Origin of the sequence: Pseudomonas sp. FH4 (genome assembly GCF_000510915.2) — a bacterium.
GTDB classification, from domain to species: domain Bacteria; phylum Pseudomonadota; class Gammaproteobacteria; order Pseudomonadales; family Pseudomonadaceae; genus Aquipseudomonas; species Aquipseudomonas brenneri.
Genome location: NZ_AOHN01000005.1, coordinates 170325 through 226956, shown reverse-complemented (window position 1 = coordinate 226956; position 56632 = coordinate 170325). Strand labels below are relative to the sequence as shown.

Genomic DNA, 56632 nt, shown 5'->3' with positions numbered 1-56632 from the left:
TGTCGATACTGACGATGAATCAAGGTGAGACTGAGCTGGCCCCCTTGTTCTGTGTACACGCAGGGTTTGGCACGGTATTCGATTACGAGCCCGTAGCGCGGCTGTTAGCCGGGCGCCGCTCGGTGCAGGCGATTCAGTGCCGGATGCTGCTTGACGCCAACTGGCAGGACTCGTCGCTGGAGCGCATGGCCGTGGATTACGTCGATGACCTGCGCGCCCGACAACCCCATGGACCATACCATTTGCTGGGCTGGTCCCTGGGCGGGACGCTGGCGATATTGATGACGGCAGAGCTGGAGCGTCAGGGCCAGCAGGTCGAGTTCCTTGGTCTGATGGACAGTTTCGTTCCGGGCACCGAGCCTGCTGGCGAGATGGATGACGGCCTGGAGGATCTGCACTCGTTTATCCAGGTGATGATGCCTGGCGTGCAGGCGATACTGCCGGTCACCCTGGATGAAACCCCGGCGGGCTTGCATCAACTGTTCGCTGGCTTGCTGGCGCAGCAGACGGTCGCTGTGGGCTCGCTGTCCCAGGTGTTGGGGGCGGATGAGCTGGGGCATATCTTCAGCGTGGCTCGGCGTCTCAAGCGTTTGTCCCTGGCGCTGACCCGTTGCCCGCAGATTCAGGCAGCACCTCATTGCTGGTGGGCCGCAGGCCATGAAGCGGCTGCCCAGGCACTAGGCCTGCAACTGGGCCAGGACGCTGCCGGGCCGAGCTTGCCTTGCGGGCACTTCGAAGTCCCTCGCAATTCACGTTTCCTTGAAAGCCTGGATCAGGCACTTACCCGGTTGCTGACCCCCATCAGCGCTTGAACCTGAACCTGGCCGGGCGAATCGCCCGGCCAGCATGGAGTTGTTTCATGTCGTTAAACCCTGATATTGCTGCATTTCTTGAACTGGTCGGTGCCGGTCGTGACAGCGGCAAGCGCACGGCCATGCATCAGTTGACCCCACAAGCCGCTCGTGAACAGTTTGATCAATCCTCCCAGTTGATGATGGCTGACTGCGAGGAGCTGCCACGGGTTGAAACCCTGTCGATTGCGGTACGTGATGGCAACCGCCTGGAGGCGCGTTTGTACAGCGCTACGCCGCCAGGCTCGACCCGTGCCGCACTGTTGTATTTTCATGGTGGTGGCTATGTGGTTGGCAGTCTCGACTCACACGATGCGCTGTGCCGCTCGTTGGCGGCCCGGGCCGGTTGTGTGGTGATTTCCGTGGGTTATCGACTGGCTCCGGAGTGGGTGTTTCCCACGGCGGTTCACGATGCACAGGATGCATGGCACTGGTTGGTACAGGAGGCTGGTGCCCTGGGTATCGATCCGGCGCGTCTGGCCGTAGCCGGCGACAGTGTTGGCGCCAGCCTGGCCACGGTGCTTTGCAACCAGTTGGCGGCTGATGGGCGCCAGGTCCAGCCGTGCTTGCAGGTGTTGATCTATCCGGTGACCGATGCGAGCCGCCCGACAGCTTCGTTGGAGCGTTATGGCTCGGGTTATCTGTTGGAGAAGGACACGTTGAGCTGGTTCTACCAGCATTACGCTGGCGAGCACAGTGATCGTCTGGACCCGCGTTTTTCACCGCTATTGGCGCAGGTTGCGCCTAACGTGGCGCCGGTGTTGCTGGCGGTGGCTGAGTGCGATCCGTTGCACGACGAAGGGGTGGCGTATGGCGCCCATTTGAAACAGGCCGGCGTGGCGGTTGATGTAAAGGTTTATGCGGGTATGACCCATGACTTTATGCGTATGGGGGCGATTATCGACGAGGCTGAAGAGGCTCTGGAGTGGATCGCCGAATCGTTACGGGTGGCTTTCGCGCGCCACTGATTGAGTACGGGACTCCCTGGCAGGAGCCGGCAAGCCGGCGCCTACAGTGCCTGCCAGCCGCCTCCCAGTGCCTTGTACAGGGCAATGCTTGCCCCCAGTCGCGCCTGACGCAGTTGCACATTCAGGTCCTGGGCGGCATACAGTGTGCGCTGGGTCTCCAAGACCGTCAGCAAGTCTTCTGCGCCGGCCTCATAGCGGCTCTGGGCGATGCGAAAAGCGGTGAGCGCCTCACTCAACTCCTCGTGCTGCCACTGGCGCTGTTCGTCCAGCCGGCGAATGCTGCTCAGGGCTTTTTCCACGTCGGCGAAGCCATTGATGATCGCTGTGCGATAGGTGTGCAGCAGCTCATCCTGGCGCGCAGTGGCCTTGTCGCGTCCGGCGCTGAGGCGGCCATTGTTGAAAATCGGCGCGATCAGCCCGCCCGCGAGGTTGTAGAACGGGTTGCGCAACATATCGGCCGCCCGGTTGGCACCAGAGCCAAGGTTGGCGGTCAGGGTGAGGGTGGGCAGCATGGCGGCGCGGGCGACGATGATGTCGGCCTGGGCAGCAGCCAGTTGTGCCTCGGCACTGGCAACGTCCGGGCGGCGGCTGAGCAGGTCGCTGGGCACTCCGGCGGTAATGTTTGGCCAGCGCAGTTGGTCAAAGGGTTGATCTGTGAACCGCAGGGTCTGCACGGGTTGGCCGAGCAGGGCCGCCAGACTGATTCGGGTTTCTTCGGCGCGTTGGCGCACTTGCGGCAGTTGCCGTTGCTGTGCGGCCACCAGGCTCTTTTGCTGCGCCAGCTCCAGGAGGGTGGCAGAGCCGGCGTCATGGCGGGTCTGTACCAGTTTGAGGACGCTCTGTGCATTGCCCAGGTTCAATTCGGCGATGCGTTGTTGTTCATGCAACGCCAGTAATTGGGTGTAGGCCATGGCGACGCCGCTGAGCAGGGTCAGTTCTACCGTGGCGCGATCGAATTCGCTGGCGCGCACTGCCAGCTCCGCACTGTCGCGTGCGGCACGCTTGCCGCCCCAGAAGTCGATTTCGTAGGTGGCGGTGAGGTTCGCGCTGAAGGAGTCCACTGTGTCTTTGTTGCTATTGCTATCTTGTTGGCTATTGCCCGTGCCGCGCAGCTGTTTCTGCCGGCTGGCGTTGAGTCCACCCTTGAGCTCGGGCAGCAGTGGTGCGCCGGCGACAACGGCGTCGGCCTGGGCCTGGCGTACTCGGGCCACGGCACTAGCCAGGTCATGGCTCCCGCTACGGGCCTGTTCGATCAGTTGGTTGAGTTGCGGGCTGGCGAAGGCCGTCCACCATTGCCGGTTGATGTGCAGGGCGTTGGCCTGGCTTGCCGTGTCCCAGGTGGCAGGTACTTGCAGGCCGCTGTCCGGCCGCTGCGCCGAGCTGCTGCACGCGGCCAGCAGCAGGCTGGCGGCGATGAGGGTCAAGTGCGCTTTCATAGGGCGATCATTCACTGGTAAGGGCCGTGACCGGGTCGAGCCGGGCTGCTTTGCGGGCCGGCATAAAGCCGAAGATGACGCCGGTGACCAGCGCGCAAGCGAAGGCGCCGAGGGCGGCGGGCAAGGAGAAAGCGACGGCCACGCTGCTGAGGATCAGCCCGCCGCCGACCAGCAGGGCCAGGCCGATCCCGGCCACCCCGCCGACCACTGTGAGCATCACCGCTTCGGTGAGGAACTGACGCAGGATGTCCCGCTGCCGCGCACCGGTGGCCATGCGGATGCCGATTTCCCGGGTGCGTTCGCGTACGGTCATCAGCATGATATTCATCACGCCGATGCCGCCCACCAGCAGCGAGATGGCGGCAATCGAGCCGAGCATCAGCGACAGGGTGTTCTGGGTTCGTGCTTCGGCCTGGATCATTGCAGCGTTGTTGGTCAGTTCAAAATCACGCTTGCCGTTGTGCAGGCGCAGCAGCAGCTGGTCGATGGCTTTTTCGGCCTCGTGTACCTTGCGCGCATCGGCGGCGGCAATCACCACGTACTCGGGGTTGTAGCTGCCAAACAGGCGAATACTCGCAGCGGAGTAGGGGATGGCGACACGGTCGTCGCTGTCCTTGTCGCCGGAGCTGGCACCTTTTTCGGCGAGCACGCCGATCACCTGGAAGGGCACGTTTTCGATCAGGATGTACTGGCCGATGGGGCTGGGCAGATCCTTGAACAGCTTGTCGCGCACCCGTTTGCCAATCACCGCGACGGTCGCGGCGGCGCGTTCGTCCGCTTCGGTGAAGTAGCTGCCCTCGACCACCGGCCAATTGAAAATCGCCGGGAAGTTGGTGTCGTTGCCGCCGACATAGGCCATGTGGTCGACATTGCCGAAACGCACCCCGGCCTCCGCGCCATTGACCGGCATGATGCGCTTGACCTGGGGCAGGGCGGCCATGGCGGTGACGTCGTTCATGGTGATAATGCCGGGCGGTGTGCGCGGGTTGGGCGCCGAGCCGCTGACGTAGAGAATGTTCGAGCCAAAGGCGCCCATCTGCGCCATGACCTGGCGTTTGCTGCCTTCGCCCACGGCGAGCATTACCACCACCGAGGCCACGCCGATAATGATCCCCAGCAGGGTCAGGGCCGTGCGGAAGCGGTTGATCCACATGACCCGCCAGGCCGCTTGCACCGCGTCCAGCAGTTCGGCTTTCCAGGCGCCATTGTGCTCGGCGCCGTCGGCCAGGCGTTGGCGCAGGTCTACCGCTTGCAGGGCCTTGGGGTTGGCTTCCGTGGCTGGCTGGTTGCCGGGGTTCGGGGTGTCGCTGATGATCAGGCCGTCGCGGATCTCGATGATGCGCTTGGCCCTGGCTGCCACTTCGCGGTCGTGGGTGATCAGGATCACCACGTGACCCTGGCTGGCCAATTCGTCGAGCAGGGTCATGACCTCGGCGCCGCTATGGCTGTCGAGGGCGCCGGTGGGTTCGTCGGCAAGAATGATATGCCCGCCATTCATCAGGGCGCGGGCAATCGACACCCGTTGCTGCTGGCCCCCAGACAGTTGGTGCGGACGGTTGCCGGTGCGCTCGGCCAGCCCCAGCCGGGTAAGCAGGGCGGCGGCGCGGGCGTGGCGTTCGGCGGCCGGCGTACCGGCATAGATCGCCGGCATCTCGACGTTTTCCTGGGCCGAGCCGGACGGGATCAGGTGATAGCCCTGGAACACAAAGCCAAAGGCCTCGCGGCGTAGCCAGGCCAGTTCGTCGGTGTCCAGTTGGGCGACGTTCTCCCCGGCGAACAGGTATTGGCCGACGGTAGGGCGGTCGAGGCAACCGAGGATGTTCATCAAGGTCGACTTGCCGGAGCCGGAGGCCCCGACAATCGCCACGAATTCTCCGGCATGGATCGACAGGTCGATCCCGCGCAGCACGTCGACCTGGGGCGCATCACCGCCACCGTAGGATTTGCGGATGTCCCGAAGTTCGATCAGCGGCGTCAACATTCAGCCTCCGCTGCTTTGGGCGGGGCCGATCAGCAGGTGATCGCCTTCGTTGAGGCCGTCGAGGATCTGGATGCGCAGGCGGTCACTGATACCGACCCGCACCTCACGGTCCTCGATGCTGCCGTCCTTGGCCACCACGCGGGCCAGTTGCATGTCGGGGCGGGTGCCGCCTTGCAGGGCTGCGACCGGCGCGGTCAGGGTATCGGTGGCGCGGCTGGCGACGAAAAACACCTGGGCGGTCATTTCCGCCATCAACGCGTTATCGGCATTGTCGACATCCAGCAGCACGGTGTAGAGCACCACGCGGCCACTGCCACTCTTGCTGGAACTGCTGGGGCTGCCGCCGCCCTGGCTGGTTTCGTTCAGCGGTTTGGGGGGCACCGGCAGGATCTGGCGCACGGTACTGGTCCAGCGCCGTGCGCCACCGCTCAGGGTGGTGAAATACGCCTGCATGCCGGGTTTGACATGGCCGATATCGGCTTCCGAGACTTCCGCCCAGACGGTCATGGGCGACAGGTTGGCGATCCGCAGGATCAGCGGTGTCTGTTGCTGGCTGTTGAGGGTCTGGCCTTCGCGGGCATCCACGGCCACCACCGTGCCGGAAATCGGCGCATAGATGCGCGTGTAGCCAAGCTCGGCCTGGTCGACCCGCAAGCTGGCCTGGGCCTGGCTGATCTGGGCCTTGAACATGTCGATGCGCGCTTGGGTCGCATCCAGTTCGGCCTGGGCGGTCTGTACGTCTTCATCGCGGGTGGCGCCACCGGCGGCCAGGCGTTGCTGGCGCTGGTACTTTTGCCGCGCCAGGCGGTTTTGCGCGTGCTGCTCTTGCAGTTGTGCCTGCAGGTTGGCGACGGAGTAGCGGGTGGCGTCGAGTTTGGCTTGTTGGGTGGCGGGGTCTATCTCCACCAGCAGGTCGCCTTCCTTGACCTGGGCGCCGGCTTCAACGTGAATCTTGCGGATCTGCCCGGATGCCTGGGCACCGACATCGACGTAGCGTCGTGGCTGCAGTGTGCCGAGGGCGGTCACGCTGCTTTCGATATCGCCCCGGTGTACTTGCAGGGTGGCAAATTTATCCCGGCCGGGCGGGATCAGTTGCCAGGCGGCGAAGGCGGCCACCGGGATCAGGCAAAGTGCTACCAGCAGAGCGCGCCGGGTGTGTCGGGGACGGTTCATGCACGGGTTCCAGCCAGGAAAGTTCGGACCGCACAAGCGTCTGCTGGGGGGGGCAGAGGCGGGTGCAGGAAGCTGTCAGGTAAACGAGGTATTTGCCCAGAAATTTAAGCGCTTACATATGCCGTTACAGCTAGGCGAAAGGCCAGTATCTGCTCACCCAGGCACGCCTTATGTAAATCTACATGAGAATTACTATAAATTAGACGGCCTCAAACTGCCATCATTGCATTGTCAGGGCAGCCGGCTCCGCGCATGCGGGGGTGAATCCTGTGCACGCCTTAAATTTTTTTTCACTGTCCTCGTTTCCTATCAACACAGGGCCTGTTGTTCAGCAGGCCGCCCAGGCTTTCCGCCCCACTGCCACGGGGCTTATCCAGAGGACACTGGAATGACACAGGCAATTGCATCGCCCGCGGTTCACGACCTGATCGGTATTGGTTTCGGTCCTTCGAACCTGGCGCTGGCCATCGCCCTGCAAGAGCGCGAGAAAGCCCAGGGCAAGCTCGATGTGCTGTTTCTCGACAAACAGGCCGACTACCGTTGGCACGGCAATACCCTGGTGAGCCAGAGTGAATTGCAGATTTCTTTCCTCAAGGACCTGGTGACCCTGCGCAACCCCACCAGCCCTTATTCGTTCGTCAACTATCTCAAGGCCCACGGGCGCCTGGTGGACTTTATCAACCTGGGCACGTTCTACCCATGCCGCATGGAGTACAACGACTACCTGCGCTGGGTCGCCGGGCAATTTACCGAGCAAAGCCGCTATGGTGAGGAAGTGCTGGCCATCGAGCCGATCCTGCATCAGCAGCAGGTCGAGGCACTGCGGGTAATCTCCCGCGATGCCCAGGGCGAGCAACTGGTGCGCACCGCGCGCTCGGTGGTGGTCAGTGCCGGTGGTACGCCACGGATTCCCGAAGCGTTCAAGGCGCTCAAGGATGACGGCCGGGTGTTCCACCATTCCCAGTACCTGGCGCGCATGGCCCAGCAGCCGTGCGTGGAGGGTAAGCCGATGCGCATTGCGATCATCGGCGGAGGGCAGAGCGCGGCCGAGGCGTTTATTGATCTGAATGACAGCTTCCCCTCGGTGCAGGTGGATATCATTCTGCGCGGCTCGGCCCTCAAGCCGGCCGATGACAGCCCGTTCGTCAATGAAGTGTTCTCCCCGGAATTCACTGACCTGGTGTTCCAACAGCCCAGCAGCGAGCGCGAACGCCTGGTCAACGAGTACCACAACACCAACTATTCGGTGGTGGACCTGGACCTGATCGAGCGTATCTACGGGATCTTCTACCGCCAGAAAGTCTCCGGCATCGCCCGTCACGCATTCCGCACCCTGACCACCGTGGAAAAAGCCAGCGCCGGGCCCCTGGGCATCGAGTTGGTAGTACGCCATAACGCCACGGGTGAAACCGTGATCAACCACTACGACGCCGTCGTGTTGGCCACCGGTTATGAGCGCCAGATGCATCGCCAGTTGCTGGCGCCGCTCGAAGCCTATATGGGTGACTTTGAAGTGAGCCGCGACTACCGCGTGGTCACCGACGAGCGCTGCAAGGCGGGCATCTACATGCAGGGCTTCAGCCAGGCCAGCCATGGCTTGAGCGATACGTTGCTGTCGATCCTGCCGATTCGCGCCGATGAGATTGCCGCGTCGCTGCATGAACATGATCGACGCCTGGGCCAGGGGCGCTCGGTGCGTGATTTGTTGCTGGCAACCGCGAGCTGATACTGGCGACCGATCGCTCCCGCTCCCGCGGGGCGATTGCTGGCTGAACCTTGGCTGAAGAACTTGCCGATTCGCCGTCCTGTCACTTTCCTCCCTCAGACTGCGGGCGTAAGCTGCGCCGGTTTTCATCCATAGCGCAGACTTTCGTGAACAGACTTTCGAGTGACAGTTGTCGACCAGGCTTGGCCAGCTGACGCGCATCTCCATGCCGTTGCCTCGCCGATAAAGCGAGAAGCGGTATTTCGGTGGCGAACCATTCTGGTTCCTGCCTTATCCCCCTTTTTTCGACGCGGATCCTGCGGGCAGACAAAGGGAGATTCATCATGCAAGCCCTCAATAACATCAATCTTGATTCCTTGATCGACACCGTGGTCAGCCTCAGCGCGGCCTTTATTCTGGGTGGACTGATCGGCTTTGAGCGTCAGTTCCGCCAGCGCACGGCGGGGCTGCGCACCAACGTGCTGGTGGCAGTGGGGGCGGCGATCTTTGTCGACATGGCCAACCGCCTGGCGGGGGCCGAAGGTGCCGTACGGGTGGTGGCGTACGTGGTATCCGGCATTGGCTTTCTCGGCGCCGGGGTAATCATGCGCGAGGAGGGCAATGTACGTGGGCTCAATACCGCAGCCACACTGTGGACTTCTGCGGCGGTGGGTGCGTGTGCCGGTGCCGACCTGATCCTCGAAGCGTTCCTGGGCACGATGTTTGTGCTGGCGGCCAATACGTTGCTGCGACCGATCGTCAACAACATCAACCGCCAACCCCTGGACGTGGTGTCCGCCGAGGTCACCAATATCCTCTATGTGATCACCCGGCGTACCCAGCAGCAGGCCGTGATGGCCTTGCTGGAGTCGGAACTGGCGCGTTGCAACTACCCGGCCAGCGATGTCGACGTACGGCCCTTTGGCAGTGAAGAAGTGGAGATCGAGGCCACGCTGGCGGCCAACTCGGTCGATGGTGACGAACTGGATGCCCTGGTAGCGCGGGTCTCCCAATCGGCGCTGGTGGTGCAGGCCTTCTGGAGTCCTAGCACCACCGATTGATGACCCCTTGCCTGGCCCCAAAAAAGCCGCCTCCCGTCCAGGGTGGCGGCTTTTTTTTGCTGTATTTGACTATGACTTTGCGAGGAATAATCCTACATACATGCCGGATTTTCCCTTCGGTCGAAACATCATTGCGTTGTTAATGTTGCGCCGTTGCACCTAACCAAAGTCCGTTGAAACGTTCTGTGTAGATTGTGCCGTTTGTCCGAACTGGTACTTCTCACAGGTACAGGGGTTTCGTGTGATGTGTAAGGGTATTGGTGCCTCTTGGCCGCCAATGAAGCAACTAACTAGTCGTGGTGTCTTCCCAGGGAGTCGCATGAGCAAAGCGTTAATCGTGGATGATCATCCGTTCATTCGAGCAACCGTTAAATACCTGTTGCGCCAGGAGGGCTTCGAGACGATTTTCGAGGCCGCCAATGGTGCCGATGCCTTACAGATTGCCAGGGAGGAGCGACCCGATCTGGTCATTCTGGACTTGGCGATGCCCAAACTGGGCGGGCTGGAGGTCATCAGCCGGATCAAGGCATTGGGCCTGCCCTGCAAAATCCTGGTGCTGACCTCCTATCTGGCGGTGTTCTTCTCGACGCGCTGCATGCGCGCCGGAGCGATGGGGTTTGTCGCGAAAACCGGTGAGCTGGATGAGCTGCAAAAAGCCATCAAGGCCGTCATGTCCAACTACAGTTGCTTCCCCAGTCTGCCGACCAGTTCGGTGCGCAAGGACGACTTGCAGACCACGGAACAGCAACTGGTAGAAGCGCTTTCCGACCGCGAACTGATGGTCCTGCAAAAGCTGGCACTGGGCCTGGGCAACAATGAAATCGCCAAGGACATGCTGTTGAGTCACAAGACCATCAGTACTTACAAGACCCGGTTAAAGGAGAAGCTGCGCATGTCTTCGGTGGTGCACTTATCCAAGTTCGCCCAGCGCAATCATTTGATCTGATATGTCGACAGTTCTGGGCAAGTGGCTCGCAGCCTTCTGGCTCGCGGGCCTGTCACTCACCGTCAACGTGGCTCTGGGAGAGCCACAACCCTTGCATTTGCTGGGGCATTCAAGCCTTGATGCTGCGCAGGTGCACCTCAATGAAGCGGACTGGCGCTGGCTACGCGAGCGCCGCACGCTGATAATGGGCGTTTCCGCCCCCGATTATGCCCCCTTCGACCTGACGAACAACAACGACGATCTAGAAGGGATCACCGCCGATTATGCAGCGTTGATCGCTCAGGTGTTGAACGTCACGATCCAGGTGCAGCGCTACGAGCATCGGGACGAAGTCATCGCGGCCCTCAAGCGCGGGGACGTGGACTTCCTGGGTACGGCCAATGGCTACGAGGCGGCGGACCGGGAGCTAAGGCTTTCGCGCTCGTATGCCAACGACCAGCCGACCCTGGTGACGCGTGTCGATGACAGCCAGGCATTGAGTGCGGAGCTTGAGGGCAAGCGCCTGGCCATGCTCTATCACTATATGCAGCCCGAGATAGTCGCGGCTTATTACTCCGACGCCTCATTGCAGCTTTATTCGTCGACGATTGAGGCGATTGGCGCCGTAGCCTTTGGGCAGGCGGATGTTTATCTTGGCGATGCGATCAGTACCAACTATCTGATCAACAAAAACCACCTCAATAACGTGCGCATGGCTGATTTTTCCAGCCTGGAGGTCAACCCTTTTGCGTTCGCCGTTACCGGGAAAAATACCCGGTTACTGCGCATCATCAACGCTGGGCTGGCTGTGATCCCGGTCAATGAGCAAATGGAGATCCTGCGGCGTTGGAGCGCCGGCAACCTGGGGGTCGTTGGTCGTGAGCGTCTGCGCCTGAGCGCCAGTGAGCAGCGTTGGCTGGACAAACATCCGCGGGTCAAGGTGACGGCGCTGGACAAATTCATGCCATTGTCATTCTTCAACGATCGAGGGCAATTGCAGGGCTTGAGTGCCGAGATACTGGCTCAGGTCAGCTTGCGTACGGGGTTGAAGTTCGATGTGGTGCGTGGTAGTTCACTGCCTCGGCAAATCGAGCAGGTCAGCGAGGGGCGCGCGGACATGATCGCGTTCATCACGGCAAGCATGGCCAGGGAGGAAACGATCCGCTTTACCCGGCCGTACCTGAGCAACCCGTTCGTGTTGGTTACGCGCGATGATGAAAGCAACCCGGTCATCCTCGATGATATGGCGGGCAAGCGCCTGGCGGTCATCAGCCGCAGCGTGCAGCGGGAAATCATCAGCCGGGATTACCCCGCGATCGTGCTGGTAGACGTCGAAAGCTCTGCGCAGGCCATGGCGTTGGTCGCCAACGAGGGGGCAGATGCCTCGGTCAGCGCACTGATTATTGCGCGCTATATGATCGCCCATCAGTACCGTGACCGTCTGCGCATTACCAGTACGGTCGGCTCACAGCCGGCGCGAATATCCTTTGGCGTTGGTCGCGGCCAATTGGAGTTGTACTCGATCCTGGACAAGGCGCTTTTGAGCATCACCCCCCAGGAAATGGATGAGCTGACCAATCGCTGGCGTAGAGAGTTGGTGGTCGAGGACAGCTATTGGCTACGCCACCGCAACACGATTATCCAGGGGTTCTCGCTGGCCGCGGTGCTGTTGCTGATCACCCTGGGCTGGGCCATCTACCTGCGTAGCCTGATGCGCAAACGTGCACAAGCCGAGCGCGCCCTGAGCGACCAGATGCGCTTTATGAGCGTGTTGATCGACGGCACTCCGCACCCGATCTATGTGCGTGATCGCCTGGGCCGGTTGATGGCGTGCAACAGTGCCTATCTCAATGTGTTTGGCTTTCGGCTTGAAGACGTGATTGGCAAGACCGTGGTCGAGACCGACATAGGCAATCAGCCCCAGGCCCAGTCCTACCATGAAGACTACTTGCGTCTGATGGAGCGCGGAGAACCACAGATTCATGATCGTGTGCTCAAGGTGCCAGGGCGCGCGACCCTGACGATTTACCACTGGATGCTGCCGTACCGCGATGGGAACGAAAAGGTCGTGGGCATGATTGCCGGCTGGGTAGATGTCAGCGAACGCCAGCGCTTGCTGGGGCAATTGCAGGAGGCCAAGGAGGGGGCGGACGCGGCCAACCGTGCCAAGACTACCTTCCTGGCAACCATGAGCCATGAGATCCGCACGCCGATGAATGCAGTGATCGGCATGATTGAACTGGCGCTGAAAAATGCCGAACAGGGGCGTATCGACCATGACGCCCTGGCGGTGGCCTCCGACGCTTCACGTGGCATGCTGGAGTTGATCGGCGATATTCTCGACATCGCCCGGATCGAGTCCGGCCACTTGTCCCTGACCCTGGAGCCTTCGAACCTGCGCGAGCTGCTGGCCTCGGTAGCGCGCATCTTCGAAGGGCTGGCACGTACCAAGGGCCTGGCCTTGCAGGTGGAGCTGGACCCGTTGGTCGATCGCTATGTGTTGATCGATCCACTGCGTTTCAAACAGGTGGTTTCAAACCTGCTGAGCAATGCCATCAAGTTTACGGCCCAGGGCCATGTGCGCTTGAGTGCCAGTGGATCCCCCGCCGTTGCCAATGGCTACCTGAGCCTGCGGCTGGTGATAGAGGACAGTGGGGTGGGCATCAGCGTCGAGGACCAGATGCGTCTGTTCAACCCCTTTATTCAAGGGCGCAACACTGACCAGTCGGCGCGCAGTGGCTCGGGACTTGGGCTGGTGATCAGCCGCAGCCTGTGCGAAATGATGGGTGGCCAGCTGAAATTGAGCAGCGTGCTGGGGCAGGGCACGCGGGTGGAGGTCACACTGCCCCTGGCTGTGGCGGCCTCGGCCGGCGCACCTCCCGAGCCAGTTGCCCTGGAGGCACCGCCAGCCCATGTGTTGAATATCCTGATAGTGGACGACTATCCCGCCAACCGCCAATTGCTGACCCGCCAACTGAGTTTCCTGGGGCACCGGATCACCACCGCCAACGATGGCGTGCAGGGCCTGGAATGCTGGCGGGCCGAGCGCTTCGACGGGGTGATCACCGACTGCAATATGCCACTGAAAAATGGCTATGACCTGGCCCGGGAAATCCGTGCCGATGAGCGTGCCCGTGGCTTGGCGCCATGCCTGTTGCTGGGGTTTACCGCCAATGCCCAGCCGGAGGAAACCGAGCGTTGCCTGGCGGCGGGAATGGACGGATGCCTGTTCAAGCCCACAGGGCTGGAGGACTTGCATGCTGCGCTGGCGCCACGGACCGCCATGCCTTCGGTCAAGGCTGCAGAGGAGGTAGGCACGGTGCCGGAGGTGGACTTGAGCCGCCTGTTGAAATTGACCGGCTCCGATGTGGAGGCCATCAAGGAGTTGTTGGCGCAACTGCTCGACAGCCTCGCCGCAGACCGTACGCAACTGCTGTCCTTGCTGGCACAGCACGACTACGCCCAGTTGCACGACCTGGCCCATCGCACCAAGGGTGGGGCGCGGCTGGTCGAGGCCCAGGCATTGGTGAGTCACTGCGAAGCGCTGGAAGCTGCCTGTGAACAGCGCGACCCTGAAGCGTTGGACTCTGCGGTAACAGGTGTGCAGCAAGCGATTGATCAGTTGCATCAGGCCCTGACGGACTACTGCGATCATGCATAACGGTAGGATTTGGGAGAACTCCTACACGTCAGGGGAACTCCGCTGATTTTTTCGTCCAATTATGTCTGGAAAAGTAGGCCCCTCCTGCTTTCTACGAAAGCTGCCTGCTCAGGGACTTGCCATGCCAACCAAAGCACTGACCATCCTGATTGCCGATGAACAGCACCTGCAAAGGTTGCATATCGAAAAAATGCTCAATCAGTTGGGCTACTATCGGATCGTCCCGGTGCAGACCTTCGATGAAGTGCTGATCCTGACCGCTATTCCCGCCGAGCCATTCGACGTGTTGATTATCCATTCCGGCCTGTTCGCCAGCACGGGGGGAGCGCTGGCGTTCCAGAAACAACATCCGCAGGTGCGACATGTGCTGGTATATGACGACCAGGACCTGGGCGCGCCAGTATCCCCTGCGCCTCTGGTCCTGGTGCGCTTGCCGGGGTCGCCAGACAGCGTCACCCTGGAGCACTTCATGGACATCATCGACCCGCCGTCACCGGCCAGCGGCTTGCGGGTCTTGCCCTGGCTGCGGGAGCTGGCGCGCAGCCCGGCGGTTTAGCTCAGTCCCACTGCGGCGCAATGCCCTTGGGGCTGGTCAGGCGATGACCACGCTCCAGGCCTTCGATCTGCGCCATATCGGCTTCGCTCAAGGTCAGTTGCACGGCCTTGAGGTTGCTTTGCAGGTTGGCGCGCTGGGTCGAGGACGGAATCACCGCATACCCCAACTGCATCGCCCAGGCCAGGGCCACCTGTGCCGGTGTGGCGTGGTTGCGTTCGGCAATCGCCTGGATCACCGGGTCTTTCAGCACTTCACCGTAGGCCAGGGTCATATAGGACGTAATGTGGATACCGTGGCGCGTGGCGAAATCCACCACAGTACGGTTTTGCAGGTACGGGTGCAGCTCGATCTGGTGGGTGGCGATGTGCTCGGCACCGACGGCGGCGATGGCCTCTTTCATCAGTGCGACGGTGAAGTTGGAGATGCCGATCTGGCGGGTCAGGCCCAGGTGCTTGGCTTCGAGCAACTGCCCCATGAACTCGGCGACGGGCACCTGGTTTTCCGGGGAGGGCCAGTGAATCAGGGTCAGGTCCAGGTAGTCGGTCTTGAGCTTGCGCAGGCTTTCCCTGAGGCTGGGGATCAACTGGCCTTGGGCAAAATTGGCGATCCAGATCTTGCTGGTGATGAACAGCTCGTCGCGGGGGATGCCGCTGTCGGCGATGGCTTGGCCGACATCCGCTTCGTTCTCGTAGATCTGCGCGGTATCGATGACCCGGTAGCCGAGGTCGAGGCCGGTGCTGACGGAATCGATGACCACCTGGCCTTGCAGGCGGAAAGTGCCAAGGCCGAATGCGGGAATAGACATAAGTGACTCCAGTTATGGCGTGGACAATGGCCTTGAGTATCGGCCGGGAACACCAGGAGAAACACCCAAGAGTCTTCAAATGACTCTTGACCAGAAGTCATGAATGGCCTGACCTCCTGTAGGAGCGGGCTTGCCCGCGAAGAACGTCAACGATAACGCGTGCTTACTGAATGAATGCGGCGCCTGTAAGTTTTTCGCGAGCAAGCCCGCCCCTACAGGGCGTTGAGTTCGCGCGCCAGGTCCAGCACCACCTGGGCACTGCCGACGTTGGGCACCAGGTGCGTAAACGGGATATCGATCATGCGGTTTTCCCGCACCGCTCGCAGGCGCGACAGCACCGGGTCACGGGTCAGCAACTGGCGTTTGCGGCTGGCCGGGGACCACACGGCATCGGCCAGCAGGATCACGTCCGGGTCGCTTATCAGCAGGGTTTCACTGCTGACCGTGACCCGGTATTGATTGACCCCGGCAAACAGGTTACGTGCCCCGGCGGCGGCCAGCAGGGCGGTGACAAAGCCTTGTCCTCCTTCGCTGTCGAGGCCGTTGACTTCACTGTCGAGGTAAAACACCGACAAGGGTTTTTCCGGCCTGGCGAGTGCCTGAGCGCGGGCGAGGTCGGCGTCCAGCGCGTCAATCAGGTCGCGGGCCCGCTGCGGTTTATGCAGCAGGTTGCCCAACGTCAGCAGGTCATTGCGAATGTGGCCGAAGAAGTCCAGGGAATGCCCGGCACAGGCCGACTCCAGTAGATAGGAGCCCACCCCGTTGCCGGCCAGCCCGGTACGCGAGGTGATGCCGTTGCCAAAGGCCGTGGCAAATCCTCCCACCACCAGATCCGGCCGTTGCCCATACAGCACCTCGCTGGCCGGGTAGCGCGGCGCAATCACCGGCACACCCAAATACTGACCCAACTGATGCGCGGCACCGTTGTCATCCAGGTACGCCACGCCCACCAGTGTCGGGCCGGCGCCCAGGGCCAGCAGCATGTCGGCGGCGTGTTGGTTGAGGGCGACAATCCGCGACGGCGGCGCGTGGGGCAGGCGCCAATCCTGCTGGCAATTGCGGTAGCCGTCAGCCAGGGCCGATGCACTCCACAACAGGGCGATGGCAAATCCTCCCAGGCGTTTCATGGGCGCTCCCGGATCAGCAATTCTTCAAGCACTTCGCCGCCGACCAGGTGTACATCCACCAGGCGCACGGCATCGGCCTTGCTGTGCACCCCATACCAGCAGCGCTCCGGGTAGACCGTGAGCACTGGCCCCAGGTTGCAGGGGAACTGGCAATGGGTACGTGTGAGCAGTACACCGCCGGGTACTTCAATGCGCTGGTGTTCCAACAGGCGCCGGCGCAAGGTCTTCCACAACTGCAAGGCGCCGCGCTGGGTGCAGCGCGGGCCGGTACACAGCAGCACATGGCGGGCATGATCGGGGATACGGGACCAGTCGGGGTGCGTGTCCACCCCGTCGATTTGCGTGATCTCAGTCATCAGAAGCGATACGTATAACGCACCTCAGAAGTGAACGGTCGGCCCAGGTTGTCGACGTTACTGGAGCGACTGGTGACGTAGTCACGGTCGAACAGGTTTTCCACCAGCAGGCTCACCCGGTGTTGATGGGCGTTGTCGAGGTAGCGGTAGGCATCGGCATCCACCACCGAGTAGTGGCCGTACTCGACTTTTTTCGAACTGATCACATCGTGGATGTAGCGGATAGCCGCGCCGGCGCCCCATAGGCGATTCTGCGACTCAAAGCCCACACGTGAACGGGCGAAGAAGCTCGGCACATCATTGATGGTCACGCCGGCACGGGACTCGGTGAGGTTGCGGGTCATGTCCGCTTGCAGGTTCCATTGCTCGTTGAGCGCCAGCTTGGCGTCGACCTCGAAACCGCGCATCTGGATCTGCCCCTGGCCGTTGACCCACTGGGCATCGTCGACGGTGATCAGGTGGGTGATCTTGCGCTTGAACAGGGTCACGCTGGCGCTGAAGTCGCGATCGGCCAGCAGGCCCTTGTAGTCCAGGCCCAGCTCGGCGTTGCGGCTTTTTTCCGGCTTGAGGTTACGGTTGCCGATCTCGTCGCCGGGCTCGTTGACGAACAGTTGCTCGGCGTTCGGCAGCTTGTACGCCGTGCCGTACTGGCCGCGCAAGGCCCAGTTGGCATTGAGGTCATAGAGCGAGGTGAGCATGCCAACGGTGGCACTGTCACCGCCGCTCATGGCTTCGTGGCGCACGCCAATGCTCGGGTGCCAGTCGGGCAGGGCGTCTATCTGCGGGCGCAACTGGGTGTACAAGGCGTGGGCCTCGGCCTTGTTGTTGTCGATGACCATCACGTCGTCCTGGCCCTTGAACCACTGGTTGTCAGAGCCGAACACCAGCACATGGCCGCCCTCAAGCTCGGCTTTGCCTTCGGCCTGCACGCCCCAGTCAGTGAAGCCCCAGTAGTCATCGTGATTGCGCACCAGGGTGCCGCCGTCGGCGGTGTTGTTGACCCGTGAGTAGCGGGTGTCCCAATCGTTGATATGGCCCTTGACGAAGTAGCTCAACCGCTCGTTGAGGCGTTGTTCGAAGGTCGCCGTGGCAATCTGCTGCACGCGGTCGTTGGTGGTCTTGCGGTTGTTGGTGGCGCCGGCGAAGTCCAGGTTGGCGTCGGTGTACTGGTAAAACAGCTCCAGGCGCGAGTCATCGCCCAAGGACTGGATGGCCTTGGCGCCGAGGGTGGTGACTTCGTAGGAACGTTTCTTGTCGGTGACGTTGCTCATGTCGCGGTTGCGAAACGGCTGGTAGCCCTCGGACACGTTATGGCTGACGTAGGCCAGCAGGCCCAGGTCGCCCAGGCCATTGCTGAAAATCCGCTCGGCCCGGGCATCGCCGGTGGTGCCGCCAAAGGTATCGACGCCCAGGTTGGTCTCGCCGGATACGTCACGGGTTTGCGGGCTGCGTGTGACGATGTTGATGACCCCCGCCACGGCCTGGGTGCCGAACAACAGGCTCTGGCCACCCTTGAGCACTTCGATGCGCTCCACGGCGTTGGCCGGCAAGGTATCCAGGTACAGGCCTCCGTACAGGCGGTTGTTCAGGCGTACGCCGTCAAGCAGGATCAGGGTGTCGTCATTGCGCCCGCCCAGCAGGGAGTAGGTGCCGTAGTCGAACGGGCCGTTTTTCGGGGCGACGTAGAAACCGGGGATGAACATCTGCATCGCCCGCGTGATATCCGCGCTGGGGCCGGCGCGTTCGATCTGCTTGCGGGTGACAATCTCGACCTTGCTGCCGTACTGGGCCATGTCGGCCACGGTGGTGGATTCCACCGACGGCGCGGAAACGGTCTGCGGCTTGAGTTCCAGGGCACGGTTGTCGGCGAGTAGCAGGGGGCTGAACAGGCAACCCAGCAGCAGGCTAGGACCCGCTGTGACGCAACGTTGAAAAATCATAGTCTTCCCGAAAGTATCTTCGCAGAAGCACGCAGGAGAAGGCATCGAGCACACGCCAATACCGGCCCATGCCCGCCCACCGCAGGATTTTGCCAAACAGAAATTCCAGGCCGGTCTCCGGGCTCACGCGTATCGAACTCTTCACCTTCCCATGGCGTTCTGGCCACAGTGGTGTGTCGAAGAGCTCACGCGTATACCGTTGCGGGGGCAGCACCGGACTTGCTCGATCGAGCGTACCGGTTTCCCGTTTCACCCCATGCGCGGCGGCATGAGGCACCTGAAACAGGACGGCATCTGAACATTCCCGCGACTGTTGGTCAACTTCTCTAGTGTTCGGTCCCGTGAGGCCAGATCGTTGTAATATATTTTCTTCGCTTGATCACCAGAGCCGCATTTTCATGCAGAGCACCCGATTGACGCTGATTTGCCATGGTATGACCCGTGCGCAAAAGCTTGGGCATTTTGCCCTTGATGAAGCCCTGGAAACGCCTCCGTCGCCCTTGAGGCTGGCCGCGCGCTTTAAAAAAACGCCACGCCTGTTATGCGGGCCTGAGACCAGGGCCCGGCAAACGGCGACGCTGTTCGGCAAGCACGCAACGATTGATGACGGGTTGCGCGACATGGATGTAGGTCATTGGCGCGGTCTGGACATCAATGACATCGACCGCGACGAACTGATGACCTGGCTCACCGACAGCGCCAGTGCGCCTCATCGTGGTGAGTCAGTGGTGCAGTTGTGCGAGCGCGTCAGCCAGTGGATGCAAAACCTCGCAGAGCAGCCCGGCCATGTGCTGGCGGTGACGCATCCGGCGGTGATTCGTGCGGCTTTGCTGCATGCAATGCAATCACCCGTCGCCATGTTTTACCTGATCGACGTGGAGCCGCTGTCGTCCACCGAGCTGCGTTTCAACAACGTCTGGCGCCTGCGCCTGGAAACGCGCGAGACCTGAGTGGCACGAACATGGCAAAATCCCGGCCCCGCACTGAGAACACCTTCATGAAAAAGATCCTGATCATCGGCATTGGCGCCGGCAACCCCGACTACATCACCATGCAGGCGGTGAAGGCGCTGAACCGCACCGATGTGTTTTTCCTGATGGACAAGGGGCAGAGCAAGGACAAGTTGATCGACCTGCGTCGGGAGATCTGCCAGACCTATATCGACGCCGGGCATGCCTACCGCTTTGTCGAGGCCGACTGCCCCGAGCGTGTGCGTGGCGAGATCGACTACACCACGGCCGTGCAGGATCTGAACCGCGACAAGCAACAGACATTTGAGCGGATGATCAACGAACAAATGGCCGACGGCGAAGTAGGGGCCTTTCTGGCCTGGGGCGATCCGGCGTTGTACGACAGTACCATCCGCATCCTGCAGGCGATCCTGGCCAGTGGCAGCAGTGTGTTTGAGTTCGAGGTCATCCCCGGGATCACCAGCGTCCAGGCCTTGGCGGCCCAGCACAAGGTGCCACTGAACCGCATCGGCCGTTCCATCGAGATCACCACCGGGCGTCGGCTCGCGGCGGGGCAGGTCGGTGATGCCGATACGCTGGTGGTGATGCTGGATGCCGAGGACTCTTACCGCAGCGTCGCGGATCAGGACCTGGAAATCTATTGGGGTGCGTACCTGGGCACGCCGGATGAAATCCTGATCAGCGGCAAGGTGGCTGAGGTGGCCGAGGAAATCGAACGCGTGCGCAAGACAGCGCGCCAGGCCAATGGCTGGATCATGGACACTTACTTGCTACGCAAGCCCTGATTGCTGTAGGAGCGCGGTCATCAAGCCCGCTCCCACATTGAGCTCATTGCTCAGGGGAATCAGCGCCGCAGGTAGGAGCCAAAATCGATATCCCCGGCGCTGAGAATCGCCTGTACCCGGTTGTGCACATTCAGTTTGCGCAGGATCGCCGACACATGGGCCTTCACCGTCGTCTCGGCAATCTCCAGGGTGTAGGCAATCTGCTTGTTCGACTCGCCCTTGGTCATTCGCTCCAGTACCAGTAATTGCTTGCGTGTCAGGGCCTGGAGCAGTTCCGGGGCGAAGGCCGGATTGTCGTGCATGCGCCGCTGGCCGGGGTTTTTCTGGGTGCGGATGATGTCTGGCGGCAGGTAGACGTTGCCATTGAGAATCTGCTGGATCGCCTCGGTCATCTGCGCCCGTGGCGAGGATTTGGTGATGAAACCGACCGCGCCATAGGTAATGGCTTGCAGCACGATTTGCTTGTCCTGCTCGGCCGAGACAATCACCACTGGAATGGTCGGCGCTTCGTTGCGCAGGTTGATCAGGCCATTGAGGCCGTGCATGCCGGGCATGTTCAGGTCCAGCAGGATCAGGTCGAGGTCGTCGTGCTCCTGGGTCAGGGCCAGGGCGCTGTCCAGGTCGGCGGTTTCCATCACTTCGCTACCGGCAAAGCCATCGCTGATGACGTTATGGATCGCTTCGCGAAACAGCGGGTGATCGTCGGCAATCAGAATTTTGTACATGGCCGTTCACCTTTTTATTGTGATTGTTCAGTGGGCAAGTTCAAAGGGCTCAGGGTGTGCTGCGGCGACTGGCAGCTTGGCTGCCTCCCACGCGTCCAGGCCCTCGCGATACCAATACACAGCGGTATAACCCAAGGCATTGGCCCGTTTTACCGCGTTCCAACTCAGCCAGCAATCGGAGCGGCAGTAGAACACCAACGGTTGCGCCAGGTTACCGCCACTGTAGGCATACAGGTGGCGGGCAAAGTAGCTTTGCCACTCGGGCGTCAGCTCACCATCGCCCGTATTGGCCAGCCAGTGGCTGCCGGGCAGGTTGGCATGGGGCTGGTCTTCGATGAACTGGCCGTGCAGCCATTGCCGGCGGTAGACGTCGATCAGCACCGGGCGCGGCTGTTGTGTCAGTAGGGTTTGCAAGGCCTGGGTATCGACGATGGTCGCGCCCGGCAAGTGTTCTGGGGTGGGGCTGCGGTAGAGGTTGATGCGGTAGCCGTCGCGGGAAAACAGCGCGGTTGGCGGTTGGGCAGCCGCCAGCAGCGGAGTCAGCGACAGCACGGCAACCAGAGTCAGTCGGGCGGGCAGCATGGCAGGTTCGATCCTTATAGTTATGCGCCCATTACATGCCAGTCGCGCTGCCTTGGGAATGCGACGATAGACAGCAAAACCAGTACCAAAGTAGTAAATCGCCTGTTGCTTGAGGGCTCTAGCATGAACGCAACGGTCATCCCCAGGAGTTGTACGATCATGCGAATCCTCAAGGCGCTGCTCTTGCCGTTTTTGCTGATCCTCAGCCTGATCGGGGTCGACAAGCTCCACGGCCCGCGACCGTCGCCCACTACGATGATGCAAGTGCATGCACCATGAATATCCTACTGGTGGACAAACATGCGGTGGTGCGGCTCGGCTACGCCAGCCTGTTGCGGGCGCAGTTGCCGGGCGTCGAAGTGCGCGAAGCGGGCAGTGGTGAAGATGCACTGCTGCGGGTGCAGGAAGCAGTGCCGAACCTGGTGATCACAGGTGTCGGCCTGCCAGGCATCAGCGGCCTGGAAACCACCCGCCGCCTGCGCCAGCGCCTGCCGCAATTGCGCGTGTTGTTTTTCAGCCAGCACGATGAGTTGCCCCTGGTGCGCCAGGCCCTGGAGGCCGGTGCATCGGGCTATATCACCAAGGGCGCAACGCCTGCGGTGATGAATGAAGCCGTGCAGCGCCTCCTCGACGGCCATACCTATATCGAGCAGGTCCTGGCCACGGAGTTGGCCTTTCATCCGAGTGATCATCGGTTGCAGGGCATGACGGCCCGTGAGCTGGAGATTTTCCTGATGCTGGCCAAGGGCACGCCCACCCGTTCGATCGCCGATCAACTGAGTATCAGCAGCAAGACCGTGTCCAATTACCTGACGTTGCTCAAGAGCAAATTGCAGGTTACGTCCCATGCCGAATTGGTACATGTAGGGATTGACCTGGGAGTGGTGCGGGCGGCGGGATGATCCACACCGCCCACTGGCGGTCAGCGATCCCAAGTGGTGGGGCAGTCCTTGCAGCCTTCCATATTCGCATCCTGGAAATTGGCATAGTGCTGGCGGGTGCCGCTGAGGGTGGCCCGTTCCAGGTTGCTTTCACCGAACTTGGCTTCTTGCAGGTTGGCATCGCTCAGGTCCGCCCCTTGCAGGTCGGCCTTGCTCAACCAGGTCATTTCCAGGTCCGCCGCACGCAGGTTGGCCTTGTGCAGCTTGGCCCCAGACAACCGCGCAAATTGCAGGTAAGCGCCGCTGAGGTTGGCGTTTTCGAACTGTGCGCCCTGGGCGAACATGCCCCAGCCTTGCACCGCCATCAATGTGGCACCGCTGAAATCTGCCAGGCGCAGGTTGGCTTGTTGCAGGCTCGCGCGGGTCAGGTTGGCGCCTTGCAGTTGGGCTTTTTCCAGGTTGGCCAGGTCGATGTTGGCGTGGCGCAGGTCGGCCTCGCGCAGGTCAGCCCCGGCCAGGTTCATTTTGCTCAAGTCCTGGTTGCGCAGGTTGGCGCCCTTGAGGTTGGCGCCGGGGCATTGGCTGTGGGGCGCGATGGTGCAACCGTTGATAACCAGCGGTTGATCGTCACCCTCGTCAGCGTAGGCCTGGGGCAACGCGAGCAGTAGCAATAAAGGCAGGTATTTCATCACACGACCTCGAAGGTGGAAGGGGCTGCCCAAAGCAGCCCCTCTTGCCATCAGATGGATTATTTTTGGGCGGTCTTGTTATCCCAGCTCGGGATCTTGAACACCCAGAACGACCCGCCTTGTGCCACCGGTTTGGTCAGCTCGGCCATGTCGCCGCCCCACAACGGCACCGCGCCGCCGTAGCCCACGGTCACGCCGATGTACTGCTCGCCATCCTGTTCCCAGGTAACCGGCGGGGAGACGATGCCGCTGCCGGTCTGGAACTTCCACAGCTCCTTGCCGGTTTTTGCATCGAAGGCCTTGAAGAAACCATCCCCCGTGCCGGTGAACACCAGGTTGCCCTTGGTCGCCAGCACGCCGGCCCACAGCGGCAGGGCCTCTTTGTGCTCCCACACCACCTTGCCGGTGGTCGGGTTCATCGCGCGCAAGGTGCCGACGTGGTCGTCATACATGCGCTTGATACGAAAGCCCATGCCCAGGTACGCCGAGCCCTTTTTGTAGTTGACCTCCTCGGTCCAGTATTCCTCTTTCCACTGGTTGCCCGGGATATAGAACAGGCCTGTGTCCTGGCTGTACGCCATGGGGTTCCAGTTCTTGCCACCGAGGAACGGCGGCGAGACTTCCACCGGCTTGCCCTTGGTTTCACCCGGCAATGGCTTGGCCGGACGCTGGCCTTCGTTTTCCACGGGGCGGCCAGTCTTGAGGTCGATATGGCTGGCCCAGGTGATGTTGTCGACAAACGGGAAGGCGTTCTGCAGCTTGCCGTTGTTGCGGTCCACTACGTAGAAGAAACCGTTGCGATCGGCGTGGCCGGTGGCCTTGACCACTTTGCCGTCCTTGTCCTTGTAGTCGAACAGCACCAGCTCGTTGTTGCCGGAGAAGTCCCAGGCATCGTTTGGCGTGTGCTGGTAGAACCATTTCACTTCGCCGGTGCTTGGGTCGACACCAACCTGGCCTGAGGTGTAGAGGCTGTCGAAGTCGTGGGGATTGCCGTCCTTGGAGGTACGCGCCCAGGTGTTCCATGGGCCGGGGTTGCCGGCACCGACGATGATGGTGTTGGTCTCGGCATCGAAACTGGCGCTCTGCCAAGGCGCGCCGCCGCCGTGGCTCCAGGCCTCGACCTTGCCGGTTTCGGTGGTCGGATCATCCGGCCACGAAGGCGCTTTCACATCGCCGGTGGTGGTGCTGTCCTTGCCATTGAGGCGGCCCATGTGGCCTTCGACAAACGGACGCATCCACACTTCTTCGCCGGTGTCCGGGTCGCGGGCAAACAGTTGGCCGACCACGCCGAACTCATCACCGGAGCTACCGTGGATCAGCAGGACCTTGCCGGTGACCTTGTCTTTGATCAGCACCGGGGCGCCGGTCATGGTGTAGCCGGCGGCGTGGTCGCCGAATTTCTTGTTCCACACCACTTTGCCGGTGTTTTTGTCGAGGGCGATCAGGCGCGCATCGAGGGTGCCGAAGTAGATCTTGTCGCCGAAGATCGCCGCACCGCGGTTGACCACGTCACAGCACGGGCGAATGTTGTCGGGCAGGCGGTGGTTGTAGGTCCACAGGCGTTTGCCGGTCTTGGCGTCGAGGGCGAAGACCCGGGAGTAGGAACCAGTGACGTAGACCACGCCGTCGCTGACGATGGCCTGGGATTCCTGGCCGCGCTGCTTCTCGTCACCGAACGAGTAGGACCAGGCTGGCGTCAGCTTGAATACGTTCTTGTCGTTGACCTGGGCCAGCGGGCTCCAGCGCTGGGCATTGGTGCCCATGCCGTATTGCAGCACATCCTTGGTGGTCAGGTGGTCGTTGGCAATGTCTTCCCAGGTGACGTTGCGCATGCTCTTGGATGAGTGTGCAGAAGGATCGGTAGCGGCGAAGCCGAGCGCACTCAAGGACAGGCTGCCGACCAGCAGGAAAGCCTGCACGGCAAGGCTCAGCGGCGAGAGGGCGGGTAGCGATCTTATTGTCATGGTTGCAGTTCCCAGTGGAGGTTTTGGCCTGCACAGGTTGCTGCGTGGACGGGGCACACGGATACGGAAAATATCCCGGTGTGGCCGGGACAATTTCCCGAACCGCACCTGATTTAGCAGTGCCTCGCAAGCCTTACTACCAAGGGAGTAGACCCCGGCCACCAAAGCAGCATACGGCCCTTGGCGAGGCGTTCCTAAGATGGTTGCCATAGCCTCTGCAAAGGGGTTTTGCGTGCAATCCTGAGGGAAAAACAATGACAACAAAACGCAACGCCTTGCTGTTGGCTGGCCTCTTGGTCGGCGTGATCGGCACAGGCACCGCCTGGGCTCATGGCAACGTGACACCCACTGCCGTGGAAACCAAGGGACTGACGCCGATCAAGGATGCCGGCGTGACACTGGATGCCGATGGTTGGGCGGCGGTGAACCCGTATCGCCAGTCGCCGCAACGCGACAAGGCCGTGGAAGTCGGCGCCTCGGCCTATAACCAGAACTGCGCCGCATGCCACGGCCTGGAGGCCAAGTCCGGTGGGATTGCGCCTGACCTGCGCATGCTTGATGAGGGCGATGCCGGGGACGAGTGGTTTGTGGAGCGGGTGCGCCACGGCGCCGTGCGCGATGGCCGGGTGTATATGCCGAAGATGGCCGACTACCTGAGCCAGGAAGCCTTGTGGGCGGTGCGCACCTATCTTGATAGCGTGCACGTCGAGGAGTAAGCCATGGGCTGGCGCGCACGTTGGCTGTTGGCCTGCTGGTTGCCACTGGCCGCCTACGGGATGGACCCCGGCAAAGACCCGGTGCCGTCGGTGATGTGGAGCTACTACCACAAGCAGTATCTGGACAATGCCCCGTTCATCTTTGATGAACGGGTCAAGTTGCTGGCGCCGCCATTTGCCGAAGATGCGCGCCAGGTGCCGCTGGAAGTCGACGCCCGTGCCTTCAAGGGCGAGGTGGTGAAAATCATCGCCTGGGCCGAACTCAATCCACTGCCGAAAATCGTCGACTTTCAACCGGGCGAGGGCGTGTTGCCGTGGTTGGCGATCCGCATTCGTATCGAACAGGCCACGCCGCTGCGCGCCGCCGTATTGACCAAGGATGGCCTGTGGCATGTCGGCTCGACCCTGATCGACGCCGCCGGCGGTGGCTGCACGGCGCCCAGCGTGGTGCGCAGCCAGCCGGGCTGGGAAGAGCATTTGGGCGAGGTGTTGGGCGGTCGTTACCCACGCAGCGATTTCAGCCGGTTGCGCCTGCAAGTGGCGCACCCGATGGACAATGGCATGGTCAGCGGCATTCCCGAGTTCTATATCAACCATGCCGAGCTGCGCGACGCCCAGGATCGGGTGCTGGCACGCCTGGAGTTGTTTGCGGCGGTCAGCGAGAACCCCGACCTGGCGTTTGACCTGCAAGGGCCAGGGCCGGTGCGCCTGCTGCTGCGCGACACCAGCGGCAGCCAATTCGAAGGGGCGATCCCATGAGACTGCTCCTGTGGCTATTGCTTGGCCTGAGCCTGCCGGCGCTGGCGGACCTGGACTACGCCCTCAAGCCCCGGCAGATCGCCACCGATACCTGGCTGCTGGAAGGCAGCACCGATAATTTCGCCAGGGACAACGGCGGCAATATCGTCAATACCGGGTTTATCGTCACCCAGGCGGGGGTAGTGGTGATCGACACCGGCCCGTCCCGGCGCTACGGCGAGGCATTGCGCCAGGCGATTGCCACGGTCACTGAAAAGCCGGTGATCCAGGTCCTGTTGACCCATCACCATCCCGACCATGTGCTGGGCAATCAAGCGTTCAAGGACGTGCCCATCGGCGCCCTGCAAGGCACCACTACGCTGCTGCGCGAGCAGGGCGACGTCATGGCGCAAAATATGTACCGCATGGTCGGCGACTGGATGCGTGGCACCGAAGTACTGCTGCCGAACCACACCGTAACGCCCGGCGTGCAGACCTTCGGCAGTCAGCGTTTGCGCTTGTTGGCCTTGAGTGGCCACACGGGTGCCGATCTGGCGATTCTCGATGAAACAACCGGTGTGCTGTTTGCCGGCGACCTGGTGTTTTACCAGCGTGCCCTGACCACGCCCAACACACCAGGCCTGTCGGTATGGCTGGCGGATATCGCCACCCTGCAAGGCCTGCCCTGGAAGGTGATCGTGCCTGGTCACGGCCCAGTGGCAACCGACACCCAACCCTTCGCCCAAATGCGTGACTACCTGGGCTGGCTCGACCAGCTCATGGCCACCGGTGCCGCCAACGGCAGCGCCATGGGCGAGATGATCCGCAGCCCCATCCCCGAACGTTTCGCGGCCATCAGCCTGGGCCGCTACGAACTGATCCGCAGTGTCAGTCACCTGTATCCCCGCTATGAACGCGGGCAGATGCAACGGATAGATCAATAACAACATCACACCGAAAGAGGCCTCATCATGATCTACGCACAACCTGGCACCCCCGGCGCCATCGTCACTTTCAAGCCGCGCTACGGTAACTTCATCGGTGGCGAGTTTGTGGCCCCGGTCAACGGTGAGTACTTCACCAACACCTCGCCGGTCACCGGGGAAGTGATCGCTGAGTTTCCGCGCTCCAGCGCCGCCGATATCGACAAAGCCCTGGACGCTGCCCACGCTGCCGCCGACGCCTGGGGCAAGACCTCGGCCCAGGACCGCTCCCTGGTGCTGCTGAAAATTGCCGACCGTATCGAGCAGCACTTGGAAGTGCTGGCCGTCACCGAAACCTGGGACAACGGCAAGGCCGTGCGCGAAACCCTGAATGCCGACGTACCGCTGGCCGCCGACCATTTCCGTTACTTCGCCGGCTGCATCCGCGCCCAGGAAGGCGGCGCCGCCGAGATCAACGAGCTGACCACGGCCTATCACTTCCACGAGCCCCTGGGCGTGGTTGGGCAGATCATCCCGTGGAACTTCCCGCTGCTGATGGCCGCCTGGAAACTCGCGCCGGCCCTGGCCGCCGGCAACTGCATCGTGCTCAAGCCCGCCGAGCAGACGCCGTTGTCGATCATGGTGTTTGCCGAGCTGATTGCCGACCTGCTGCCGGCCGGCGTGCTGAACATTGTCCAGGGCTTTGGCCGTGAAGCCGGCGAGGCCCTGGCCACCAGCAAGCGCATCGCCAAGATTGCCTTTACCGGCTCCACCCCGGTGGGCGCGCACATCATGCACGCGGCGGCCGAGAATATTATTCCGTCCACCGTCGAGCTGGGCGGCAAGTCACCGAATATCTTCTTTGAAGACATCATGCAGGCGGAACCGGCCTTTATCGAGAAAGCCGCCGAGGGCCTGGTGCTGGCGTTCTTCAACCAAGGTGAGGTGTGCACCTGCCCGTCGCGGGCGCTGGTGCAGGAATCGATCTACGAACCGTTCATGGCCGAGGTGATGAAGAAGATCGTCAAGATCAAGCGTGGCAACCCGCTGGACACCGAGACCATGGTTGGCGCCCAGGCGTCCGAGCAACAGTACGACAAGATCCTCTCGTACCTGACCATCGCCCAGGAGGAGGGTGCCGAACTGCTGGCCGGTGGCGCTGCCGAACACCTGGAGGGCGACCTGTCCAGCGGCTATTACATCCAGCCGACCCTGCTCAAGGGCCACAACAAAATGCGCGTGTTCCAGGAAGAAATCTTCGGTCCGGTGGTGGGCGTGACCACCTTCAAGGACGAAGCGCAAGCCCTGGCGATTGCCAACGACAGCGAATTCGGCCTGGGTGCCGGGCTGTGGACCCGCGACATCAACCGCGCCTACCGCATGGGCCGGGCGATCAAGGCCGGGCGGGTGTGGACCAACTGTTATCACCTGTACCCGGCGCATGCGGCGTTTGGTGGTTACAAGAAGTCGGGCGTGGGGCGTGAGAACCACAAGATGATGTTGGATCATTACCAGCAGACCAAGAACCTGCTGGTGAGCTACGACATCAACCCGCTGGGGTTCTTCTGATCTAACGCGGTCAAAAAAGTGGGAGCGGGCTTGCTCGCGATAGCGGTGAAGCAGTGACTGGGTTGCTGGCTGTCACACCGCCATCGCAGCCTCGCCGGTGCTCGACAGCTCCCACATAGAGGTAGTGGGGACTCCCACATTTTTATGGGGGTACACCCGCGACCATTGCAGGTTGCCGGCTCGTTCGAAAGTAGCATTCGCCTGTCAGCCCAGCCATGCATTAATGCCTTCACCGGACTCTCCCGGCATAACAAGAGGATCGCCCCATGTGGACCAAACCCGCCTACACCGACCTGCGTATTGGCTTTGAAGTGACTATGTATTTCGCCAACCGCTGAAAATTCAGCGGGGATGCGGGCCACCCATTGGTCTGATTGCATTCGCCAGCGGATGCGTTAGTGTGGCCCGTATCTTCCAAAAACAATAAAAACAGGCTTACCAATGAGCCAAAGTCTCAGCCAACTGCGTAAATTCGTCTCCCCGGAAATCATCTTCGGTGCCGGCTCCCGGCACAATGTCGGCAATTACGCCAAGACCTTTGGTGCACGCAAGGTCCTGGTGGTCAGCGACCCTGGCGTGGTCGCCGCTGGTTGGGTCGCGGATGTCGAGGCCAGCCTGCAGGCCCTGGGTATCGAATACTGCCTGTACACCGCTGTATCGCCCAACCCGCGTGTCGAAGAAGTGATGCAGGGCGCCGAGGTCTACCGCGAGAATCATTGCGACGTGATCGTCGCGGTCGGTGGTGGCAGCCCGATGGATTGCGGCAAGGCCATCGGCATTGTGGTTGCCCACGGGCGCAGCATTCTTGAGTTCGAAGGGGTGGACACCATTCGCGTGCCCAGCCCGCCGCTGATCCTGATCCCGACCACCGCCGGCACCTCGGCCGACGTCTCGCAGTTCGTGATCATTTCCAACCAGCAGGAACGCATGAAGTTCTCCATCGTCAGCAAGGCGGTGGTGCCGGATGTATCGCTGATCGACCCGGAAACCACGGCCAGCATGGACCCGTTCCTGTCGGCCTGTACCGGCATCGACGCGTTGGTGCATGCCATCGAGGCCTTTGTGTCCACCGGTCACGGGCCGCTGACCGACCCCCATGCGCTGGAAGCCATGCGCCTGATCAACGGCAACCTGGTGCAGATGATCGCCAACCCCGGCGATATCGCCTTGCGCGAGAAAATCATGCTAGGCAGCATGCAGGCCGGCCTGGCGTTTTCCAATGCGATTCTCGGCGCGGTACATGCCATGTCCCACAGCCTCGGCGGTTTTCTCGACCTGCCCCATGGCTTGTGCAATGCGGTGCTGGTCGAGCACGTGGTGGCGTTCAACTACAATTCGGCGCCGGAGCGCTTCAAGGTGATTGCCGAGACCTTCGGCATCGACTGCCGGGGTCTCAATCACCGGCAGATCTGCGGGCGGCTGGTGGAACATCTGATTGCGCTCAAGCACGCGATTGGTTTCCATGAAACCCTCGGTCTGCACGGGGTGCGGCTGGCGGATATCCCGTTCCTGTCGCAACACGCCATGCATGATCCGTGCATCCTGACCAACCCCCGCGAGTCGAGCCAGCGTGACGTCGAGGTCGTCTATGGCGAAGCTCTCTGATGATCAGCAACGGGCGCTGGCCGGGCTGCTCGGGCTGGGCGACCACTCGGCGCGCAAGAGCCATTATCCGGAGCTGACGGCGCGTCTGGATGAGCTGGAGGCCGAGCGCAAACGCTATATCCGTCTCAACGACGAACTGGAGCAACGGGTCGCCGCGCGCACCGATGAATTGCTCGACACCAACCGCAACCTGCAACAGCAGATCGCCCGGCGCGAGCGCATCGAGCAGGACCTGCGCGACGCCCGCGACGCGGCGCAGGCCGCCAACCGCAGCAAGGACAAATACCTGGCCGCCGCCAGCCACGACCTGCTGCAACCGCTCAATGCGGCGCGGCTGTTGATTTCGACCTTGCGCGAGCGGGACTTGCCGAGTGTGGAAAAGGTCCTGGTGGAGCGCACGCATCAGGCCCTGGAAGGTGCCGAGGATCTGCTGGCGGACTTGCTGGATATTTCCCGTCTCGATCAGGCTGCGGTAAAACCAGATTTCGCCGTGTATCGCCTCGACGAACTGCTGGCGCCGCTGGTCTCGGAGTTTCAGTCGGTGGCCGCAGCGGCGGGCCTGAATTTGCGCGTGCATATGGGACGTTATGCACTGCGCACCGACCTGCGCTTGCTCACGCGTATCCTGCGTAACTTTCTCAGCAATGCCTGCCGTTATACCGACGCTGGGTGCATCCTGTTGGGCGCGCGCCGACGGGGTGATCGCTTGCGCCTGGAAGTGTGGGACACCGGTCGTGGGATTGCCGCCGATAGCCTGGAGTCGATCTTCCTGGAGTTCAACCAACTGGATGTGGGCCGTGCGGCAGACCGCAAGGGCGTCGGGCTGGGGCTGGCGATTGTCGAGCGCATCGCGAAGATCCTCGGTTGCCAGGTGCTGGTGCGTTCGTGGCCGGGGCGCGGATCGATGTTCAGCCTCGAGGTGCCGCTGTCGGATGAAATGCCGCTGCCTATCAGCCAGGCAGCGCCCCAGGCCGGCACCGGCAACCCGCTGCCGGGGCGCCGCCTGTTGGTGCTGGATAACGAAGTCAGCATCTTGGAAAGCATGCGCGCGTTGCTGGGGCAGTGGGGCTGCGAGGTGGTGACTGCGACGGATCAGGCGGGTGCTTTGAAGGCGTTGCAGGGCCGGGCACCGGAGCTGATCCTGGCGGACTACCATCTTGACCATGGCGTGGTTGGCTGCGATGTGGTCAGGCAGTTGCGCGCGCATTTTGCGTTGAAGATCCCCGCCGTGATCATCACTGCCGACCGCACCGACCAGTGCCGACGCTCGTTGCAGCGCCTGGAAGCGCCGTTGCTCAACAAACCGGTCAAGCCGGGCAAGCTGCGGGCGGTCTTGAGCCAACTGCTGGGCGCCACTTTCTAAATGTAGGCGCTGGCTTGCCCGCGAATATCGTTAACGATAACGCAGCACTAAAAATCAACCCGAGGTGCCTGTGGGATTTTTGTCGGAACACTGCTCACAGTAGATTGCATTTCAGCAGTGGCGTTTGCGGGTTTCGCTGGGCAGTTCCTTGAATAACGCACGGTAGCTGTTGGAGAACCGTCCCAAATGCCAGAACGACCAGTTCATCGCGACCTCGGCCACGGTGGTCTGGGCTGTGCTCAACAGTTCGCGCCGCGCACCGTTCAACCGGCGCAGGCGCAACCACTGCGCCGGGCTCATCCCGGTGTAGGTCTTGAAGCCTTGCTGCAGCTGGCGCAGCGGCACACCGGCAATCTGCGCCAGTTGCAGCAGGTTGACGGTCTCGTCTGGCACATCCGCTGCCCACTCGCCGATACGCGCCATCAGGCTGCGCTCTGCGTTGCGCCGGCGCAGCGAACCCTGGTCCAGACACACGCAGGCGTTGTCGAGGATGAACAGGCAGTCGTCCAGCAGTTGCCGGGTGAGGGTGTCGCGGCTGATCGGGTCGATCACGCTGGACAAGCGCGTCAGGGTGCCACTGAGCCAGCGGCTGAACAGGGCGTTTTGTTGGCAGGTCAATGGCGCCATGAACAAACCTTCGAGTTTTTCCACGTCCAGGCCATGGCGTTGCACGAACTGCGGGCCGAACACCACCGCCACTTCACGGTAGTTTTCCGGGGTGATCCAGGTGTTGCGGCTTTCGCCATTGAGCAGGTAGAGCGCGTTATCACTGCCGTCGAAACAGAACGCCAGGGAGCCTTTTGGCGCGTTGAAATTCTGCTCTATCCGCGTGTTCATCCGCTCTTCGTACACTTCCACGCCTTGCAGGTCGAGGTAGCGGACCTGCCCGGCAAAATGCCCTGGGGACATCTGCTGGTACTGCTGCACCCAGCCGGGTGTCGCACTGCATTGAGCGGCCACATCACCGGTGGTGAAGGCCTGTACGCGCAAAGCTGTTGCCTGTGTCATGGGTGATCCGTGCGCACTCTATTGGTGCGTTGTGGTTCGTGCAAAGTGGATAGATGCCGTTTGAAGGCTGGCCCAAGATAGACCTCAATGCACCGGGAGTACAAGCCGGCGCAGCACCCAACCCATGCCGAGGTCTTTATGAATGCCCCTTTCGATCAGCTGTCTGCCTGGCTGAAAGAACACAAGATTACCGAAGTCGAATGCGTGATCAGCGACCTGACGGGCATCGCCCGCGGCAAGATTGCGCCCACCAACAAGTTCCTGCATGAGCGCGGCATGCGCCTGCCGGAAAGCGTGTTGCTGCAAACGGTAACCGGGGATTTTGTCGACGACGACATCTATTACGACCTGCTGGACCCGGCCGATATCGACATGATCTGCCGCCCGGTGGCCAACGCCACCTACGTAGTGCCGTGGGCCATCGAACCCACCGCCATCGTGATCCACGACACCTTCGACAAGCAGGGCAACCCCATCGAACTGTCGCCGCGCAATGTGCTGAAAAAAGTCCTGCAGCTCTACACCGAGCAGGGCTGGCAGCCGATTGTTGCGCCGGAAATGGAGTTCTACCTGACCCAGCGCTGCGAAGACCCGGACCTGCCGCTGAAAACCCCAGTGGGCCGTTCCGGTCGCGCCGAGACCGGGCGCCAGTCGTTCTCCATTGACGCGGCCAACGAGTTCGACCCGCTGTTCGAAGATGTCTACGACTGGTGCGAAGCCCAGGGCCTGGACCTCGACACGCTGATCCACGAAGACGGCCCGGCGCAGATGGAAATCAACTTCCGTCACGGCGACGCTCTGGACCTGGCCGACCAGATCACCGTATTCAAGCGCACCCTGCGCGAAGCCGCGCTCAAGCACAATGTGGCCGCGACCTTCATGGCCAAGCCTGTGGCCGACGAGCCGGGCAGCGCCATGCACTTGCACCAGAGCGTGGTGGACATTGCCACGGGCAAGCCGGTGTTTGTCGATGCCGAGGGGCAGATGAGCCAACTGTTCCTGCATCACATTGGCGGTTTGCAGAAATACATTCCGATGCTGTTGCCGATGTTCGCGCCCAACGTCAACTCGTTCCGCCGCTTTTTGCCGGACACCTCGGCCCCGGTCAACGTGGAGTGGGGCGAAGAAAACCGCACCGTCGGCCTGCGGGTGCCGACCTCCAGCCCCGATGCCATGCGCGTGGAAAACCGCCTGCCAGGAGCCGATGCCAACCCGTACCTGGCCATCGCCGCCAGCCTGTTGTGCGGCTACCTGGGGATGATCGAGAAGATCGAGCCGAGTGCTCCGGTGGAAGGCCGCGCCTATGAACGCCGCAACCTGCGCCTGCCGATCACCATCGAAGATGCGCTGGCAAGAATGGAGGCCTGCGACACGGTCAAGCAGTACCTGGGGGACAAGTTTGTGCGTGGCTATGTCGCGGTGAAACGCGCCGAGCACGAGAACTTCAAGCGTGTAATCAGCTCCTGGGAGCGTGAGTTCCTGTTGCTGAGCGTCTGACGCTTTGTAGGAGCCGGCTTGCCGGCGATCGCGGTGCGTCAGGTAATCCGCTATCGCCGGCAAGCCGGCTCCTACAGGTTTGGGTTGATCTAACAATAATTAATCATGCAAAGGGGTGTCGATATGCGTCTCGTCAAACAGCTTCTCCCACTGGCCCTGGCTGCGGTATTCAGCAGTGCCAGCCAGGCTGCACCGAGTGTCAGCGTCTATAACTGGACCGACTACATTGGCGAGACCACCTTGGCTGACTTCCAGGCCAAGACCGGGATCAAGGTGGTCTACGACGTGTTCGACTCCAACGAAACCCTGGAGGGTAAATTACTGGCGGGGCGTACCGGGTATGACGTGGTGGTACCGTCCAATCACTTCCTGGCGCGCCAGGTCAAGGCCGGTGCCTTCTTGAAGCTGGACCGCGCGCAGCTGCCCAATTACCAGAACCTGGACCCCAAACTGCTGAAATTGCTGGAGCAGAACGACCCGGGCAATGCGCATTCGGTGCCGTACCTGTGGGGCACCAATGGCATCGGCTACAACGTCGATAAGGTCAAGCAAGTGCTGGGGGTGGACCACATTGATTCGTGGGCGGTGATGTTCGAGCCCGAGAACCTGAAGAAGCTGCAGCAATGTGGCGTGGCATTCCTGGACTCGGCGGACGAGGCGTTCCCGGCGATCCTCAACTATATGGGCATGGACCCGCGCAGCGAGAAGGTCGGCGATTACGAAAAGGCCGAAGCCAAGTTGCTGACCCTGCGTCCGTACATCACCTATTTCCACTCCTCCAAATACATCTCGGACCTGGCCAACGGCGATATCTGCGTGGCCTTCGGTTATTCCGGCGACGTGTTCCAGGCGGCCAACCGTGCCAAGGAAGCCAAGAACGGCGTGAACATCGCCTATTCGATTCCCAAGGAGGGCAGCAACCTGTGGTTCGACTTACTGGCGATCCCTGCGGACGCCACCAACCCCAAGCAAGCCCACGCGTTTATCAACTACCTGCTGGACCCCGAGGTGATTGCCAAGGTCAGCACCTACGTCGGCTACGCCAATCCCAACCTGGCGGCAAAGGCCTTCATGGAGCCAGAACTGGTGAACAATCCTGAGGTGTACCCACCCCAGGATGTGCTCGACAAACTGTATATTTCCACCACCCCCAGCCCGGCCATCATGCGTGTGATGACCCGGGCCTGGAGCAAAGTGAAGTCCAACCGATGAATCAGTCCCAAGACCACGCCCGTTCCTACTACCTGGCGTCGGCCAATGCCATGGTGCAACGCCCAACATTGTCCGCGGACCTGAGTGCCGATGTGTGTGTGATCGGCGGCGGGTTTACCGGCGTCAACACGGCCATCGAACTGGCCCAGCGCGGCCTTTCGGTGATCCTGCTGGAAGCCCGGCGCATTGGCTGGGGCGCCAGCGGGCGCAATGGTGGGCAGTTGATCCGGGGGATCGGCCATGATGTCTCGGGGTTTGCCCGGCATGTGGGCGAGGAGGGCGTGCGTTACCTGCAACGGGCCGGGATCGAGTCGGTGGCGTTGGTGGGGGAGCGCATTCGCGAACACGCCATCGACTGTGACCTGCGCTGGGGTTTTTGTGAATTGGCCAATACGCCGGCGCAATTTGCCGCGTTCAAGGGTGAGCAGGATAGCCTGGCCGCCTTGGGTTATGTGCCTGAAACCCGACTGATAGCGGCGCAGGATATGGCGCAGGTGGTCGGTTCGCAGGTGTATGCCGGGGGCTTGGTGGACATGGGCTCGGGCCACTTGCATCCGCTGAACCTGGTCCTGGGCGAAGCCCGCGTGGCCGAGGCCCTTGGCGTGCGGATCTTCGAGCACACTCCAGTGCTGGAATTGATCCATGGCGAGACCGTGCAGGTGCGCTCTGCCAGCGGCACCGTACGGGCCGCTAGCCTGGTCTTGGCGTGCAATGCGCATCTGGAAGAACTGGAGCCGCGCTTGAGTGGCAAAGTGCTGCCTGCTGGCAGCTACATCATCGCCACCGAGCCGTTATCCGATGAAATGGCCAACCAGTTGATCCCGCAAAACCTGGCATTGTGCGATCAGAAAGTCGGCCTGGATTACTACCGGCTTTCGGCAGACCGGCGGCTGCTGTTCGGTGGCGCCTGTCATTACTCGGGACGTGACCCGGTGGACATCGCCGCTTATATGCGGCCGAAGATGCTCAAGGTCTTCCCGCAGTTGGCCGACACCGCCATCGAGTTCCAATGGGGCGGCAAGATTGGTATTACTGCCAATCGTTTCCCCCAGGTCGGCCGGTTACAGCAGTACCCCAACGTGTTCTACGCCCAAGGCTATTCGGGACACGGGTTGAACGTCACCCACTGGTGTGCGCGTTTGCTGGCCGAAGCTATTCACGCAGGCGTCAGCCCGGGCCTGGATACCTTCAGCCGGGTGCCGCATATGACCTTCCCGGGTGGCAAGGCATTGCGCTCGCCATTATTGGCACTGGGCATGTTGTGGTACAGGCTTCGGGAAATGCTGGGTTAGAGGGTGTTCGCGGGGGGGCGTGATTTAAAACACAGCAAGATCGGATCCAATACGCTATAACCCCTCGGTCGCTGTGTACTCCAAAGGCCCCGTTTTTCATGCAAAACCCTGTGCAACGCCCGCTGTGGCAGGTCTACCTGTTTTTTCTTGCGCCGATGGTGCTGTCCAACTTCCTCCAGAGTTTTTCCGGCACTCTCAATGGCATCTATGTCGGGCAGATGCTCGGCACCCAGGCGCTGGCGGCGGTGTCGGGGATGTTTCCCATTGTGTTCTTTTTCATCGCGTTGGTGATTGGCCTGGGGGCGGGCGCTTCGGTGCTGATTGGCCAGGCTTGGGGGGCGCGGGAGACCGCGCTGGTCAAGGTCATCACCGGTGCAACGCTGACCCTGGGCGCATTGATCGGGGTGATTGCGGCCGTGCTCGGCAGCCTGTTCGCGCGTGGGGCCATGCAGGCGTTGGGCACGCCGCTGGATGTGCTGGACGAAGCCGTCGGCTATGCCCAGGTGATGATGCTGATCATGCCGCTGCTGCTGGTGTTCATCCTCTATACCCAACTGCTGCGGGGTGTGAGCGATACGATTTCGCCGTTATTGGCGTTGATGGTCTCGACGGTGGTCGGCCTGTTGTTGACCCCGGCGCTGATCCGCGGGTGGCTGGGGTTGCCGCCCATGGGCATCCAGAGTGCGGCCTATGCAGGGTTGGTGGCCAACGCCGTGGCGATGCTGTTTCTGATGCTGCGCCTGCGCCATAAAAAGCATGTGATGGCACCGGATCGCGCGTTGCTGGCAGCCTTGCGCCTGGACCGGGCGGTCCTCGGCAAGGTCCTGCGCATCGGCCTGCCCACGGGGTTGCAGATGGTGGTGCTGTCCCTGTCGGAGCTGGTCATCCTGGCGTTGGTCAATGGCCACGGCTCTCAGGCGACGGCGGCGTATGGCGCGGTGACGCAGATCGTCAACTACGTACAGTTCCCGGCACTGTCGATTGCCATCACCGCCTCGATCCTCGGTGCCCAAGCCATTGGCGCCGGACGCCTGGAGCGCATCGGCCCGATCCTGCGCACCGGGCTTGCCATCAACCTGTGCCTGACGGGTGGCCTGATCCTGCTCGGCTACGCCTTGTCCCACTGGCTACTGGGTCTGTTCATCACTGATGTACAGGCACGGGTCCAGGCCGAACACCTGCTGCACATCATGCTCTGGAGCATTCTGGTGTTTGGCTTCCAGGCGGTGATTGGCGGCATCATGCGCGCCAGTGGCGTGGTGCTGATGCCGGTGGCGATCTCGATCTTCTGCGTGCTGGGCGTGGAGTTGCCGGTGGCGTATCTGCTCAATGCACGCTTTGGCCTGGAAGGGGTGTGGATGGCGTTTCCGGTGACCTACCTGGTGATGCTCGGGTTGCAGGCCGCGTATTACCGGTTGGTGTGGCGGCATAAGCAGATCAAGCGGTTGGTCTAGAGACTGGATTGGCGACGGGAAGCAATTGCTCCGCTTAATAGGAAGCATTACTATTCACGCCCCGCCTACCCAGTGCATCCCGATGACTCCCCAGCCGCCCCGCAGACCAGGCTTTTTCGCGTACTACGAAGAGTTGGTCGGGACGTGGACGCGGCGCCTGCGTAATCGCCAGCAGGCCGAGGACCTGGCCCACGATACGTTCGTGCGGGTGTTGGAGTCCAAGTCGGCGCTGGTCGAGCAGCCGCGTGCCTATTTGCACCAGACGGCGCGCAATATTGCGGTGGATGCCTATCGTCGCGAAGATCGTCGTGGGGCAATGGAGCTGCAAGCCTTTGATCAGAGTATGTCGCCTAATGGCGACCCGGAGCATTTCATGCACGCGTTCCAGCTCGCAGACTCCATCGAGCGGGCCCTGGCCGAATTGCCGCTCAATTGCCGCAAGATCTTCATCTGGCAAAAGATCGAGGGCTTGACCCAGCAGGAAATCGCCGAGCGCCTGGGGCTTTCTAAAAACATGGTGGAAAAGTATATGATCCGCACCCTGCGGCATCTGCGTGACCGCCTGGACGCGCTGGCACCATGACCAATGCCCGCTTTGAAACAGGATCTTCCATGATGGATACCCGTGAGTGTGCCTGTGGCAGCGTAACGGTGCGTGACGAGGCGGCGCAGTGGTTCGTGCGTTTGCAGGGCCGCCCGGTGAGTGTCGAAGACCAGCGTCTTTTCGATGACTGGTGCAGGGAACATCCTGAGCACCAGTATGAATTCGAGGTACTGCAAGGGCTGTGGAACGCCACCGATCTGCTGCCCAAGGGCCGTTTGCAGGCGCTGTGTGATGAGCCGGCCGTACGCAAGCGGCGCTCGGTCGTGCGTTATGCCATGGCGGCCAGTGTATTGGCGGTGGCCGTTGGCCTTGGGCTGTTCAGTGGCCTGGATCATCCGGCGGCGTATGACGCTCAATTCAGCACCGTATTGGGGGAGCGTCGCCAGGTGGCGCTGCCTGATGGTTCGCTGATGGATCTGAACAGCCGCAGTGTGGTGGTGGTGCATTACGAAAAGGGGCGGCGCGGTATCGAGCTCAAGCAGGGCGAAGCGATGTTCAGCGTCGAACACGACACCAGTCGGCCGTTTGTGGTGCAGGCCGGGGTAGGGCAGGTGACGGTCACCGGGACGCGTTTTGATGTGCGCCGTGACGATGACCGAACCCGGGTGGTGGTCGAGGCGGGGACGGTCAAGGTGCAAGGGCATGCGGCGCAGCCAGCGGTCACACTGACGGCTGGCCTGGGTACAACCGTCGATAGCCAGGGCGCGGTGGCGGCGGCCTATGCGGTCAACCCGCAAGAGCTGACGGCCTGGCGTACCGGCAAACTGATATTCAACAACGCCAGCCTCGGTGAAGTGGTGCGGGAAGTCTCGCGTTACCGCGAAAAACCGCTGCGGGTCAGTGCGTCAGCCAGTGATTTGCGCCTGACCAGCGTGTTCAAGGCCAACGACACCGATGCCTTGCTCAAGGCCTTGCCGCACATTCTGCCGGTGGCCTTGCGCACGCTGCCTGACGGTAGCCAGGAAATAATTTCGCGCTAGGTTCAGGTTTTTTTCGAGTTCTTCGTCTTCTTGTCCAACTGCAACTGGTTTGCATTAACAGCCGCGCTCTCTTGGCATCACCGGACTAGGTACGACGTGAAAAAACTCGCTGCGAACAACAATAAAACCTCCCGCTGGGCCCCCCTGGCCCTGGCCTTGGCGGTCAGTGCCGCAATGCCAGCGGCTTTTGCTGACGATGCCATTCATATCAAGGCTCAGTCCCTTGGGGCGGCGCTGAGCCAATTGGGCCAGCAAACTTCGCTGCAAGTATTTTTCAGCCCGCAGATGGTGGCCGGCAAACAGGCCCCGGCCGTCGACGGCAACCTGTCGCCGGAAGAGGCCCTGCGCCAGTTGTTGCAAGGCAGTGGCCTGGACTATCAGATCGACTCGGGTTCAGTGACTCTGCATCCTCAGGCCAATGGTACCGGTGAAGCCGGTTCCCCCCTGGAGCTCGGTGCGACCGATATCAAGGTGGTGGGCGACTGGCTGGGGGATGCCAATGCCGAAGTGGTGCAGAACCACCCCGGCGCACGAACCGTGATCCGTCGCGAGGCCATGGTGGAGCAGGGCGCGATGAACGTCGGTGATGTGCTGCGCCGGGTGCCCGGTGTGCAGGTGCAGGAGTCCAACGGTACCGGCGGCAGCGATATTTCCCTCAACGTCGGTGTACGTGGCCTGACGTCGCGCTTGTCACCGCGCTCCACGGTATTGATTGACGGTATTCCCGCTGCTTTCGCGCCCTACGGTCAGCCACAGTTGTCGATGGCGCCGATCTCAGCCGGCAACCTGGAGAGTATCGACGTGGTACGTGGCGCCGGCTCCGTGCGTTATGGACCGCAGAACGTCGGCGGGGTGATCAACTTCGTGACCCGGGCGATCCCCGAGACCTTTTCCGGTGAAGTCGGCACCACCCTGCAAACCTCGTCCCACGGGGGTTGGAAACATGTCGACAACGCCTTTATCGGCGGTACTGCGGACAATGGCATTGGCATGGCGCTGCTGTATTCCGGGGTCAATGGCAACGGGTACCGCGATAGCAACAGCGGCAACGATATCGACGATGTGATCCTCAAGACCCACTGGGCGCCGACCGATCAAGACGATTTCACCCTCAATTTCCACTACTACGACGCCAGCGCCGACATGCCCGGCGGCCTGACCCAGAAGCAGTACGACGCCAATCCTTATCAGTCGGTGCGCGATTGGGACAACTTCAGCGGGCGGCGCAAGGATGTCTCGTTCAAGTACATCCGCCAGATCGACGACCGTACCCAGGCCGAAGTGCTGACGTACTATTCCGACAGCTTTCGCGGCAGCAACATCGCCAGCCGTGACCAAGTGACCCTCGGTTCCTTTCCGCGCACCTACTACACGTTTGGCATCGAGCCACGGGTGTCCCATGTGTTCGACCTGGGGCCGACCAGCCAGGAAGTCAGTGTCGGCTACCGCTACCTGAAAGAGGGGATGCACGAACAGGCCAGCAACCTGCGGCTGGTCAACAACGTACCCACACCGGTCGGCCAGAATGACGGCCATGTCTATCAGGACCGTACCGGTGGCACCGAGGCCAATGCGTTCTACATTGACGACAAGATCGACGTCGGCAAGTGGACGATCACACCCGGCATCCGCTTTGAAAGCATCCGCACCGAATGGCATGACCGGCCGGTGGTGGGCTTGAACGGCACCCGCACCCAGGAGAAACGTCGTGAGGTCAAGAACAACGAACCGTTGCCAGCCCTGAGCGTGATGTACCACGTCTCCGATGCCTGGAAACTGTTTGCCAACTACGAAACGTCCTTCGGCAGCCTGCAATATTTCCAGTTGGGCCAGGGCGGTAACGGCGACCAGACGGCCAATGGCCTGGAGCCGGAAAAGGCCAAGACCTACGAGATCGGCACCCGCTACAACGATGATGTCTGGGGTGGCGAAGTGACGTTGTTCTATATCGACTTCTCCGACGAGCTGCAGTACGTCAGCAATGACGTAGGTTGGACCAACCTGGGCGCCACCAAGCACACGGGTATCGAGACCTCGGCCCACTACGATCTGTCCAACCTCGACCCGCGCCTGGACGGTTTGACCGCCAACGCCGGTTTCACTTACACCAAGGCGACCGCCGAAGGCGACGTGGCGTTCAAGGGCCGTGACCTGCCGTTGTATTCCCGGCAAGTGGCGACACTGGGGCTGCGTTATGCCGTCAACCACTGGACCCATAACCTGGACGCGTATGCTCAGTCCGGCCAACGGGCACCCGGTACCACCAGTACCTATATCACGCAGCCGACCGCAGATGGCCAGTACGGTGATATCCCGGGGTATGTTTCCGTCAACGTACGCAGTGGCTATGACTTTGGCGCCCAGTTATCGAACCTGAAGCTGGGCGTGGGGGTGAAAAACCTGTTCGACCAGCAGCACTACACCCGTTCCAGTGATAACAACTCCGGGATTTACCTGGGCGAGCCGCGGACGTTCTTTGTACAGGCGAGCGTGGGTTTCTGACGGGGATCGTCGCCTGTCCTGAGGGTGATCGGGGCGGCGGCGCTTTGTCTTTTGATGGGTGCATTGATGCTGACACGCGTCAATGTGCTTTTCCTCCTGGTGTTGCTCTTGCCTCTTACGATCCTTCTGTCGATGTTGAAGGGTTGTTCTGGTACTCGTCCTACCTTTTTTAAGCGATTTTCATCGCTTTCAGGAACCGAACTCCGTAGGCCTGCCACAGACACAATTAGCCCACTGTGCACGGGCATCCCGCGATCAGCTTATCGCCGGGGTGCTTTGGACGGTGAGGTACATCGTGTCAACAAGCCGCACTGGAGAACATTATGTCGGTACCTGCGTTCAATCAGCCTATCGTCAACCTACCTAATGACGCCACGCGTCATGGGGCCGAAGCAAAGGCCAACACCACGGGCGCTGCCGCGCCGGCCACCGGACCAGCCTCCAAGGGGCCTAGTTTCGGCGGGCCAGAGACTAAGTTGGGGCCTGTGCTTGCTGGTGTGCAGAGCGATGCAGCTCGGGGGGGCAGGCCTCCGCACCATGGGAGCCCGCCGCCAAGGCCTTTTCCTCAGCAGCCGGATCCGATCTATTCAAAACGCAGCCATGATCAGTTGGCCCAGCAACTGCTGGACAACTTCAAGGTATTCAACGATCCGAAAAACCCGTCGTACATTACGCCACAAGGTTTGAAAACCAAGGCTGAAAGCCCTCTGACAGGCCATCCGCACAAGGACCAGGACACCCGGCTGGCGAGGGAAATCATGAAACGTCCGGACCTTCTCAAAGCGCTTGATCGCGACGGTCGTACGGGTGGGTTGGATGCTCAGCTTACCCGGCAAAACATCTATGACGTCATACGCTCCGACAACCCGTTGAAGTTCAAGGACGACGAACAACTCGCCAAGGACATGCTTAAGAACTTCAATCAGTTGAAAGGAAGCTTCTGGAGCAAAGATATCAAGTTCGCCGATCTCGATGCCAAGGCCCAGCGCCCGCTGACGGGTGACACTTACAGGGATCAACTCACCCAACTGGCAAGGGAGGTCTCCAACCGGTCCAACCTGCTGCAACAAATGGACAATACTGCTGGCCCCGACTATGACGGCAGGATCAACAAGAAAGCGTTGAAGAAGTTGTCCCGTTAGACCGCTGGCAGTACAGAACCGGGAAGTACCGCAAGTCTTTCGCGGTGTTTCCCGGTTCGCCCCGGATTCCCAATTTCTCGATGACAGGGCAGTCTGATACTGCCCGCATCCGCTCATCGCCTGCTACTTCAATGATCAGGAACTGTTTTCAGTGGGTTGCCACATAACGTGTATCTGGCGGCCTTTATGACGCTGCCGGTTTTACTCAAAGCGAGGGTGTTGACATGACTTCAACGTCGTTTGGAACTCAAACTCCCGGCCTGCCGCAATCCCTTCTTGTGCCTCCTTGCGAAAACAGCACGCAGGGCCAATCTATCGGCGTCCAGAGTCAGGATACGCCTGGCAAGGAAGGTGCCGAAGTTCAGCAATTCAAGAATTTTTCTGGTCAATACACATTCAAGGCCCCGGCAGCGGACGACTTTGCCAAGGGCATGCTGCCCTACCGACCCCCCGTTGCTCCAGGCGCCACAATGGAGGCTGGCGCAGGTGTCACAACGGGGCTGATCAGCGCTATAAAAGCCTTGCTGGGGGGGGCCAGGTCGGGAACGTTGTCGTCCCGAGAACCTGACTGAATCTGCGCCCAGGCCCTGCTCGTTGTTTACATGCAGTCATCGAAAATGATCGGCTACCCCGGAACCATTGCGGGCGGTAGGCCACATACTTTGCGCTTGTTGGAAGCCACTCTTGCAGTGACGGTGGTGGCCGGTCTGAGTATGGATCTAGTAAAGGTGGAAATGAAACATGGCAATTGACGGTGGGGTACCTCTGCTGCGGCCCGATATCACGAGCCGCCATGATGCGATACCGGATGACGCACAACAGAAAGCTCATGCTGCTTCAAGCGAGAACACGCCGCGTGGGTGGCAGGTTGACAATCAACCTTTGCCCAGCACGATTCGATCCTCAGGTTTCCGGCGCCCCTTGCGATGGGCCAGGCCTGACGAGATCACGCAGCATCATCAGGAGCTGAAAAACACGCCACCGGCGCGTGCAACCCATGTGAATCCCTATACCCAACTGCCGGATAGCCAGCTAGTGAAGGCGCTGGGTGATCATTTTTCCGCGCTGGAAAACTTTCATGAAAAATGAAGGATTGAAACTGTCGTCGCTGCAGCGAATCGCCAGTGAAAAAATGACTGATACACCAGCGCTCAATAACGCCATCCTGCTGGCCAGAGCCCTTGTCCTGCGCCCACGGTTGATCGACGCAATCCTCGATGAGAAGGGTTTTATAACGCGGCAAAGTCTGTCGAGGGCCGTAGAGGGCGTATTTGGCAACAGCGACCCGAATGCCTTCAGCTCGGACCCCTTTCACGCCAAGACCAATGTCGAGCTGGTGCAGGCGTTCAGGGCGGCATTTGATGAGCTGCGTGACAGGTCCCGGGACCGTATAAGCTTTTTTGAGAGCGTCGGCTATGTGCAGATCGAGAGGCTTGTCTCAATCAGCAGGGACCCGGACGAAATGGACAAGGAGGGCGTGGTTATTCGGGACCCTGCCACGGGGTTGCCGAAAAAGATGTACAGCGAACAACTGGTGTACATGTCCAAAAACCTGGTGGACCGCCCCAGGCTCTTGAGCTCACTGGAACGAATCCATTCTGGCTGGCGACGCATTTATGGCAGTCATTACCAGAAGGGGTGGTTGAGCAACAAAGACCTTGATGGCTGGCTTGAAAACAACAAGAACCTGTAGTGCCCCGGGGTTATTACACCCGCAGTATTTTCCCACTGATCGCTACGCCCAGCAGGAGCACGGCGATCAACACAAAGGCCACGCTCAGGCTGCTGCCGTGGGCGATAAAGCCGATCAGCGCGGGGCCTGCGAGAATACCTGCATAACCCAGTGTGGTAATGGCGGGCACCGCAATATGCTCCGGCATGACCGTTTGTTTGCCGACTGCGGTGTACAGCACCGGCACGATATTCGAACAGCCGGCGCCTACCAGTGCATAGCCCAGCAGCGCGGTCTCCCACGCGGGAAGCAGCGTGGCCAACAGCATGCCGGTGGTGGCCAGCGCGCCGCCGATCACGATTACCCGTGTGGCACCCAGGCGACGAACAATGGCATCACCGGTCAGGCGTCCGATGGTCATGGTCAAGGCAAACGCCGCATAACCCAGGCCCGCATAGGCTTCATCGAGGCCGCGTTCGTCACTGAGGAACACGGCGCTCCAGTCGAGCACGGCACCTTCTGCCAGGAACACGATAAAACACAGGCAGCCGATAAACAGCACCACGCCGTGCGGGATGGCAAAGGCTGGGCCGCGGCTCTCACTGCCGTAGGGCAACAAGTGCGGGGCCGCCTTGAGCAGTGCGGCCAGCGTAATCACGATGACCACCAGGGTGGCCGAAAGCGGTGAGAGCCCCAAGCCCAGCAACGCGCTGACACCCGCCGCCCCGACAATCCCTCCCAGGCTGAACAGCCCATGGAAACCCGACATCATGGTTTTGCCACTGGCCCGTTCAACGATCACCGCCTGCAGGTTGACGGTGGAGTCCACCGTGCCAAGGCCTGCACCGAACAGAAACAACCCTGCTATCAGCCACGGTATCGAGCTGACCGTGGCCAGCATCGGCAAGGCCACGCAAAGCAGGATCGTCCCGGCGCTGAGCACACGTCGGCAGCCATAGCGTGACGCCAGCACGCCGGCTACCGGCATGGCGATTATGGACCCCACGCCCAGGCACAACAGCAACAGGCCCAGCGTACCTTCGTTGAGTTGTGCGCGTGCCTTGGCATAGGGGACCAAGGGGGCCCAGGCGGCAATACCGAAGCCTGCAATAAAAAACGCGATACGGGTCGACATTTGTTCCAGGCGTCCTGGAACCACAGGCGCAGGGGTGGGAATGGCAGTCATGAAAATCCTTGGTTTTGCGTTCGGCGAACGATGTCCGGCGCGACATCCTTGCACATCAGGCCTTATCGAGCGAGCCAGGTTCCCTTGGGCGCCATGAACTTTCTTTTTACAACACGGAACACTTTTGCCAATGACCACCACATAAAGGCTATCGGACCTGCTTGAGGTGGCCTGGATGGTGCGTAATCCGTGTGAGTGGTGTTGAACCCCGGGCTGTTTGCACAGGATTACCACCTTCCAGGCCACTTCTGCATATGGATCAGGTGGCTGCCGGGACGTACGCCCTGACTTGTACGACGTCGGCGCCACTGACCCGTACCAGGACTGTGCCACGCGGCGTCGTTTCCTGGCCGACGTAGCTCTCCACCAGCACCCGATCCGCCGCCGTGGCGTGCAGCGATAGTTTATGGGGTTTGCGCAGCAGCTTTCGAACCAAGGTATCCACCGCAAATGATGGGTGGCCCCGGCGCACACTCTCGCAAAATGCTACCGCCACGGCGCGTGGGGGTGGTGGCGGAGGGGAGGGCAGGTTGGCCCCGGCGAACAGCAGGTTGAGCTGGTCGGCAGTGGCGACGGCCCGGGGGAAACCGGTAAAGGCCGAAACGAGCAACAGCAACTCAGTCAGTTCTCCCGCAGCCAGGCCCTGGGCGAGGCTGGTCTTGAAGTGCACGCTCAACGGCGGGCCGACCATGCCGGCGGCAACGATGGCTGCAAAAATCGCCGCTTCCTGCAGGCGCGGATCAAGGCCCTGGCGATCATGCAGATAGCCATACACCACACCGACCGCCAACTCGCCCAGGGCCGGTGCGGTATGGAACAACGCATCCAGTCGTGCGCCGCCATCAGGTACCAGCTCAATGAATGTTTTGCGGCCTTCGCGATAAAGCGCTTCAATGGGATTTTGCGGGGCAAGGGGCTTCATGGTGCATCCTCCGAGTAAATGAGGACGGCGTTTGCTCGACTGCGCACGGGCTTCGGCCTGATGAAAACGTCCATCCAGGGAGATAGGAGTGTAGAGGCCCCTGGCGCTTTTCCTATTATCGGCAATCGGCGGATGTTGAGGTGGACCACACAATGACCTTGTTCTACGACGCTCGCGGCAATATCTACGGAGTGGTCAGCCCGGCCCTGTTACGTCGCCGGGGCATTGCCGTGCCCACCAGCGCCGCACTGGCCGCCAGTACCCGCCAGGCGTGGACGGCGTCGGCGATAGCGTCTGAATGTGGCTGGGGAACGTCGCCGCGTCCAGCCGAGGCCAAGGCCTATCGCTGCGATGGTTTGCTGGTCGGGCCGTTTCAGGCTGCGCCGCCGTATGACCTGCTGATCATCAATACCGATGGTTCCCTGGCCGAGCGCAGCGGCAATGGCTTGACGATCTTTGCCCAGGCCCTGACGGATGCGGGGTTGATGACCCAGGCCTGCGAACTGCTGGTACACCATGACAAACCTGATGCGCTATCGCCGGTGGCGACATGGGTTGAGCCGGCGGTCCATGAGCAGGTTCCAGGGTTCTGGTTGGCGCTGGGGCAGCCGGCATTCGGGCCGCAGGCGGTAGGTGCGCAGGGGGTGGGGAGTGCCGAGCCGGGCCCTGTGAGTGCGCTGGCCGCGATCAACCCGCAATGGGCGCGCAGTCAATTTGTACGTATTGGCAATCCCCATTGTGTGACCTTGGTCGAACACGTATCGGCCTTGCCGGACAATCGGCAAATGCACCAGCCTGAGCTGTTCGACGCGTTGAAAGCGATTGCCTTTGCCCCTCCAGCAGGTGATGGCCGGCCCTGTGCGGCCGGGGTCAACCTGCAATGGGTCGCGCGCGCCGCAGCCAATCGGGTGATTGCCCGAGTATTTGAGCGTGGCGAGGGACCTACGGCGTCCTCCGGGACCAGTGCCAGCGCGGTTGCCTGTGCGGCTTGGCGGGCTGGCTGGGTCGAGGCGGGAGACGTTGCCGTGGTGATGCCGGGTGGCACGGCGCCGGTACGTCTGCAGGTTCAGGCGGATACGCTGCTAAGTGTCAGCCTGTTTGGGGCCGCGACGCACCAAGGCTGAGGGGTATACGTACTTGATTGTTTATAGAAACGTCACCTGCGCCGGCTGGCGCTTCATCAACACCTTGGCGTTGCGGATCGAATACAGCGCCAGGCCCTGGCTGCGAATGACTTCGTAGTCGCTGTCTGCCGACAGGATCAACAGGTTGGCCGGCCGCCCGGGCTCCAGGCCGTAGCGATCGCCCAAGGCCATGGCTTTGGCGCTGTTGTCGGTGACCAGGTCCAGGGCCCTCTGCAGGTTGCTGTAGCCGAGCATATGGCAGATATGCAAACCGGCTTCGAGCACCCGCAGGATGTTGCCGTTGCCCAGTGGGTACCAGGGGTCGACGATGGAGTCCTGGCCGAAGCAAACGTTCATGCCGGCCTCCAGCAATTCGTTGACCCGGGTCACGCCCCGGCGTTTGGGGAAACTATCGAAACGGCCCTGCAAGTGAATGCTTTCGGTGGGGCAGGACACAAAGCTGATGCCGGAGTGTCCCAGCAGGCGAAACAGTTTGGCGCAGTAGGCATTGTCGTAGGAGCCCATGGCCGTGGTGTGGCTGGCGGTGACGCGGCTACCCATGTCACGGCTGCGTGCCTCTTCGGCCAGCACTTCGAGAAATCGCGAGTGGGGGTCGTCGGTTTCATCACAATGCACGTCGACCAGGCAGCCCGTGCGTTCGGCCAGGTCCATGAGGAACTTGACCGAGCTGACCCCCTGGTCGCGTGTGTACTCGAAATGGGGAATGCCGCCGACCACATCGGCGCCGAGGCGAATGGCTTCCTCCATCAGCTCGCGGCCATTGCGGTAGGACTCGATGCCCTCCTGGGGAAACGCGACAATCTGCAGGTCGATCAGGTGGCTGCTCTCCTGGCGCACTTCGAGCATGGCCTTGAGCGCCGTCAAGTCTGGATCGGTGACGTCCACATGGGTGCGCACATGCTGGATGCCATGGGCCGCCAGGGCCTGGATGGTCTGTTTGGCGCGGGTCTTGGTGTCTTCCTGGGTGATGCTGGCCTTGCGTTCGCCCCAGCATTCGATCCCTTCAAACAGCGTCCCGCTCATATTCCAGCGCGGTTCGCCGGCGGTGAGGGTGGCGTCGAGGTGGATATGTGGCTCGACAAAAGGCGGCACCACCAGGTTACCGGCGGCATCCAGGTCGTCCGGTCCCAGGGGCGGTACGGCCGTTTGTGGGGTAATGCTGGCGATCCGGCCATGTTCCAGGTGCAGATCATGCAGGCCTTCACGGTTGCGCAGGCGGGCGTTGATGATATGCATGGGCAAGTTCCTCTTGGGCAAAAAGCAATCAGGCAGACAGCCGCCAGATCATCAGCGCGACGCCGATGTCCAGACGGTCATTGGGATTGTCCAGCGATAGCCCGCACAGGGCCTCGATGCGCTGGACGCGGTGGGTCAGGGTGTTGCGGTGGACCGCCAACCGCAGGGCCGCAGCCACAAGGTTACCATTGTCGAGGAACCAGGCTTGCAGGGTCGGCATCAGGCTGGGGCCGTGGCGTTGGTCATGGCGCAGCAGAGGCCCCAGGCGTTCATGGAGAAACTGGTCGAGTAGCCCGCGATCGCGCACCGCGCTCAGTAGCTTGAGCACCCCGAGTTCATCGTAGACACAGACACCGGCATGTTCGCCAAAGCGCCGGGCGACCACCAGCGCCTGGCGAGCTTCGTCCAGGGCCTGGGCCAGGCCGGCGGCCGGGTGTTGGGCCGCGCTCAAGCCGATACAGAGCTTTAGCGGGGCCAGGCGCAGATTCAATGGTTTGAGCCAGTTCGCCAGGCGTTGTCGGTGGTCCTGATGGGGGGCCGCAAGCAGCAGGGTCCATTGTCCAGCCCTGCCGAGCACGGGCAGGCGCGAGGGATGCTCGGCGGCGAACTGGCGCAATCGACGGGTAATGCCATCGTGCTGGCGGGCCAATTGGGTCTCGGCATCCCCCGCCAGGTTTTGCGCAAATAACGCGTCGCCGCCGTCCAGTTGCAACTGCACGACTTGCCAGTGCCCGGTCAGTGGCATGCCCAGTTGGCTGGCGCGGTGCAGGAGCAGGTCGAGGGATTGATAGTCTCCGGCCAACAGGCGCTCCAGCACGTCATGCCGTGAACGCCCCAACTGCTCGGACTCGATCAGCGCGGAACCGATGGCCTGGGTTACCAGGACCATTTTCAGTGAATAAGGTTGTTCGATCAGCGGCATCCCGGCGGCGTCGGCGGCGTCCAGCAATCCCGGGGCAATCCCCTGGATGTAATCCGGCCCCGTCAGAATCACCAGGCCGGCGACGCGCCGCGAGCAGGCTTCGTCCAGCAGGCGCAGGAGATTGGTCTCATCCCGTGGATGGTTGATGCCGGTGACGAACACCAGTTCACCGCCTAGCACCCACTCGGCAATGCCGTTGTTCTCGGCCACATAAGGCCAGCGCACGCCATTATCCAGGCCTGCGCTACCCGCGCGCAGGCTCATGGATTCCAGCCCCGGGAGGGCCAGCACATCCGCCACGGTCAGGCTCATGCCTGAACGTCAGCCAATGGCACGCGTATGCGCAGGACGGCCGTGAGCAGGATGTAAGTGGCGGCCGCAGCGACAATCCCTACCAGGGGCGCAACCCACGGCGAGCTGAATGCCAGCACCGTCCCGACGGCATAGGCCATCAGCCCCGGCCAATTGAACGCCGGCAAGCGCACGTCTGCCAGCCGAGGATACTGGCCGCGATAGCGATAGAAGAAGTCGGCCATGATCACCCCGCCAATCGGTGGAATCACGGTGCCCAGCAAAATCAGGTAGGGCACCAGCATGTCGTACATGCCCAGCAAGGCCAGCAGGGTACCGATCACGGCGCCGGCCAGGGTCACGGTCTTGCGCCGTCTGGTACGCAGCAGGTTGCAGCCGGCGACGGCGAAGTTGTAGATGGTGTTGTCCTGGGTACTCCAGATATTGAGCAGCAACATGGCCATTGCGGCCATGGCGAAACCTTGCAGCAGCAACACTTCCACCACATCCGGCTGTTGATAGACGATGGCACCATAGGCACCGATCAGCACCATCAGGCCGTTGCCGATAAAAAAGCCGATCAGGCTGGCCAGTACCGCCACCTTGGCCGAGCGGGAAAACCGTGTCCAGTTGGTCGCCTGGGTGGCGCCACTGACAAAGGTGCCGAATACCAGGGTAATGGCCGTGGACAGATCCAGCGCGCCACTCGGCACGACCGCGAGCAAGCCTTCAAGCCCGCCGACTTTCACGGTGGCCACCCACATCGACAGCAACAGCAGCAGGCCCATGGCCGGGACGGCAATGTAAGAGAGGATTTCCAGGCCTCGATAACCCACGTAGGCCGTGGCGCAGAACACCAGGCCGAACAGCACCATCAGCGCCAGCACGCTGCCCTGGCTCAATTCGAAATATTTGCCCAGCACCACGGCCGCCGTGGCGGTGCCCCAGGCGTACCAGCCAATCTGGGTGAATCCCAGGATCAGGTCGCTCAACTTGCTACCCACTTCACCGAAGCAGAAACGCCCCATCAGCACCGAGTTCAAGCCGCTCTTGAAGGCGATGTAACCCAGGCCTGCGGCGTAGATACCCAACAGCAGGTTACCCAGGGCCACGACACCGAGCATCTGGGTAAAACTGAAGGCCACCCCCAGCTTGCCGCCGGCGAACATGGTCGCGGTAAAAAAGGTAAAGCCCAGCAACACCATGGCCGTGGAGCCAAGGCCCTTGCGTGCATGCATAGGCACTTCGCTGAGAGGGTAATCGTTGCCCGGTTCGTTCTGCGTCATGTGCCGTTCCCCTGTGAGTGACACAGGGCCTGTTGCAGCGCGCGTGCCAACTGCGTGGCAGTGATGGGTGCACGGTGGGCGCTGTGCAGGTTGCACAGTATTCAGGGCTGGGCAGGCCCGGAAGGCGAAATTGCTTGTGGGTGTTGCCCTGCCGGGCACGAATGCGGTGCAGGGGTGATACAAATTGGATCACTACGCCTGGGTGTCAGTCGAACAGGGTTTGGGTGATGTCCCCGCGGTGAAAGGCGAAGGCCGCTTCAAGATCACTCTCGATGGTGCGCCCGCGTGACAGGGGCGGCAGTTCGTCGAGGCGGAAGAAACCGACGTCGGTGGTTTCAAAACCCGCCATGGGAGCGGCCTGGTCGGTGCGCTCGCAGAGAAAATACAACTTGTAGAAGTCCCGCACGTCGGGCCGGTACAGGCCCTTGGCTTTGTGGGTCACGCTGTACAGCGCCCGTGCGGTGACACTCAGCCCAGCCTCTTCGTGAAGCTCCTTGACGATGTTTTCGGCGGCCGACAACCCGATATCGGCATAGCCCCCCGGCAATGCCCAGCAGCCATCCGTCGCTTCGCGCACCAGCAGGATCCGATCGCCTTCAATCAGCGCGCCACGGACATCGATCATTGGTGTTGAATAACGTTGGGCGAAGTCCGAGACCAGTCCGGTAATGCGCTCCAGCGGCACGTGCCCCAACTGCGCGAGCATGTTGTGGGCAATCTGGGCGATCTCTTCCAGGCGTTCGCGCTCGAAGTCATCGGTGCAAAAGTGCAGCCCGGTGGAGGCCAATGCCTGCAGGCGCTTGGCCTGGGCCAGCCAGGTGGATTCCATGGTTCAGTTCCTTGAGTTGCGGCGAAGTCTGGTTTTAATCGCTGTGATCCTCGAACGCAAACCCTTACGCCGAGGGCGCCTCAAAAATCGCCTCGATCGGGCGCTCAAACAGCCTGGCTATTTTGAAGGCCAGCGGCAAACTGGGGTCGTAGCGGCCGGTCTCGATGGCGTTGACGGTCTGGCGCGACACTTCAAGTTGTGCCGCCAGATCCGCCTGGGACCAGCCCCGTTCGGTGCGCAGTTCGCGCATCAGGTTGTTCATCGATAACGCCTTGCGCCGATCACCGTGGCCACTGCCCAGATACCGCCCATGAGGGGCCATACAAAAAACATCGACAGGCGTGGCAGGCCGGCGGTTTCCAGGAAGCCATAACTGAAAGTGATCAGCGCCGTGCAGATGAACGCGATGCCCAGAGCTTCCAATTGAATCTTGCGGCCCATTTCATCCATCCGGCCCAATTGACGGATCACCACGAAGGCCAAGGCAATCAGCGGGATGACCGGAACCAGGGCTAGGGCGATTTTCCCGGACCCTTCGGGAGCATCGGCCAGGAAGTGGGTGCTGACGAGCACGGCAGCCAGGTAGGCGGCCAGGGCAATGAAGAACTCCACCAGGTAGCGTTTGATCGACATAGGAACCTCTGAAAGTAAAGGGTGCTTTACATTGGAGGGGCGATCAGTATATGTCAAGCTCGCTTTACATTCGAGGCTGCCTGAACGACGGGTACAAAAAAACCACCGCTGTGGGTGGTTTTTTCAACTCATCGCCTTACTCTCCGCGATAAATGCAACCGCTGGTGCAGGTTTCATGAATACGGATGGCGCTCAGCTCTGGCAGCAACGGCTTCAACTCGTTCCAGATCCACTTGGCCAGCACTTCGCTGGTAGGGTTTTCCAGGCCGGGGATGTCGTTGAGGTAGTTATGGTCGAGGCGCTCGTAGAGCGGCTTGAAAATCGCCTTGATCTCCGAAAAGTCACGGATCCAGCCGGTATGCGGATCGAGGTCGCCGCTCAGGTGGATGGCCACCTTGAACGAGTGACCGTGCAGGCGCCCGCATTTGTGGCCTTCGGGGACGTGAGGCAAGCGGTGGGCGGACTCGAATGTGAACTCTTTGAAAATTTCCACGGTATGACCTGTAAGGCAGGAGTTTCTAGGGCGATGTGCGATTGTCAGTATCGGGTGGGCGCTTGATGGGCCCGGGCGAGCGACGTGGTGCGCATTCTAACCTGTTTTATCAAGCGATCTGGCGGTGTGTGTAAAGTCCGGTTATTCCTGGGACCATACCGTTGTACTGACCTTGACCCCATCACCGCACGGCAGTGCGCGCTGCGACCCTCGGCGCTCCAGTTCTGCATACGCGCGTGCGCACTGCTCCTGCCCTTGGGCGACGGCGTTATCAATGCTGATATTGCCGGTGGTTTCGGACACCAGGTCGCCATTTTTCTCCACTCTGATCAATGGCCGTTCGGGCTGAATCGCAAAGCGGCTTTTCGTCGGCTCGGGGTTCAGTACCGGGGCGGTGGGGGCTGCTGGCAATTGATCCTCGGTGACGCCATACCGAGTGAGAAGCGACGGATTGGGCAGGTCTTGCGCGTTTGCATGGCCTAGTGCCAAAAGCAGCAACAAAAAAAGGCTACATGTTTTGTTGTTAAAACCCATGATGAGTGTTTTCCATGGTTGATTCCGGTTGGGCTGGATTAAAGAACAACTTGTTGTTGTCGCAGCCACGTTTACGGCAAGGAGTTTCCAGCCAGGTAGAAGAACCGTAGCGGTTGCCAAACTGCGTGCCAGGTTCATAAACCTTGAACGAGGAAGGGTTGAAACTGGTGTTGCTGCATCCGCCAGTCATCAGGACGATAGTGAAGAGGCCCAGGAACTTCATGAGTTTCATAGGAAAAGGTCCGCTTTAAGTTGATCAGTGTTTTACAAGGCTGCCCAAGAGCCAGGCAGTACAGTCCAGGGCCTAGGGCTCTTCAGACTCGAACTCCAGCAAGTCGCCGGGCTGGCAATCCAGGGCGATACAGAGCTTGTTCAGGGTTTCGAGTTTAAAGCCTTTGATTTTTCCGTTTTTCAATAGCGACAGATTGGCTTCCGTAATCCCAATGGCTTCTGCAAGCTGGTTGGAGCGGATCTTTTTCTTCGCCATCATGACGTCCAAACGAATAATGATGGTCATGGTTTAGATGATGCTTTTGTTTTCATCGTTGATAACTTTTGACTCAGCCACTATGAGTGAAAATGCGCAAAGGAATATGCCTTGCAGTATTCCATAGATGGCTTGGGACGAAATACCAATGCCGATGCTGATGCTTCGCTCATTGGGTGGCATATCGATAGCAAAGGCCAGCCCTTGAAGCGTCTCAATAATGGGGGTCAGCAGGGGGTTAATAATAAACAGTAAGCCCATCCACCACAGCATTCTGATGTTTGACTCGGTCCAGATATTACCTTTGGAAATACCCATGAAAAACAGCCCGGTGAGCACCAGTGCAACAATCGTCAGGCTGATGGGCAGCATTTCCAATGCCAGGGCCAGGCCCATGGCCAGCGAAGATGGCTGATAGCCGGGTGCCAGCAACAAAGGCATCTGTTCGCCGTAGGTCTTCATGTAGTCCGCCAGGGCGCTGGGAAAGTCGAAGACCCAGAACAAAATGGGCGCGCCGAACTCGATCAATGCGACGCACCATGCCAGCAGCGCGGCAAATGCCCCGATGGATCGCAGTCGGGTGTTGGTGGAGATGGAGTCGAGATGATTGTTCATGGGTAGATCCATACGGGCTGATGGAAGAATAATCCATGAATAATTATCTAGTTACAATAATTTCTTTCGAAAAATAATTAGCCGTGCTTGCGGCAGGCAATTCAGAGCTCGATCAGGCGCTCGCCCAATCTGCCGCTATCGACCAATTCAAGGAATTCATCACCCAAGCGCTGGCTTTCACTCATTGCGGTTTGCCAGTACTGATTGCGGCGGGCGTCGTCCCCCAGAAAGCGCTTGAAGTCGCTTCGATCCGGCAATTTGCCGTGGGGCAGGCGGGCCAGATAGTCCCGTGACGGGGCCACTAGCAACACATCCTGCAAGCCCTGCGGGTTGCTGCGCCGCCAGGGCAGGCTCTTGTCGAACCAGCCGGGGATGACCCGATCGGTGAAGTGCGGGTACAGCACAATGTCATCGCCGTGGTAGGGCAGGTCGAGGTGGTAGTCCAGCAGGCCGCCATCGCGATAGGTGCCAGCACCGGCGCCCGGCAAGTCGCGCACGCCTTGCATGACCATCGGGATCGAACCGGACGCCAGCAATGCCTGGCGCAGGTTGCCCAGTTCCAGGTCGAGAAAGCGTGAAGGGAAGTCCTTGAGCGGGTGCAGGGGTGGCGCCTGGCGCGGGTCGTGGATGATCA

Annotated in this window: 54 protein-coding genes and 1 riboswitch (2 of these 55 only partly in view); of the genes, 28 read left to right on the top strand and 26 right to left on the bottom strand. The window is 61.1% G+C overall.

Annotated elements, in window-relative coordinates:
• Positions 1-812: the final stretch of a non-ribosomal peptide synthetase gene (locus tag H097_RS04065; RefSeq protein ID WP_206575968.1), read on the top strand. 3766 nt of this gene lie to the left of the window's left edge; 812 of the gene's 4578 nt are visible here — the last part of the coding sequence; its start codon lies beyond the left edge, outside the window; the stop codon is at positions 810-812.
• A gap of 47 nt (positions 813-859) precedes the next feature.
• Positions 860-1819 carry an alpha/beta hydrolase gene (locus H097_RS04060; RefSeq protein ID WP_032857539.1) on the top strand — a complete coding sequence of 320 codons (960 nt, stop codon included), beginning with the start codon at positions 860-862 and terminating at the stop codon, positions 1817-1819.
• Positions 1820-1860: 41 nt separating this feature from the next.
• Here the strand turns inward: H097_RS04060 and H097_RS04055 are convergent, their stop codons facing one another.
• The 3 genes from H097_RS04055 to H097_RS04045 are packed head-to-tail and all read right to left on the bottom strand — an operon-like array spanning position 1861 to position 6409.
• Positions 1861-3255 carry an efflux transporter outer membrane subunit gene (locus H097_RS04055; protein WP_032857537.1) on the bottom strand — a complete coding sequence of 465 codons (1395 nt, stop codon included), beginning with the start codon at positions 3253-3255 and terminating at the stop codon, positions 1861-1863.
• Positions 3256-3262: 7 nt separating this feature from the next.
• Positions 3263-5236, bottom strand: coding sequence for a MacB family efflux pump subunit (locus tag H097_RS04050; protein ID WP_032857534.1), 1974 nt, complete (start codon positions 5234-5236; stop codon positions 3263-3265).
• Positions 5237-6409, bottom strand: a complete 1173-nt coding sequence (locus H097_RS04045) for an efflux RND transporter periplasmic adaptor subunit (protein ID WP_032857532.1) — start codon at positions 6407-6409, stop codon at positions 5237-5239.
• A gap of 388 nt (positions 6410-6797) precedes the next feature.
• Here H097_RS04045 and H097_RS04040 point away from each other — a divergent pair, with 388 nt between their 5' ends.
• The 5 genes from H097_RS04040 to H097_RS04015 all read left to right on the top strand — a co-directional run bounded on the left by H097_RS04040 (position 6798) and on the right by H097_RS04015 (position 14317).
• Positions 6798-8135, top strand: coding sequence for a SidA/IucD/PvdA family monooxygenase (locus H097_RS04040; RefSeq protein WP_032857530.1), 1338 nt, complete (start codon positions 6798-6800; stop codon positions 8133-8135).
• A 323-nt stretch (positions 8136-8458) separates the two neighbouring features.
• Complete coding sequence (locus H097_RS04030; RefSeq protein WP_032857526.1) at positions 8459-9175, top strand: MgtC/SapB family protein; 717 nt, start codon at positions 8459-8461, stop codon at positions 9173-9175.
• 319 nt (positions 9176-9494) lie between these two features.
• Positions 9495-10121: a response regulator transcription factor gene (locus H097_RS04025; RefSeq protein ID WP_032857524.1), complete on the top strand. Its 627-nt coding sequence runs from the start codon at positions 9495-9497 to the stop codon at positions 10119-10121.
• Between the two features lies 1 nt (position 10122).
• A complete protein-coding gene (locus H097_RS04020; RefSeq protein ID WP_032857521.1) occupies positions 10123-13761 on the top strand; it encodes a transporter substrate-binding domain-containing protein in 3639 nt (1212 codons plus the stop codon).
• A gap of 121 nt (positions 13762-13882) precedes the next feature.
• Positions 13883-14317, top strand: coding sequence for a hypothetical protein (locus tag H097_RS04015; protein ID WP_032857519.1), 435 nt, complete (start codon positions 13883-13885; stop codon positions 14315-14317).
• A 1-nt stretch (position 14318) separates the two neighbouring features.
• Here H097_RS04015 and dkgB read toward each other — a convergent pair whose 3' ends face one another.
• The 4 genes from dkgB to H097_RS03995 form a co-directional block, all read right to left on the bottom strand.
• Positions 14319-15122, bottom strand: coding sequence for a 2,5-didehydrogluconate reductase DkgB (gene dkgB / locus H097_RS04010; RefSeq protein ID WP_032857518.1), 804 nt, complete (start codon positions 15120-15122; stop codon positions 14319-14321).
• A gap of 212 nt (positions 15123-15334) precedes the next feature.
• Positions 15335-16249 carry an ABC transporter substrate-binding protein gene (locus H097_RS04005; protein ID WP_032857517.1) on the bottom strand — a complete coding sequence of 305 codons (915 nt, stop codon included), beginning with the start codon at positions 16247-16249 and terminating at the stop codon, positions 15335-15337.
• The gene (locus H097_RS04000; RefSeq protein WP_032857516.1) at positions 16246-16605 is read right to left on the bottom strand and encodes a (2Fe-2S) ferredoxin domain-containing protein; all 360 of its coding nucleotides are present in this window, start codon (positions 16603-16605) and stop codon (positions 16246-16248) included. Before H097_RS04000 ends, H097_RS04005 begins: the two co-directional genes overlap by 4 nt.
• Positions 16605-18545 (bottom strand): TonB-dependent receptor, encoded by a 1941-nt coding sequence (locus tag H097_RS03995; protein WP_032857513.1) that lies wholly within the window; start codon positions 18543-18545, stop codon positions 16605-16607. The genes H097_RS04000 and H097_RS03995 overlap by 1 nt, the downstream gene beginning before the upstream one ends.
• 90 nt (positions 18546-18635) lie before the next feature.
• A riboswitch (cobalamin riboswitch) is annotated at positions 18636-18841 on the bottom strand.
• A gap of 102 nt (positions 18842-18943) precedes the next feature.
• Here H097_RS03995 and H097_RS03990 point away from each other — a divergent pair.
• A complete protein-coding gene (locus H097_RS03990) occupies positions 18944-19495 on the top strand; it encodes a histidine phosphatase family protein (protein WP_032857512.1) in 552 nt (183 codons plus the stop codon).
• 47 nt (positions 19496-19542) lie between these two features.
• Positions 19543-20301 carry a precorrin-6A synthase (deacetylating) gene (gene cobF, locus H097_RS03985; protein ID WP_032857510.1) on the top strand — a complete coding sequence of 253 codons (759 nt, stop codon included), beginning with the start codon at positions 19543-19545 and terminating at the stop codon, positions 20299-20301.
• A 59-nt stretch (positions 20302-20360) separates the two neighbouring features.
• Here the strand turns inward: cobF and H097_RS03980 are convergent, their stop codons facing one another.
• Positions 20361-21026: a response regulator transcription factor gene (locus tag H097_RS03980; RefSeq protein ID WP_029296512.1), complete on the bottom strand. Its 666-nt coding sequence runs from the start codon at positions 21024-21026 to the stop codon at positions 20361-20363.
• 27 nt (positions 21027-21053) lie between these two features.
• Entirely contained in the window at positions 21054-21608 is a 555-nt protein-coding gene (locus tag H097_RS03975; RefSeq protein ID WP_032857506.1) for a PQQ-dependent catabolism-associated CXXCW motif protein, read from the bottom strand.
• A 275-nt stretch (positions 21609-21883) separates the two neighbouring features.
• Between H097_RS03975 and H097_RS03970 the strand changes: the two genes are divergently transcribed.
• Positions 21884-22510 (top strand): response regulator transcription factor, encoded by a 627-nt coding sequence (locus tag H097_RS03970; RefSeq protein WP_032857504.1) that lies wholly within the window; start codon positions 21884-21886, stop codon positions 22508-22510.
• A gap of 20 nt (positions 22511-22530) precedes the next feature.
• On the opposite strand, the gene H097_RS03965 is transcribed toward H097_RS03970, so the two are convergent.
• A complete protein-coding gene (locus H097_RS03965; protein ID WP_032857503.1) occupies positions 22531-23178 on the bottom strand; it encodes a pentapeptide repeat-containing protein in 648 nt (215 codons plus the stop codon).
• A 59-nt stretch (positions 23179-23237) separates the two neighbouring features.
• A complete protein-coding gene (gene exaA, locus H097_RS03960) occupies positions 23238-25142 on the bottom strand; it encodes a quinoprotein ethanol dehydrogenase (protein WP_082445518.1) in 1905 nt (634 codons plus the stop codon).
• Between the two features lie 254 nt (positions 25143-25396).
• Here exaA and pedF point away from each other — a divergent pair, with 254 nt between their 5' ends.
• The 7 genes from pedF to H097_RS03930 all read left to right on the top strand — a co-directional run bounded on the left by pedF (position 25397) and on the right by H097_RS03930 (position 32056).
• On the top strand, positions 25397-25858 hold the full coding sequence (gene pedF, locus H097_RS03955) for a cytochrome c-550 PedF (protein WP_032857500.1): 462 nt from the start codon (positions 25397-25399) through the stop codon (positions 25856-25858).
• 3 nt (positions 25859-25861) lie between these two features.
• Positions 25862-26617 carry a quinoprotein dehydrogenase-associated SoxYZ-like carrier gene (locus H097_RS03950; protein ID WP_032857499.1) on the top strand — a complete coding sequence of 252 codons (756 nt, stop codon included), beginning with the start codon at positions 25862-25864 and terminating at the stop codon, positions 26615-26617.
• Positions 26614-27540, top strand: a complete 927-nt coding sequence (locus tag H097_RS03945) for a quinoprotein relay system zinc metallohydrolase 1 (protein ID WP_032857497.1) — start codon at positions 26614-26616, stop codon at positions 27538-27540. The genes H097_RS03950 and H097_RS03945 overlap by 4 nt, the downstream gene beginning before the upstream one ends.
• Positions 27541-27567: 27 nt before the next feature.
• Entirely contained in the window at positions 27568-29088 is a 1521-nt protein-coding gene (locus H097_RS03940) for an aldehyde dehydrogenase family protein (RefSeq protein WP_032857496.1), read from the top strand.
• A 266-nt stretch (positions 29089-29354) separates the two neighbouring features.
• On the top strand, positions 29355-29426 hold the full coding sequence (pqqA, locus tag H097_RS27495) for a pyrroloquinoline quinone precursor peptide PqqA (RefSeq protein ID WP_003243383.1): 72 nt from the start codon (positions 29355-29357) through the stop codon (positions 29424-29426).
• 103 nt (positions 29427-29529) lie between these two features.
• Positions 29530-30693, top strand: coding sequence for an alcohol dehydrogenase-like regulatory protein ErcA (gene ercA, locus H097_RS03935; RefSeq protein ID WP_032857495.1), 1164 nt, complete (start codon positions 29530-29532; stop codon positions 30691-30693).
• Positions 30677-32056 (top strand): hybrid sensor histidine kinase/response regulator, encoded by a 1380-nt coding sequence (locus tag H097_RS03930; RefSeq protein WP_032857494.1) that lies wholly within the window; start codon positions 30677-30679, stop codon positions 32054-32056. Before ercA ends, H097_RS03930 begins: the two co-directional genes overlap by 17 nt.
• A gap of 111 nt (positions 32057-32167) precedes the next feature.
• Here H097_RS03930 and H097_RS03925 read toward each other — a convergent pair whose 3' ends face one another.
• Positions 32168-33064: a helix-turn-helix domain-containing protein gene (locus H097_RS03925; protein ID WP_032857493.1), complete on the bottom strand. Its 897-nt coding sequence runs from the start codon at positions 33062-33064 to the stop codon at positions 32168-32170.
• A 138-nt stretch (positions 33065-33202) separates the two neighbouring features.
• On the opposite strand from H097_RS03925, the gene H097_RS03920 reads away from it, so the two are divergent.
• The 10 genes from H097_RS03920 (at position 33203) to H097_RS03875 (ending at position 45440) form a co-directional block, all read left to right on the top strand.
• Positions 33203-34561, top strand: coding sequence for a glutamine synthetase family protein (locus H097_RS03920; RefSeq protein WP_032857562.1), 1359 nt, complete (start codon positions 33203-33205; stop codon positions 34559-34561).
• Between the two features lie 123 nt (positions 34562-34684).
• Positions 34685-35773 carry a polyamine ABC transporter substrate-binding protein gene (locus H097_RS03915; RefSeq protein ID WP_032857492.1) on the top strand — a complete coding sequence of 363 codons (1089 nt, stop codon included), beginning with the start codon at positions 34685-34687 and terminating at the stop codon, positions 35771-35773.
• Positions 35770-37065: an FAD-binding oxidoreductase gene (locus tag H097_RS03910; RefSeq protein WP_032857491.1), complete on the top strand. Its 1296-nt coding sequence runs from the start codon at positions 35770-35772 to the stop codon at positions 37063-37065. The genes H097_RS03915 and H097_RS03910 overlap by 4 nt, the downstream gene beginning before the upstream one ends.
• A gap of 98 nt (positions 37066-37163) precedes the next feature.
• Entirely contained in the window at positions 37164-38519 is a 1356-nt protein-coding gene (locus tag H097_RS03905) for an MATE family efflux transporter (RefSeq protein WP_032857489.1), read from the top strand.
• 82 nt (positions 38520-38601) lie between these two features.
• The gene (locus H097_RS03900; RefSeq protein WP_032857487.1) at positions 38602-39102 is read left to right on the top strand and encodes a sigma-70 family RNA polymerase sigma factor; all 501 of its coding nucleotides are present in this window, start codon (positions 38602-38604) and stop codon (positions 39100-39102) included.
• Positions 39103-39134: 32 nt separating this feature from the next.
• Positions 39135-40103 carry a FecR domain-containing protein gene (locus H097_RS03895; protein ID WP_032857559.1) on the top strand — a complete coding sequence of 323 codons (969 nt, stop codon included), beginning with the start codon at positions 39135-39137 and terminating at the stop codon, positions 40101-40103.
• Between the two features lie 96 nt (positions 40104-40199).
• Entirely contained in the window at positions 40200-42605 is a 2406-nt protein-coding gene (locus H097_RS03890; RefSeq protein WP_032857486.1) for a TonB-dependent receptor, read from the top strand.
• Positions 42606-42928: 323 nt separating this feature from the next.
• Positions 42929-43747, top strand: coding sequence for a hypothetical protein (locus H097_RS28590; protein WP_223232715.1), 819 nt, complete (start codon positions 42929-42931; stop codon positions 43745-43747).
• Positions 43748-44488: 741 nt separating this feature from the next.
• Positions 44489-44836, top strand: a complete 348-nt coding sequence (locus tag H097_RS28105; protein ID WP_156356773.1) for a hypothetical protein — start codon at positions 44489-44491, stop codon at positions 44834-44836.
• A complete protein-coding gene (locus tag H097_RS03875) occupies positions 44826-45440 on the top strand; it encodes a hypothetical protein (RefSeq protein ID WP_032857483.1) in 615 nt (204 codons plus the stop codon). Before H097_RS28105 ends, H097_RS03875 begins: the two co-directional genes overlap by 11 nt.
• Positions 45441-45453: 13 nt before the next feature.
• Here H097_RS03875 and H097_RS03870 read toward each other — a convergent pair whose 3' ends face one another.
• Positions 45454-46605, bottom strand: coding sequence for an MFS transporter (locus H097_RS03870; RefSeq protein WP_032857482.1), 1152 nt, complete (start codon positions 46603-46605; stop codon positions 45454-45456).
• Between the two features lie 259 nt (positions 46606-46864).
• Entirely contained in the window at positions 46865-47527 is a 663-nt protein-coding gene (locus H097_RS03865; RefSeq protein ID WP_032857480.1) for a carboxymuconolactone decarboxylase family protein, read from the bottom strand.
• A gap of 152 nt (positions 47528-47679) precedes the next feature.
• On the opposite strand from H097_RS03865, the gene H097_RS03860 reads away from it, so the two are divergent.
• Positions 47680-48651 (top strand): DeoR family transcriptional regulator, encoded by a 972-nt coding sequence (locus H097_RS03860; RefSeq protein WP_032857478.1) that lies wholly within the window; start codon positions 47680-47682, stop codon positions 48649-48651.
• Between the two features lie 21 nt (positions 48652-48672).
• Here the strand turns inward: H097_RS03860 and codA are convergent, their stop codons facing one another.
• From codA to H097_RS03800, 12 genes are all read right to left on the bottom strand, one after another.
• The gene (gene codA, locus H097_RS03855; protein WP_032857477.1) at positions 48673-49908 is read right to left on the bottom strand and encodes a cytosine deaminase; all 1236 of its coding nucleotides are present in this window, start codon (positions 49906-49908) and stop codon (positions 48673-48675) included.
• A 28-nt stretch (positions 49909-49936) separates the two neighbouring features.
• Positions 49937-51142 (bottom strand): PucR family transcriptional regulator, encoded by a 1206-nt coding sequence (locus H097_RS03850; protein WP_032857475.1) that lies wholly within the window; start codon positions 51140-51142, stop codon positions 49937-49939.
• Positions 51139-52407 carry a cytosine permease gene (codB, locus tag H097_RS03845; protein WP_032857473.1) on the bottom strand — a complete coding sequence of 423 codons (1269 nt, stop codon included), beginning with the start codon at positions 52405-52407 and terminating at the stop codon, positions 51139-51141. The genes H097_RS03850 and codB overlap by 4 nt, the downstream gene beginning before the upstream one ends.
• Positions 52408-52612: 205 nt before the next feature.
• Positions 52613-53236: an NUDIX hydrolase gene (locus H097_RS03840; RefSeq protein ID WP_032857471.1), complete on the bottom strand. Its 624-nt coding sequence runs from the start codon at positions 53234-53236 to the stop codon at positions 52613-52615.
• A gap of 64 nt (positions 53237-53300) precedes the next feature.
• Positions 53301-53498 carry a helix-turn-helix transcriptional regulator gene (locus H097_RS03835; protein WP_032857469.1) on the bottom strand — a complete coding sequence of 66 codons (198 nt, stop codon included), beginning with the start codon at positions 53496-53498 and terminating at the stop codon, positions 53301-53303.
• Positions 53495-53869, bottom strand: coding sequence for a hypothetical protein (locus H097_RS03830; RefSeq protein WP_032857467.1), 375 nt, complete (start codon positions 53867-53869; stop codon positions 53495-53497). Before H097_RS03830 ends, H097_RS03835 begins: the two co-directional genes overlap by 4 nt.
• 136 nt (positions 53870-54005) lie before the next feature.
• Positions 54006-54362: a 6-carboxytetrahydropterin synthase QueD gene (gene queD, locus H097_RS03825; RefSeq protein ID WP_003190259.1), complete on the bottom strand. Its 357-nt coding sequence runs from the start codon at positions 54360-54362 to the stop codon at positions 54006-54008.
• Between the two features lie 141 nt (positions 54363-54503).
• On the bottom strand, positions 54504-54896 hold the full coding sequence (locus tag H097_RS03820) for a hypothetical protein (protein WP_032857465.1): 393 nt from the start codon (positions 54894-54896) through the stop codon (positions 54504-54506).
• Positions 54886-55128 carry a hypothetical protein gene (locus H097_RS03815; RefSeq protein WP_146552239.1) on the bottom strand — a complete coding sequence of 81 codons (243 nt, stop codon included), beginning with the start codon at positions 55126-55128 and terminating at the stop codon, positions 54886-54888. Before H097_RS03815 ends, H097_RS03820 begins: the two co-directional genes overlap by 11 nt.
• Before the next feature lie 72 nt (positions 55129-55200).
• Positions 55201-55413 (bottom strand): helix-turn-helix transcriptional regulator, encoded by a 213-nt coding sequence (locus tag H097_RS03810; RefSeq protein WP_032857464.1) that lies wholly within the window; start codon positions 55411-55413, stop codon positions 55201-55203.
• 3 nt (positions 55414-55416) lie between these two features.
• Positions 55417-55998 (bottom strand): hypothetical protein, encoded by a 582-nt coding sequence (locus tag H097_RS03805; protein WP_032857462.1) that lies wholly within the window; start codon positions 55996-55998, stop codon positions 55417-55419.
• 101 nt (positions 55999-56099) lie between these two features.
• Positions 56100-56632, bottom strand: the end of a protein-coding gene (locus H097_RS03800) for a hypothetical protein (protein WP_032857461.1). The gene runs 547 nt beyond the window's last position; 533 of the gene's 1080 nt are visible here — the last part of the coding sequence; the start codon falls outside the window, past its right edge; the stop codon is at positions 56100-56102.

What these genes read in the sequence shown, in the direction of transcription:
- codA (WP_032857477.1), bottom strand. Translation starts at nt 49,908, where the DNA reads ATGCATATCATCAACGCCCGCCTGCGCAACCGTGAAGGCCTGCATGAT.
- H097_RS03980 (WP_029296512.1), bottom strand. Translation starts at nt 21,026, where the DNA reads ATGTACAAAATTCTGATTGCCGACGATCACCCGCTGTTTCGCGAAGCG.
- H097_RS03820 (WP_032857465.1), bottom strand. Translation starts at nt 54,896, where the DNA reads ATGGGTTTTAACAACAAAACATGTAGCCTTTTTTTGTTGCTGCTTTTG.
- H097_RS03900 (WP_032857487.1), top strand. Translation starts at nt 38,602, where the DNA reads ATGACTCCCCAGCCGCCCCGCAGACCAGGCTTTTTCGCGTACTACGAA.
- H097_RS03920 (WP_032857562.1), top strand. Translation starts at nt 33,203, where the DNA reads ATGAATGCCCCTTTCGATCAGCTGTCTGCCTGGCTGAAAGAACACAAG.
- H097_RS04020 (WP_032857521.1), top strand. Translation starts at nt 10,123, where the DNA reads ATGTCGACAGTTCTGGGCAAGTGGCTCGCAGCCTTCTGGCTCGCGGGC.
- H097_RS03930 (WP_032857494.1), top strand. Translation starts at nt 30,677, where the DNA reads ATGGCGAAGCTCTCTGATGATCAGCAACGGGCGCTGGCCGGGCTGCTC.
- ercA (WP_032857495.1), top strand. Translation starts at nt 29,530, where the DNA reads ATGAGCCAAAGTCTCAGCCAACTGCGTAAATTCGTCTCCCCGGAAATC.
- H097_RS03840 (WP_032857471.1), bottom strand. Translation starts at nt 53,236, where the DNA reads ATGGAATCCACCTGGCTGGCCCAGGCCAAGCGCCTGCAGGCATTGGCC.
- H097_RS28105 (WP_156356773.1), top strand. Translation starts at nt 44,489, where the DNA reads ATGGCAATTGACGGTGGGGTACCTCTGCTGCGGCCCGATATCACGAGC.
- dkgB (WP_032857518.1), bottom strand. Translation starts at nt 15,122, where the DNA reads ATGTCTATTCCCGCATTCGGCCTTGGCACTTTCCGCCTGCAAGGCCAG.
- H097_RS03995 (WP_032857513.1), bottom strand. Translation starts at nt 18,545, where the DNA reads ATGATTTTTCAACGTTGCGTCACAGCGGGTCCTAGCCTGCTGCTGGGT.
- H097_RS03970 (WP_032857504.1), top strand. Translation starts at nt 21,884, where the DNA reads ATGAATATCCTACTGGTGGACAAACATGCGGTGGTGCGGCTCGGCTAC.
- H097_RS04055 (WP_032857537.1), bottom strand. Translation starts at nt 3,255, where the DNA reads ATGAAAGCGCACTTGACCCTCATCGCCGCCAGCCTGCTGCTGGCCGCG.
- H097_RS03965 (WP_032857503.1), bottom strand. Translation starts at nt 23,178, where the DNA reads ATGAAATACCTGCCTTTATTGCTACTGCTCGCGTTGCCCCAGGCCTAC.
- H097_RS04000 (WP_032857516.1), bottom strand. Translation starts at nt 16,605, where the DNA reads ATGACTGAGATCACGCAAATCGACGGGGTGGACACGCACCCCGACTGG.
- H097_RS04060 (WP_032857539.1), top strand. Translation starts at nt 860, where the DNA reads ATGTCGTTAAACCCTGATATTGCTGCATTTCTTGAACTGGTCGGTGCC.
- H097_RS03860 (WP_032857478.1), top strand. Translation starts at nt 47,680, where the DNA reads ATGACCTTGTTCTACGACGCTCGCGGCAATATCTACGGAGTGGTCAGC.
- H097_RS03940 (WP_032857496.1), top strand. Translation starts at nt 27,568, where the DNA reads ATGATCTACGCACAACCTGGCACCCCCGGCGCCATCGTCACTTTCAAG.
- exaA (WP_082445518.1), bottom strand. Translation starts at nt 25,142, where the DNA reads ATGACAATAAGATCGCTACCCGCCCTCTCGCCGCTGAGCCTTGCCGTG.
- codB (WP_032857473.1), bottom strand. Translation starts at nt 52,407, where the DNA reads ATGACGCAGAACGAACCGGGCAACGATTACCCTCTCAGCGAAGTGCCT.
- H097_RS03815 (WP_146552239.1), bottom strand. Translation starts at nt 55,128, where the DNA reads ATGAAACTCATGAAGTTCCTGGGCCTCTTCACTATCGTCCTGATGACT.
- pedF (WP_032857500.1), top strand. Translation starts at nt 25,397, where the DNA reads ATGACAACAAAACGCAACGCCTTGCTGTTGGCTGGCCTCTTGGTCGGC.
- H097_RS03865 (WP_032857480.1), bottom strand. Translation starts at nt 47,527, where the DNA reads ATGAAGCCCCTTGCCCCGCAAAATCCCATTGAAGCGCTTTATCGCGAA.
- H097_RS03975 (WP_032857506.1), bottom strand. Translation starts at nt 21,608, where the DNA reads ATGCTGCCCGCCCGACTGACTCTGGTTGCCGTGCTGTCGCTGACTCCG.
- cobF (WP_032857510.1), top strand. Translation starts at nt 19,543, where the DNA reads ATGAAAAAGATCCTGATCATCGGCATTGGCGCCGGCAACCCCGACTAC.
- H097_RS28590 (WP_223232715.1), top strand. Translation starts at nt 42,929, where the DNA reads ATGTCGGTACCTGCGTTCAATCAGCCTATCGTCAACCTACCTAATGAC.
- H097_RS03895 (WP_032857559.1), top strand. Translation starts at nt 39,135, where the DNA reads ATGGATACCCGTGAGTGTGCCTGTGGCAGCGTAACGGTGCGTGACGAG.
- H097_RS03905 (WP_032857489.1), top strand. Translation starts at nt 37,164, where the DNA reads ATGCAAAACCCTGTGCAACGCCCGCTGTGGCAGGTCTACCTGTTTTTT.
- H097_RS04025 (WP_032857524.1), top strand. Translation starts at nt 9,495, where the DNA reads ATGAGCAAAGCGTTAATCGTGGATGATCATCCGTTCATTCGAGCAACC.
- H097_RS03925 (WP_032857493.1), bottom strand. Translation starts at nt 33,064, where the DNA reads ATGACACAGGCAACAGCTTTGCGCGTACAGGCCTTCACCACCGGTGAT.
- H097_RS03835 (WP_032857469.1), bottom strand. Translation starts at nt 53,498, where the DNA reads ATGAACAACCTGATGCGCGAACTGCGCACCGAACGGGGCTGGTCCCAG.
- H097_RS03945 (WP_032857497.1), top strand. Translation starts at nt 26,614, where the DNA reads ATGAGACTGCTCCTGTGGCTATTGCTTGGCCTGAGCCTGCCGGCGCTG.
- H097_RS04045 (WP_032857532.1), bottom strand. Translation starts at nt 6,409, where the DNA reads ATGAACCGTCCCCGACACACCCGGCGCGCTCTGCTGGTAGCACTTTGC.
- H097_RS03915 (WP_032857492.1), top strand. Translation starts at nt 34,685, where the DNA reads ATGCGTCTCGTCAAACAGCTTCTCCCACTGGCCCTGGCTGCGGTATTC.
- H097_RS03810 (WP_032857464.1), bottom strand. Translation starts at nt 55,413, where the DNA reads ATGACCATCATTATTCGTTTGGACGTCATGATGGCGAAGAAAAAGATC.
- H097_RS03950 (WP_032857499.1), top strand. Translation starts at nt 25,862, where the DNA reads ATGGGCTGGCGCGCACGTTGGCTGTTGGCCTGCTGGTTGCCACTGGCC.
- H097_RS04005 (WP_032857517.1), bottom strand. Translation starts at nt 16,249, where the DNA reads ATGAAACGCCTGGGAGGATTTGCCATCGCCCTGTTGTGGAGTGCATCG.
- H097_RS03910 (WP_032857491.1), top strand. Translation starts at nt 35,770, where the DNA reads ATGAATCAGTCCCAAGACCACGCCCGTTCCTACTACCTGGCGTCGGCC.
- H097_RS04015 (WP_032857519.1), top strand. Translation starts at nt 13,883, where the DNA reads ATGCCAACCAAAGCACTGACCATCCTGATTGCCGATGAACAGCACCTG.
- H097_RS03805 (WP_032857462.1), bottom strand. Translation starts at nt 55,998, where the DNA reads ATGAACAATCATCTCGACTCCATCTCCACCAACACCCGACTGCGATCC.
- H097_RS03870 (WP_032857482.1), bottom strand. Translation starts at nt 46,605, where the DNA reads ATGACTGCCATTCCCACCCCTGCGCCTGTGGTTCCAGGACGCCTGGAA.
- H097_RS03850 (WP_032857475.1), bottom strand. Translation starts at nt 51,142, where the DNA reads ATGAGCCTGACCGTGGCGGATGTGCTGGCCCTCCCGGGGCTGGAATCC.
- H097_RS04030 (WP_032857526.1), top strand. Translation starts at nt 8,459, where the DNA reads ATGCAAGCCCTCAATAACATCAATCTTGATTCCTTGATCGACACCGTG.
- H097_RS03990 (WP_032857512.1), top strand. Translation starts at nt 18,944, where the DNA reads ATGCAGAGCACCCGATTGACGCTGATTTGCCATGGTATGACCCGTGCG.
- H097_RS04050 (WP_032857534.1), bottom strand. Translation starts at nt 5,236, where the DNA reads ATGTTGACGCCGCTGATCGAACTTCGGGACATCCGCAAATCCTACGGT.
- H097_RS03875 (WP_032857483.1), top strand. Translation starts at nt 44,826, where the DNA reads ATGAAAAATGAAGGATTGAAACTGTCGTCGCTGCAGCGAATCGCCAGT.
- H097_RS04040 (WP_032857530.1), top strand. Translation starts at nt 6,798, where the DNA reads ATGACACAGGCAATTGCATCGCCCGCGGTTCACGACCTGATCGGTATT.
- H097_RS03830 (WP_032857467.1), bottom strand. Translation starts at nt 53,869, where the DNA reads ATGTCGATCAAACGCTACCTGGTGGAGTTCTTCATTGCCCTGGCCGCC.